The organism is Metabacillus sp. cB07, assembly GCF_016839225.1.
Lineage (GTDB): Bacteria > Bacillota > Bacilli > Bacillales > Bacillaceae > Bacillus_P > Bacillus_P indicus.
The window spans coordinates 801,461-858,168 of record NZ_CP069296.1; the positions used below are offsets into that span (position 1 = coordinate 801,461).

Consider the following 56,708-nt stretch of genomic DNA (forward strand, 5'->3'; position numbering starts at 1 on the left):
CATAATCTCTCGCAAGATACCGGTCAGAGAGTGTCCGGAGCCCAATGTATGTAAAAAGCTTGTCTTTGTCGTGATCAATGACATCCGAAAGCTGCTCAATTTCTTCTTCGGAATAAGAGTCAAGAAGGTGCCTGCTGTAGATGCCTTTTGCCGTAAGGGTTTTAATCAGCGACAGAAAGGTGCCGCCGCCTGATTCCCTGTTATATGCCGCTTCTTTATACAGCTTTTTAAGATAAATCCGGGCACAGAAAAAGGTCCATTCCGGCTGAAGCTCACTGATATTTGAGAGTCCTTCGAGAATAAGAAGGTTGGTTACCTGAGAGGCAGAACAGACAGTCCGGCCTTCCATGCTTTGAACAGCTCTTTCGGTGTATGTATGGAGGTCAAGCTCTTTAAAATCTTTTCCGGTTTCAGAAATAAAGTCAGTCAGCCGCTGCGGTGAGAACGGGGCTTTTTCGTTTGTCAGTTCGTTTACGATGACGGTAGTCATTTTGGTTGCCATAAGACATCCTCCTCATTTATAGTTCAGATTTTCCGCATATTAAACGGTCAATGATCTTTCAGGAAAAAAGCTGCGAAAATCAAAAAAACCGCCCATGAGAACATGAGCGGATCAAACGATAGAATAAGAGGGTGCACGCATCCCTGTTACTGGCCATCGTTTCATCTCCTCAGTCCCCGAAGAATTCGAAACTTCTGCAAATCTAAGGCAGGTCTCCTGACTTGTGATCATTCTGCGCTGAGTCCTTCCCATACATTTCTCTCGTACAGTGGTATTCCCAGTTCGTCACACTTACAGTTGCGGGGACAGTTCCGGATTTGCACCGGATTCCCTTTTAAGCCAACATGTTGGCACCTTGATTCGCTGATTATTTCAATATGTGGTATGTAGTTTTAGTAGTAAAATCAATATGTTGTGTTATTTGATATTCTCATCATAAATGACATGGGTTATAATTTCAACTGAAATCTATGAAAATGTCGAAAGAAAAATAGAAAACCATTTTACAGTTCAGCGTGTTTCATCATACCATAGGTTAAAGGGAAGGTTACACTAAGTCTTATAAAAAGGAGATTTATCATGTACATACTTGTTAACGGCGAATATAAAAAGCGTGATGAAGTAGCGATTGATCTTGAAGACAGGGGCCATCAGTTCGGTGACGGGGTTTACGAGGTCATCAGGGTATATGATGGGGCATTTTTTGCGATGAAGGAGCATATGGAGCGGTTCATTCGAAGCGCAGAAGAAATCAAAATCGACCTTCCATATACGATAGGGGAGCTGACAGGTCAGCTTGAAGAACTTCTCCGCCTGAATAAGACAGAAGACGGCGGTATTTATATGCAGGTAACAAGAGGAGCTGCCGCAAGAAAGCATCTGTTTCCGGGCAAGGATACGCGTCCTGAATTAACGGCCTATCCAATTCCATGCTCAAAACCGGCAAAAGAGCAGGAGGTAGGGATTTCTCTCAGCCTGCTTGAAGACGTGCGCTGGCTCAGATGCGATATTAAAAGCCTGAATCTGCTGGGTAATGTCCTTGCAAAACAGGAGGCACATGACCGCGGGGCATATGAAGCTCTGCTGCACAGAAGCGGCATGATTACAGAGGGGTCTTCCTCCAATTTCTATGGGGTGAAAAACGGAAGTGTGTTTACGCATCCTGCGAATAACCTGATCCTGAATGGTGTTACGAGAATGAAAGTAGAAGAGCTTTGCAGACAGAACGGAATCGAGTTTCTGGAAGAAAGATTGAGCACTGAAGGTCTTGTCTCTCTTGATGAAGCATTTATCACATCTACGACCAGTGAAGTGATTCCTGTCATAAAGGTTGATGAAGGAAAGATTGGAGAAGGAATTCCAGGCCCGGTCACAAGAAAGCTTCAAAAGCTGTTTGATGAACTGATCGCAAAAGAAACGAAAGTGGTCGAGAAATAATAAAAATCCCGCCTGGTTTAGGCGGGATTTTCTGCTAGAGTGTATGTTTCCTGACAGGCAGGAATCCAAAAAGGACAGAAAACAATGGAGACAGGTAGAGAAAGAACGCAAATGGCAGGTACGCTATGACGTCCACACCGAGTGTCTGCGCAAAAAAGGCTCCGCTTACTCCCCAGGGAATAAGGGGATTGATCAGTGTTCCGGCATCTTCAAGGGATCTTGATAAATATTTCTTTTCAACGTTCAGTTTTTCATAGGCCGGTTTAAACGACTGACCGGGAATGAGTATGGACAAATACTGCTCTCCAGTTACGAGATTAACTCCGATTGAAGAAGAAATAGTTGCAAGGATCAGCTGCCCTTTGACTTTAATTCTCTCAATCAATCCGTTTAATAAAGTCTGGATCAGCTGCATTTTATCCATCAATCCGCCTAAAGCAAAGGCGATCATAATCAGCGAAATGGACCACATCATAGACTGAAGCCCGCCGCGGTTAAGCATTTGCTGGACGGTTTCCTGCTGAATATCAAACGCTGTTCCATTTTGCAGAACGGCTAAGAAACCGGAAAGATTTGTCCCGTCCTGAATGAGGAGACCTGTGATGCCGGCCGTTGCAATGCCTGCTGCAAGAGCAGGAATAACAGGAACCCGTGAGATGGCAAGTCCAATCACAATCAGAGGAGAGATCAAGGTCCATGGACTGATTGTGACGTGCTCTTTCATGACCGTCATAATTTCCTTAATGTTATCAAGTGTTGCTCCGTCAGCAGAAAGAGTTGTCCCCATATACCAGAAAAGTGCTGCTGTTATCGCATAAGCGGGAATCGTCGTTTGTGCCATATGGCGGATATGAGTAAAAATATTGACTTCAGCCACACCTGAGGCAAAATTCGTTGTATCTGACATCGGCGACATTTTATCCCCGAAGCATGCCCCGCAAATAACAGCCCCTGCAGCCCATTCAACGGGAACTCCTGCGGCAATGGCCACTCCCATAAGAGCAACTCCGACTGTACTGACCGTTGTAAAACTGCTGCCCACAAGACTTGAAATAATGGTGCAGCATAAAAGAGTCAAAATCAGGAGGTACGCGGGATCTATGATGGACAAAGCGGCCATCATGACAGTAGGTATGGTTCCGCTGAACATCCAGGCTCCAATAAGAATCCCGATTAAAGCAAGAATAATAATAGGCTGAACACCGGATTGAATGCCTTTTACAATCCCGTCCTCAATTTCCTTCCAGGAGTACTTATAAAGAATGGCTGCGCCGCTTAGAAAAACAAGGCAAAGCATCAGCGGAAGATGCGGTTCTGTTTTTAAGTAAAATAAACTGATGAAAATAATGCCGATCATCGATAAAAATAGAATCACTGAACCAGTGAATGAAAGTGATTTTGATTGACTCATAAATTGAAATTCCTTCCTTTTATACTTAAACGCTTTTATGCTTTTGTGCATAAAAGTATTATATCAGTCTATTGATCTATGTCAACTGGTGATAAAAGTAAATGGAACAGGATTAAGCAAGGGACGAAAAAACCCCTGAAACTTTGTTTGTGTCAGAGGTTTTTAAGTGTTTAGCTCTCAAAAAAACGGATGCTTAAAAAAGCACCCGTTAGCACATTTATTTTGCAATCAGCACTGAAATATTTGACTGATGATGCACTTTATCGCTTACTCCGCCGAAAAGCAGTTTTTTAAGGCCGCCTGAATCACTGTTGCCCATAATGATGAGGTCAGCTGCATGTTCATCGGCAAATGAAAGGATGGCATCTGCCGGGGAGCCTGACAGAATCTCAACGTCTCCGGTTGCCTGGTTCTCATCAAGCTTCATTCGAATCCTCGACGAGACCTCATCAGAATGGTCGAAGTGGTCATTTTTAGGCTGATCATCAAACTGGCGTGCCGCATCAGGGGCAACCGGATAGTTCTGAAGGTTATCAGTCAGGTAACCGTTTGCAGGAGCACTCGGAATACCGGGTCTGACGCCTCCAGTATTCATGGCATGCTCTGCCTGATAGACGTGAACAACAGTTAATCGTGTTCCGAGCTGCTTGCTCAGCTGAATTCCTTTAGTTAGAGCTGCTGAACTTTCATCCTGTCCGTCATAAGCTACTACAATGTGGTGAAATGTATCCAAGTTCATTCATTCCTTTCTTTTGGCAGATGATTTCATATTTTTGAAATACCCTGATATTTCCTTGGGAAAACGTTCATCTGTCAGAAATTTAGCTTAGGCGGACAGATTTTTTCATAATTAGGCGTACACCTGTTGTAATTGGGGTAATAAAAGATAGGATTTATTTTTCTATATCAGGGGGTTATCCATGTTTAAGTCACTATTTTCCATAAAGGGTGTGTTCATGAAACTGCTCATCTTCGTGCTGCTTTCAGTCATCCTTGTCTTTATGGTGCACAACTCAGTTATTGCATCGCAGGATGTCAGCAAATTAGAGGAACGAGCAAACGCCCCGACCATTATTTATGATCAAAACGGAGAAATCGCAAGCAAGATCTCAAGCTCCAAACAGGAATGGGTCAAGTATGAAGATGTGCCCGAACACTTTTACGCGGCGCTTCAGGCAACAGAGGACCAAAATTTCTACAAGCATAACGGGATCGATTATATCGGAATTGTCCGCGCTGCATTCAAGAATGTGCTGGCGGGAGGAGTTGTCGAGGGAGGAAGCACGCTGACACAGCAGCTTGCCAAAAATACCCTGCTTACTCACGATCAGACATTTAAACGGAAATTTGATGAGTATTTTATCTCGCAGAAAATTGAAGATGAATATTCAAAGGAAGAAATCCTGGAACTATACGTAAACAAAGTTTATTTCGGAGAGGGTGCCTGGGGACTTAAGCGGGCTTCAAAAGTATATTTTGGAAAAGAGCCTGCAGATCTGACCCTGAACGAATCAGCGATTCTTGTCGGTCTGATTAAAGCCCCGACGAATTATTCACCAGTCAAGAATATGGAAAAGTCTCTCGACCGGAGAGACGTCGTTCTGAAACTGATGAAAGAAGAAAACGTGATTACTGAAGAAGAAATGAACGAAGCGAAAAAGGAAAAAGTCGTTCTTGAAAGAAAAGAACTGGATCAATATAAAGGCCGCTACCCTTCGTACGTAGATCACGTAATTGAAGAAGCGATCAAAAAATACGGATTGACGCAAAATGAAATCCTTGCCGGCGGGTTTGAGATTCATACCGAACTGCGCCAGGACATGCAGTCATCGATCGAAAATGTGTTTAAAGATGATGCGAACTTCCCTGACCTGGGAGGAGATCAGCTGGTGCAAAGCGGTGCCGTTCTCCTGAACCCTAAAACAGGAGGAGTCCAGGCGCTGATCGGCGGCCGCGGAGAACATTCATTCAGGCAATTCAACAGGGCTACACAGCTGAAGAGGCAGCCGGGTTCGACGATGAAGCCGATTTCGGTTTACACGCCCGCTCTTGAAAACGGAATGACCGTTAATTCCAAGCTTGAGGATAAACCTCTGGATATTGACGGATATCAGCCAAAGAATTTTGATGGATCGTACCATGGCGAGGTTACCATGTATGAAGCTTTAATAAAGTCTCATAATGTGCCCGCTGTCTGGACATTAAACGAAATAGGCGTGGCTAAAGGTGTAGATGCAGCCGAGCGCTTCGGACTGCCGATTACCGAAAATGACCGCAACCTGAGTCTTGCACTTGGAGGACTTGATAAAGGGGTTGCACCGCTTAACATGGCCGAAGCCTATTCCGCTTTTCCAAATGACGGCACGCGCGTAGAAGCTCATGCGATCACGAAAATTGTTGATGTGCAGGGCAACACCATTGCGGAATGGAAAAAGAAAGAAACAGAAGTAACGACTAAAGAAGTAGCTCAAACGATGACACACATGATGCTTGGGGTTGTCAAAGAAGGAACTGGTAGAAAAGCTGCTCTCGAAAAGCATGAGCTTGCGGCGAAAACAGGGTCCACCCAGCTTGGCATCGACGGCATCGATGGGACTAAGGACCAATGGGTTGTCGGATATACACCGAACGTAGTTGGTGCGCTATGGCTCGGCTACGATCAGACAGATGAAAATCATTACCTGAAAACATCAAGCAGTGCAACAGCTGCACCGCTTTATAAAGTCATTATGGATGCAGCCCTGAAAAACGAAAAGCCTGAAGACTTTAAACTCGCTCCAATAAAGAAAGAAGAAAAGAAACCCGTGAAGAAAAAAGATACGGGCAAAGAGGAAAAAGAAAAGAAACGGGCTGAAGAAAGAAAAAAAGAAGCTGACAAAAAGGCAGAACAAGATGCCAAAGCAAGAAAAGAAGAACAGGAACGGCTGAAGCAGGAAGAAAAAGCAAAAGCCGATGAAGAAAAGAAACAAGCAGAAGAGAAAAAGCGCCAGGACGAAGAAGCTAAAAAAGCAGCACAAGAAGAAGCGAAAAGAGCAGAAGAAGAGGCGAGGAAAGCAGAAGAAGAAGCACGAAAAGAAGAGCAGATAAGAAAAGAAGAAGAAAAGAAAAAAGAAAAAGAAAAGCCGGCTGAGCCGCCAGCTGAGGAACCGGAAGAGCCAGCCGAGCCAAGTGAGCCGGCCGAACCGGAAGAACCGCCAGCTGAACCTGCTGAGCCTGCCGAACCTCCGGCAGACAGCGGAGGCGGTTAATATCAGACCGAACAGGGAGACTCCTGTTCGGTTTTTTTGCATGTCATGTGGAATAAAGCCATCAAACCGAAAAATGAGCGGCTTGATGGCACTGAACAGGCAGAATAGAACCATCAAAACCGAAAAATGATCGGCTTGATGGCACTGAACAGGCGGAATAGAACCATCAAAACCGAAAATGAGCAGCTTGATGGCCCTAAACAGGCAGAATAGAACCATCAAAACGAAAAATGAGCAGCTTGATGGCACTGAGCAGGCAGAATAGAACCATCAAAACCGAAAATGAGCAGCTTGATGGCCCTAAACAGGCGGAATAGAACCATCAAAAGCGTGAATCAAAAGCTTGATGGTTCTAAAAGGTCGTAATAGAACCACCAACATCATGAATCAAAAGCTTGGTGGCACTAATCAGGCGTAATAGAACCATCAAAAGCATGAATCAAAAGCTTGATGACACCAGCTCCCGTCACAGCCATCACAAAACAAAACGAAAAACTAAACACAACAAAAAACCGCATCCTTATAGACGCGGTTCTCAAAACTCTCTATCCTAAAACATTGGCATAATATACGTAATTAAAAACCATATAATTCCGAAGAAAATGACAAGATATGCTGTGTATTTAATAAAAGTGGCGCCAAGAAGGCTGTTGTTTGTCTTATGCTCTTCTTTTCGTTCAACATTCACTTGTTTGTGCTCAGACATAAGGTTCCTCTCCCTTATTGGTTTTTATAGGATAACGTTAAGCAGCCAGCCGATAACGACGATTGCTCCAATTACGATTAAAATAGTTCTGATCATGGCAGCGGTCTCCTTTTCTGTGGTGGATTGAAAACAGGGTGTTCTGACATTATCTTTTGTAATATCCCTGCAGCTTTATACCTTTACTTTTTCAGCTGTATTCAGAAAGCTTGATGTAAAGCGTGATTCTGTTGAGCAGATGTCATCCATTTCAGCAAGAAGCTCGCTTGGACTTTCACCGTCAATTAAAACTTTTATCTGCTTTGAGCTTGACGTCATAAGAGAGAACGTTATCAAAGAAGGAAGTTTTGAAACATCCACAATGCTTCGTCTTCCAGCTATGAAATACACCTTCCCGCTATAATTTTTGGCAAGCTGATTCAAACTGATCAGCTGGTCCATTCTGAATGGATTCTGAGTACAAAGACTTGTGGATACTAACTGGCTCATCATGTTCCTCCTTTGATTTTCCTATGTCGTTTGATAGTGTTCTTTACCTTATTTTTAAGATGTTGAAACCTTTCTTTATAAAAATGAGAAAAATAGCGAAAAATCTTAATTGACAAAATAATGAAGCAAATGGTAATCTATTTTAGGAATAATATCAAGAAATTGGCAAAGGAGGGGTACAACATGAAAAAGTTCATTGCACGTCAGTTCGATCGCAAAAACCGTTTTTATGCAGCCCCGCCTTGCCTTACGGCTATTTAGAGTTTTATCTCTAAATAAAGATAAGAAAAAGGCACGGGGTATGCTGCACTGTATACTCATGTGCCTTTTTATGTTTGTGTAAAAAGGCAGATCTCTAAACAGAGATGTGCCTTTTTTATATTTTTTAAACAAAAAGAAGGAGGAAATGAAATGAATGTTTGGGTAAGCAAAGCTGAAAAGCGCGTGAAGAAAGGCGATCCGGAAAGCGGCTAGTCACTTAATAGGAAGTTTTAGGGGAGATGAAAGCATGTTTGCAGTTTTAGTGAAATTAGGATGGTTTTTTAAGAAGTACTGGAAGCGCTACACAGCAGCGATTATTCTGCTTCTCGTTGTAAATGTTCTGGAGATTATTCCTCCAAAGCTTCTCGGGAACGCGATTGATGATATTCAGACAGGGAATTTTACGAGTGATTTGCTTGTGGAGTACATTGTCTTATTCATCGGTCTTGGTGTACTTGTCTATTTTTTATCATACTTCTGGATGTACAGTTTATTTGGCGGAGCTCATCTCGCTGAGAGGATTTTAAGATCCAAGCTGATGGGCCAGTTTTTGGTCATGACTCCGCGTTTTTATGAAAAAAACAGAACAGGTGATTTAATGGCCCGGGCGACAAACGATTTAAAAGCGATATCGACTACAGCCGGCTTTGGAATCCTGACACTGGTTGATTCAAGCATGTTCATGCTGACGATCCTTTTGACAATGGGGATTCTCATCAGCTGGAAGCTTACGTTTGCCGCCATTCTTCCTCTGCCGATCATGGCAATCGCCATGGGAATCTACGGAAAGAAGATTCACACGCGGTTCACGGCTGCTCAAGATGCCTTTGGCGATATGAACGATCAGGTGCTGGAATCAGTGTCTGGAGTAAGGGTCATTCGCGCATATGTTCAGGAACAGGCTGATGTGAACAGATTCAACGAATTGACTGATGATGTATACAAAAAGAATGTTCATGTAGCCAAAATTGATGCCTTGTTTGAACCTACGATTAAGCTGCTTGTCGGCATCAGCTACTTGATTGGTCTCGGATACGGAGCGTACCTTGTTTTCCATAATGAAATTACACTTGGTGAACTGGTTTCCTTCAACGTTTACCTTGGCATGATGATCTGGCCGATGTTTGCGATTGGCGAGCTGATCAATATTATGCAGCGCGGCAATGCCTCGCTGGACAGAATTAATGACACTCTTTCCTATGAGCCGGATGTGAAAAATGCCGATCATCAGGTGCAGGTAGGTTCGCCTAAATCCATTGAGTTCAAAAATGTCACATTCCGTTATCCATCATCAAATGTGGGGAATTTAAACGCCGTCAGCTTCTCGGTCAAGCGGGGAGAGACAATCGGGATCGTCGGCAAAACCGGCAGCGGCAAGACAACGATTGTCAAACAGCTTTTGAGACAATATCCTTCAGGAAGCGGCGAGATTTTGATATCCGGTGTTCCGATTGAGAAGATCCCTCTTGAAACGCTGCAGCGGTTTATCGGGTATGTCCCGCAGGATCATGTTCTTTTTTCAAGAACGGTAAGAGAGAACATTCTTTTCGGGAAAAAAGACGGATCAGATGAAGAACTGAACAAAGCCATTGATCTTGCGTTTTTCAGAAAAGATCTTGAGATGCTTCCAGAGGGGCTGAACACGCTCGTCGGAGAAAAAGGAGTCGCGCTGTCAGGAGGCCAAAAGCAGCGGATTTCCATTGCCCGTGCTCTTCTGATAGATCCTGAAATTCTAATTTTGGATGATTCGCTGTCAGCCGTAGATGCAAAAACGGAAACGGCCATTATCTCGAATATCCGCAGCGAGCGTGCCGGAAAAACAACCTTTATTACAACGCACCGCCTGTCTGCGGTTGAGCATGCGGACTGGATTATTGTCCTTGATGAAGGAAAAATCATCGAGGAAGGCAGGCACGAATCGCTGCTTGCCAAAAACGGCTGGTACAAGGAGCAATTTGAACGCCAGCAAATTGAAGCTGAAAATGAAGGCGGGGTGGGAGCATGAGCACAGGAAAGCGATTATTCCGCTATGCAGCCCTTTATAAAAAAACGCTGATCGCAGCTCTTCTGATGCTTACGGTTGCCGTAGGCGCAGAGCTGACCGGTCCTTTTATCGCCAAGAAAATGATTGATGATCATATTCTAGGCATCGAAAAAACATGGTATGAAACAGAAAAAGGAGAGCAGACGGCTGCCTATAAAGACTCCTTTTATAAACGGGAAGATTATTTTGAGCCGGGTGAGGAAAAAGGGGAAGAAGTGCACATTCTTCAAGTGCAGCGGGATTATTATTTTATCCCCGGCGAGCTCCAGTTTGACGGAGAACGCAGAGCTGAAGGAAATACAGTCACCATTTCAAAGGGAGAGCAGTCCGAGTCCTATCAGGGAACGAAGCTGTCTTCTAAAGAGCTGTTTGCTTTTTATGAACCGGAAATCGGGGGGCTGCTGACGTTAATTTTTGTCTATTTCGGCCTGCTTGTTTTTGCCTCATTCTTTCATTACGGACAGCGGTATTTTCTGCAGGTTACATCCAATAGGATTATCCAGAAAATGCGCCAGGATGTTTTTGCCCATATTCAGAGACTGCCGGTCGTCTATTTTGACAACCTTCCTGCAGGAAAAGTCGTCGCAAGGATCACAAATGATACTGAGGCGATCAGAGAGCTGTTCGTGGCGGTTCTGTCGACGTTCTTTACAAGTGCGATTTATATTACAGGAATCTTTGTTGCGTTGTTCCTCCTTGATGTGAAACTTGCTTTGATCTGTATGGTCATCCTTCCGATTCTTGCTGTCTGGAGCGTGGTATACAGAAAATATGCATCAGACTACAACCATAAAATCCGGTCGCTTGTCAGTGATATTAATGGAATGATTAACGAATCCATCCAGGGGATGACGATCATCCAGGCGTTCCGGAGACAGGAAGAAACAAAAGCTGAATTTGAAGAGATGAATGATTCGCACTTTCATTATCAGAATAAGCTTTTGAGCCTGAACTCCCTGCTCTCCCATAACATGGTGGGATTTATGCGGAACTGTGCGTTTGTTGCGCTGATTTGGTATTTTGGGGGCGCCTCAATCGGTGTCGGCTCCATGGTATCAATCGGAGTTCTTTACGCATTTGTTGATTATCTGAACCGGCTTTTTCAGCCGATTACAGGCATTGTCAATCAGTTTGCCCAGCTTGAAACAGCACGTGTCTCAGCAGAAAGAGTTTTTACGCTGCTTGATGAAAAAGGGATTGATGTCAGCGAAAAGAAAGAGCCGCGCTACAAGGGTGATGTTACATTTGAGCATGTTTCGTTCGGCTATAAGGAAGGCGAATATGTCCTGAAGAATATTGACTTCCAGGCAAAACAGGGCGATACGGTTGCGCTTGTCGGCCATACTGGTTCTGGAAAAAGTTCGATCATGAATCTTCTCTTCCGCTTTTACGACTGCAAGGAAGGGAAAATCATGATAGACGGAAAAGACATCATGTCGATGCCGCGCCAGACTGTGCGGGAGCATATGGGGATTGTGCTTCAGGATCCGTTCCTGTTTACCGGAACCATTGCCGCAAACGTCAGTCTGAACAACCCTGCGATTTCCCGTGAGCAAGTTGAAAAGGCACTCACTGATGTAGGTGCTGACAAACTCCTGAAACATTTGCCGCTTGGCTTCGATGAACCGGTTATTGAAAAGGGAAGCACGCTTTCATCAGGACAGAGACAGCTCATTTCATTTGCCAGAGCACTTGCATTTGATCCTGCGATCCTGATTCTCGACGAAGCAACGGCGAGCATAGATACCGAAACAGAAGCGGTCATCCAGGAAGCGCTTGAGGTGCTGAAAAAAGGAAGAACAACCTTTATCATCGCCCACAGACTTTCAACGATTAAGAATGCAGACCAGATTCTTGTGCTCGACCGCGGCGAAATTGCCGAGCGGGGCAGCCATGACGAGCTGATGAAACAAAAAGGCAAGTATTATCAAATGTATGAACTGCAGCAGGGAAAACAAAATTCTCTTGCAGGTTAAAAAAGAGCGTCCTTTGCGGGCGCTCTTTTTTGTGTCGATTAAGTTTCAGTAAGCAATTCCAACGCGTTTTTTCACATAAAGATCTTCCGCAAGCACTTTATAGGCAAAATACCCCGTATCTTCCGCAGAAATTTGTTTTCCGTCTTCAGGAAGAAAATCTTCCGCCACTCTGAATTCTTTTGTCAATTGGCCATCCGGCAAATAGGTCGGACACACGACAGTCCATTCCAGTCCTGATTCTTTCAGGGACAAATAGGCATTTAAATGTTCGTTAGCTGCGCGGGTCAGCGTTCTGCGGGACTCGCCGGATTGAAATCTATACAGATCAGGTGACGTTCTTGCCTGCAAAATCCCTGCTGTTCCGATTGTAATAATTCTTTTGATGCCTTCTTTTTTCATAGCTGAAATGATCAGAGGCACAGCAACTGTCAATGTATCATTGCCGTCAGTGCCAAGGCAGCTTACGACTGCCCCGCAGCCGGTCAGCGTTTTTTCGATGCTTGCAAGCTCTCTTGCATTTCCCTCAATAATTTGAGCATGAGCCTCAACTTGCTGAGGATCACGGGCCAGCATCCTCACATGGCGGTTTTCCTCTAAAGCTGTTTTTAAGAAAGCTCTGCCGACTCTTCCGGTTCCTCCGAATAATGCAATGTTCATCGTATCAGTCTCCAGTTCTTTTCTTTTAGTGTACTTTAAAATCCCCTCAGAATAAAACATACACAGCCAAGAACTGGTTACACTAAAAAGGCGAAAACAAATAGATTGACAGCCATATGCAATCCGAGTAATATTCTAACGTAATGATTATAAAATCCGATAAGGTTACTGGGGGTTTAAAAATGAAGAGATTTTTTAGTTTACTTGCACTTTTATCAGTTTCAGCACTGATTTTAACTGCCTGCGGAACAGGCGGCGATAAAAAGAACGGGGGAGAGCAGGCTGGTGACGCCGGACTTTACGATAAAGTAAAAGAAGAAGGCATGCTTGTGATTGGTACAGAGGGTACATACCCGCCGTTTACGTTTCATGACGAGAGCAACAAACTGACAGGATTTGATGTGGAAATTGCACAAGAGGTTGCTAAACGCCTTGGCGTGAAAGCTGAGTTTAAAGAAACACAGTGGGATGCAATGTTTGCAGGCCTTGATGCCAAGCGTTTTGACATGATCGCAAACCAGGTCGGCATTAAGCCTGAACGCGAAGAGAAGTATGCATTCTCTGATCCGTACATTTCATCTGCAGCTGTACTTGTCACACACAAAGACAACAAAGACATTAAGTCATTTAAAGATCTTGAAGGCAAAAAAGCGGCACAGTCACTTACAAGCAACTACGGAGAAATTGCGAAAGAAAACGGAGCTGAGCTTGTAGGTGTTGAAGGGTTCACACAGGCAATCGATTTAATCAATTCTAAACGTGTTGATGCAACCATCAATGATAAGCTTTCTGTTCTTGATTTCCAGAATCAGCGCAAAAACGCACCGATTCAAATCGTGGATGAAAGCAAGGATGCTGCACAAAGCGGTCTGATGTTCCGCAAAGACAGCGGAAAATTAGTGGAAGAAGTCAATAAAGCACTTGCTGAAATGAAAGAAGATGGCACGTACAAGAAGATTTCAGAGAAATGGTTTGGCGAAGATGTATCTGAATAACATTTTTGCAGATCCTGAACGTTTAGAACGTTTGGCCAATATTGCACAAAGTTCCCTTCTCCCTTTGGTGAAGGGAGCTTTGTATTATACCCTGCCGCTTACGCTTATTACGTTTACAATCGGTCTGATTTTAGCCGTCCTGACAGCTCTTGCAAGAATTTCAACGGTTAAGCCGCTTCAGTGGATCGCACGGTTTTATGTTTCCATTATCAGAGGCACGCCGCTGCTCGTCCAGCTGTTCATTATCTTTTACGGCCTGCCGAGTATCGGGGTGACGATCAGCCCGTTTATCTCGGCCATTATCGGCTTCTCTCTGAATGTAGGGGCCTATGCTTCTGAAATTATGAGGGCGGCGATTCTGTCAACACCGAAAGGCCAGTGGGAGGCGGGATACTCGATTGGAATGAGCTATTCCCAGACACTGAAGCGCATCATTCTGCCGCAGGCGTCGAGGGTTTCAATACCGCCGCTTTCCAATACGTTCATCAGTCTGGTGAAAGACACGTCGCTTGCCTCATTAATCCTTGTAACAGAGATGTTCAGAAAGGCTCAGGAAATTGCTTCAACGAATTATGAATTTCTGCTGATGTATTCGATGGCAGGACTCTTGTACTGGATCATCTGTTTTATCCTTTCTGTCGTTCAGCAGCAGATTGAAGGAAAGCTGGACCGCTATGTTGCAAAATAAGAAAGGAGAATACGCATGATTTCAATGAAAGAGCTGCATAAGAGCTTTGGTGAACTGGACGTTCTAAAAGGAATCGATCTTGATATTCCAAAAGGGAAAGTAGTTGTTGTCATCGGTCCTTCAGGTTCAGGCAAAACAACGCTGCTTCGGTGTTTGAACGTGCTTGAGGTGCCGAATAAAGGCAGGATTACACTTGATCAGCAAACACTTGATTTTACGAAGCCTGTCCCTAAGAAAACCATTACACAATTCAGAAGCAATACAGGAATGGTTTTTCAAAACTATAATCTTTTTCCTCATAAAACAGCCCTGGAAAATGTCATTGAAGGGCCAGTGATTGTTAAGAAAACAGACAAAGAAACAGCGAGAAAAAAAGCGAAGGTCCTGCTTGAAAAAGTCGGCCTGGGAGACAAAATGGATTTCTATCCGTTCCAGCTCTCAGGCGGTCAGCAGCAGCGTGTAGGCATTGCAAGAGCTCTTGCGATGGAGCCTAAGGTTATGCTGTTTGATGAACCAACCTCAGCACTTGATCCAGAGTTAGTGGGCGAAGTACTGAAAGTAATGAAGGATCTCGCAAATGATGGAATGACGATGGTTGTCGTAACGCATGAAATGAGATTTGCAAAAGAAGCAGCTGATGAAGTGATCTTCATGGACGGGGGAGTCATTGTCGAACAGGGCACACCGGAAGCCTTGTTCAACTCGCCAAAAGAAGAACGGACGAAAAAATTCCTCAGAAAGCTTGAAGAGTAGGCGGAAAGCCTGCTCTTTTTATTTTGCCGCCAAACGCTCAAGCAGCTCTTTTTTTTCCTGTTCAAAATAATACACTCGGGGCATGTTAAAATGGACAACCATCTCATGCGCAAGACTGACACAAACAAAAGTGACCGCTTTCCAATCAATCGCTTCAAGCATGGAGCATTCTCCTCATGGACGTTTTCTCTATATATATGGAAACAGGAACTTGTTTGATACTAGCGTGAGGAAACTACTTTGGATCATAGGCAGAATGATGATGAACAGTTCTGCTTTTAACAAGTACAATCAGAAATTTAGTGGACCAGTTAGAAAAGAGTATATCGGAAATGGATGAACTGTATCTAACTTAAAACAGCAGTGGACTGAAGCGGAAGGCACTTGACTCCTTGTCCAGCTGCAGCGCCCAACTCCTCTGTCAGAACAAAATCCCCCAAAAAGTCAAAACCGGACTTTTCGGGTGATTTCTTATCTGACTGCCGGAGCAAAACGGGCGCTTCCGCTTTTCTAAGGGGATGAAGAGGGCACTGAAGATCCCGCAAGCGCAGCGAGGAAGCTTCAGGCACTCCCCGCGGAAAGCAAGTGACTGGAGCGCAAGGGAACGGGTATGATTTGGAATCTACATGATCATAAAACAGCCTGCCAATAAGAAGAGAGGAGAAGTTCACGTCTTCTTTAGCTTAAAAAGTATCTAGGAATGGATAAACTTCAAAGTAAATAAAGAAGACCCCGGCAGAATGCCGGGGGTCCTTTAAGCCATGTTATGCAGTTGTGTTATTAGAATTTTCCGCCCATGTTAGATTGAGCGTAAGAAACTAAACGCTTAGTGATTTCGCCGCCAACTGAACCGTTAGCACGAGCTGTTGTTTCTGGTCCAAGGTTTACTCCGAACTCAGAAGCGATTTCGTACTTCATTTGATCGATTGCTTGTTGTGCACCAGGTACAACTAGTTGGTTTGAAGAATTGCTGCGTGATTGTGCCATGTAATAACACTCCTTGATGTAGTATAGTTTTTTTGGGTTCTCTGGAGTTGCACCAGTGCATGAGGTCCATGGCCGTCTCGGCTAACCCACTATGTCAGTTGGCAGCGGGTTGTTCGTTGCTGTTACTAGGTATTATGGGTAGAATGGGCGGTATTATGCACGAACCTGAAATGGTAAATATTATGGAAAATTGCATGTTACATAAAGTAGAAGAAAGTAAGGGAAGATAGAAAAAAACTCGTCCGCAGGTGATTAGAATGAATATGTGTCCGCTATGCAATGGATTCAGCGATGAAGCAAGCGCTGCAAGCTGTCCAAACTGCCAGACGCTGATGATCGATCATGGGAAAATGACAGATTACCTTGATGAATACAGTGCGTATATGGAGATTGATACAATGAAGCTGTTTGACGGAGTGCGGGAATCACTTGAAGCACACCGCTGTGTGCATTTGTTTTCCTGCATGAACTGTCTGCATGAAGAGGCTAGGGAGATTCAGGAATAATTCAGCATAAAAAAACTGCCTGAGCTGTCTCAGGCAGTTTTTGCGTTTCCGCTTTTCTTATTTCGCAAAACAATTAAGTTTTGCGCTTCGATGTCTAGCTCCACCGTCCAACTCCTCTGCCAGAACAAAATCCCCCAATAAGTCAAAACCGGACTTTTTGGGGGATTTCTTTTCTGTCTATCGGAGCTTACCGGACGCTTCCGCTTTTCTTATTTTTCGCTCGCAGGACGAATGCGCTGCTCTGAATCTTTATCGAAGAAGTGAGCTTTGTTCATATCAAGCGCAAGCTCAATGATTTGGTCAGGTGCTACATCTGTGCGTGAATCAACGCGTGCGATGAAGTCCTGTCCGTCAATTTTGGAATAAAGCATTGTTTCTGCACCCATAAGCTCAGAAACTTCAATTTTAGCCTGGATTTTTGATCCTGCAGATGAATCGATGAATACCGGCTCATCGTGGATATCCTCAGGACGCACACCCATGATCAGTTCTTTTCCTACATAGCCCTGTTCGCGAAGGTATTTCATTTTTCCTTCTGGAACAACGATTGATTGAGTGCCGATTGCAAACTTTCCGTCAGTCAGTTTGCCTGTAAAGAAGTTCATGGAAGGTGAACCGATGAATCCTCCAACGAAGAGGTTCTCAGGCTTTTCATATACTTCTTTAGGAGCTCCGACCTGCTGGATGATGCCGTCTTTCATAACAACGAGGCGTGTTGCCATTGTCATTGCTTCAGTCTGATCATGCGTTACATAGATAGTAGTCGTTTGCAGACGGTGGTGAAGCTTTGAAATTTCAGCACGCATTTGAACGCGCAGTTTAGCATCAAGGTTTGAAAGCGGCTCATCCATTAAGAATACTTTAGCGTCGCGGACGATTGCGCGTCCAAGTGCAACACGCTGGCGCTGACCGCCTGAAAGTGCTTTTGGTTTGCGGTCTAAGTACTGATCAAGGCCAAGAATGCGGGAAGCATCTTTCACGCGGCGGTCGATCTCGTCTTTAGGGAATTTGCGAAGTTTCAGTCCGAATGCCATGTTGTCGTATACAGACATATGCGGGTATAGCGCGTAGTTCTGGAATACCATCGCGATATCGCGGTCTTTAGGAGCAACATCGTTCATGCGTTTGCCGTCGATTGAGAAATCTCCGTTTGAGATTTCTTCAAGACCTGCAATCATGCGAAGAGTTGTTGATTTACCGCAGCCTGACGGGCCTACGAATACGATAAATTCTTTATCCTGAATATGAAGGTTGAAATCTTCAACCGCTGTTACTTTGTTGTCATATACTTTGTAAATATGGTCTAATTTAAGCTCAGCCATGTGAATCCTCCTCTGAAGTGAAAGCGTTTTATTTATAGATTCAGTGTAAGCCATTTCAGAGGATAAGCCTATGGACAGGTTGCACAAAAAAATGTAAGGGTTTTCGTGCAACGTGTACAGAGAGTCAATCAGCCATCTGCTCGATGTACTTCATCATGAGGGAAACCGCCGCTGCTTCATGAAAATGCTTAACATCAAGCCCTGTTTTTTCAATGAACTTATCAATTCGGTACTGGACGCTGTTTCTGTGCATGTACAGTTTTTTGGCAGTAAGCGAGACATTCAGGTTGCATTCAAAGTACACCTTGAGTGTCTGGACAAGCTCTGTGTCAGTCAGCGATTCAGTCAGGAATTCAGAGAAGAGCTGATCTGTTACGCTTCCATTTAAAAAGAAAACGGGAAGAGCTTCCGAGAAGGTGATGCATTGCTTGATTCTGAAGGACTGGCAAATCACTTCAAAGCCTGCCTGTTCAGATTGTATTCTCTCTTTTACCCCGGCATCCAGTTTGTTCAGCTGTCCGATGCAGACGTAAAGCTCGATGAAAAAGTCACTCGTAAACGAATCAATCCACTGGTCGATGCTTTCTTTATCAATGACGGGCTCTGGATGATCTTCAAAGATGATGCCTTTTTGCTGGCTGATCCAAAGAATTGTAGAAGATGGAATCGATCCCTGCATCGCTTCTTCAAAGCTCTGCCTGTCAGAAACAGGCTGCCTGCTGAAAAAATAATAGCATCTGACTGCATCTGCAGAGGGGGGAAAAGGAGGTCCGCCGTCCCCGTATAAATAGTGAAGCCATTTGAGAGAGCGCTCACTGTGCTCGCCAAGACCAGGATCATAGGGGGTATAAAGTGTCGTAAGCAGATTTTTTTCTTCCTCCGTTACAGCTTCGCTTAAAATGCCGAAAATCTGGCCTTCATCTGTTTTATACCACTTGTAGCCTTTCTTTTCATGCGAATAGGCAAGAGAAAAGGCATCTTTATAATGGGCTGCTAATTTTTCGATCATAGGCTGTCTTGTCTCCTTTCTCTGCCGGTTGTGTGCTCTCCTTATTATATAAAAAAGAGAGAGCAGGCGATAGCCTAGCTCTCTCTTTTTGCCGGCGGCTCCTCCTGCTCGAGGTCACGGGCTTCTTCAATATTTGCGGAGTGATATCTGCTGTGGACAGAACCGCCTGACAAACCTTCATTAATCATCCGGTCGATATCCAGATAGGCTTTGTCCCGGCCCTCATACTCCGTATCTTTCTGTTCCTCTTTCATGGCTTCGCCTCCTTTTCCCCTATTTTGCGGAGGTGAAGCGTAAATTAACCGTCATAGACATGAAAGAGCATAAGTTCATGAATCTGAGACCTTATCGCCTCTTCATCTTCTGCTGCGGGTGAAGCCTTTTCCCATTCAATTTCCCCGTTTTTATGATAGAGCGCATCATAACGGTTGCCTTTAAAATAAAAAGAAACCCTCCATCCAGGCAAATTTGCCTGTTTGAAAAGAGGCTTCCATTGGAAGTGTGTAATCATCAGCCATCGCCCCCTTGTACATTTATCTTAATGGAAGTCGGGGAGATTGGAAAGCGGTTCCTTTGCTGAGTTCAAAAAAGAGCGAAAGAAGCTGGTCCAGCCGTTTTTTCTGAATAGCAGCTTCATCAAAGGACATCGGTTTGCTGTTCAGTTCGTAGATGACCGGACCTTTCTCTGTCAAACCGATATCGGCAGAAAATTCCCCGATCAGCCCGAAGCTTCTGGAAAGCTCGTTTCCCGCTGTGCTCAAGATGGCCTGCAAGTGATTCAAATCAGCCTTTTCCCTGACAGATTCAAATGGAAGAAGAGTTCCTCCATATTTCACATGCGTCGTCGGATGGCTTGGTCCTCCTGATGCACGTACACCAATGCCGGTTATTTTATATTCGCCGCGGCTTAAATGAACAAGTGCCCTTAAATCGTATTTCCTGCCCAGCACGGTGTCTGTATGAGCTTCTTCCTGGATCAGATACCCTTTTAAAAAGGGATGGCAGGCAGACCAAAAATCTTTATAGCAGGTGTCAGACCCGTCAGCCGATGTGAGCTTAAACCCGGATGATTCTTTTCGGATCCGAAAAATCCCCTGGCCATGGCTGCTGTCCACCGGCTTTAAATAGGCAGAAGGATAATTGTTCATAAAGGTAAGAATGTCATCAAAAGCTGTTATCTTATAAGTAAGGGGGAGGGATGAATTCAGTTTCTGCTTCAAAAGGCAATAGACATCCCATTTATTGAAGAAAAACGGGTTAAAGACCGGAATCTTTTCAGCTTTCATCCGTGCCATAAACAGACGATATCCAGTCGTCTCCTCTGCTGAACGGTCCGGCAGCCGGTTGTAGATGACATGCGGCAAAGGCAGCTCCACTTTTGCCCACTGCTGGTGCCTGCGGCTGTAGACAAAGCCGCTTACACCCAATTCATGAATGGCGCTCAATGTCACCACACAGCATATTTCCCCGGCTTTTTGCACTTCATGCTGCAGACTTTTGAAGTAGGCGCCGTCTCCGTGAAAGACCGCACCGTCTATTCCATCTCCTGCAAGAATGCCGACAAGCGGCCGCCGCGCTGTCATGTAAATAAAGTCTCCGGCTCCATAATCGCCTTCCGCGTCAAATACTTCGCGTATTGAAGCGACAGCTCAGTTGAAATCCTGTCTGCTTCTATGAGATCAGGATGTGAAAAAATCGATCTTCCGGGCTTTGAATTTGCTTCAAACAGCCAGACAGCACCGTCAGTATCTATGCCAAGGTCAAATCCGATTTCGCCTATGTGGCCAATGGTGCCTTTGTCAATCTCCTCACTAATAATAAGTGCCGCTTTCTTAAGTGACCGAAAGGCATAGTTCCGTTCAGCCTCGGTCTGGAAAAGCTCATGGAGCGTCCTGACTGCCCCTCCGTTTTCAAGATGAGTTGTGGCACTTCCTTTGCCTGCTACTTTCGCGGCGATGGCTGTTACTTGAAAACGGCCGCTGCCGTCTTTGTTGGTGTGGACACGGAAATCCATTTTCTGCTTGCCTGACTTCAGCAGTTTGATGCGCTGCTGGATGACATACTCGTCAGGATTCCGGTCACCGAAGGAGTGGGTAAAAAAGGCATCAAGAGACTGGTACTTCCGCAAAATGTTCCTGTCAGTGCCGGAGCGGTACCTGCTGTAATACTCCTTTTTTTCCGGTTCATAAATAAGCTGAAAGATGCCGCGGCCGAGACTGCCGTTTTTCGGTTTCAAAAAAACACTGCCGCAGCGGGCAAGCATAGTGTGAATGTCCGACACGTCCGCACCCGGCAAAGTTTCAGGCAAATAGGCTGATGCCTCGGGACTCGCAACCAGGAGCTTGTGAATGGTCCATTTGTCAAAAAAACCGGGATTAAACCAGGGAATCCCATATTCTAAACTCAGACGTCTTTTGACCTCCTGTATTGCCTGATGGTCTTCAATCTGCCTGTTCGGCAGCCGGTCATACACCACATTCGGCAGGGGAAGCGTTGTCCGCCTCCATCCATCGTCATCAAAGACACAGGCGCTGACTGTGCCCGAAAGCCAGTCAATGGAGTGGCTGCCAAATACATACGCTGCGACGCCTGCAGCCCTTTGTGCAGTCAGAAATTTCGCAAACAGAAGAGACCGGCTGCCGACCGGCCTTAGGATGGACTCCGTAAAACCAGCTGTGAAAATACCAATAAGAGGACCTAAATAAACAGATTCACCGTGCACAAAAACCTGTGTTTTCTGAAGGGGGAGATGAAGGTGATCAAACAAATCCTTTGATAGTCTGATTTCATGTTTTTCATGAAAATCCACCTTGCAGCCGCGTACTGAAGAACCAAATACGGCCTGGCTGATTTCGTCTGCTCCTTCATGCCTGAAGGAAGATGGAAGAGTCAGCATCAAGGAGTCAGTAAAGCTCAGGCTGATCGGGTAACTCATAAAACACCTCCGGATTCATCTTTTTCTCTCCCGGTTTGGCAAAGGAAAAGGGAGTAATCAATAATGGCGCGGGCCGACGGTCTTGGACCGGCTGCCGTCCTGTCATCCTGATGTTTAGAAGGTTTCGTGTTCACTTCAATAATCCAGGGACGTCCTTCCAAATCCACGGCAAGATCAACGCCGAATTCACCGAACAGCCCGCCCGCATACATGCTGAGTGCTTTTGAAATTTCAATGGACAGTTCATTTAACAGCTTGCGGATGTGAAAAGCGTCATCTGCAGCAAATGAGTCTTCAAGGATTCGTTTAATTGGGTGCTGTGACCCTCCCCTTGCAAGGTTGGCGACAAACTGATTTTCAGCAGAAACACGGGCGACCGCCGAAGTCACCGCCCACTCCGCCATGTTCCGTTTATGGCACAGAATCCTGAAATCAAGCGGTCTGTCCTGAAAGGTCAGAAGGCTGATGCCTTCCTGAATGATAAAAGCTTCTTCTTTTATTCTCGGATAAAGGCTTTTGAACAGCTCATCAGCAGATACATAATGCCTGAGCAGGTGACCTGAGAAGGTTGAATAATCAAGCTCATAGCCGTCATCGGTCTGTGAAATCCGGAAGATCCTTCTGCCCTGGCTTCCGCTTGCAGGCTTTAAAAAAACGACGGGGAAGAGCTTCACCATCATCTCAAAAACCCTCTTTGAAGCAAGCAGTTCTGTTCTTGGCAGATGCGGGGCGAGTTCTCCGGCCTGACTTAGAATCTGATGGACTTCCCATTTGTTTAAAAATCGGTCATTGAAATAAGGAATTCTTTCCCGGATGAAATGGGAAGACATCTCCATAAAAGCTTCTGACTGCTCAAGCGCACGGGAGTGAAGGCGGTTGTGAACGGCGTCGGGTAAAGGTACAGAGCTTTCCATCCATGTATCCTGACAAAGCGTATATCCGCGCATTTCGGAATTTTTATAGCCTGAAAGATCAAACACATAAAAAAGAACACCTTTCTCAAGGCTGCAGGAAGCAAGCTCCCTGTAAAACCCATCCATTTTTCCAAGTGATTGAGGAAGTCCTGCTCTTTCACATTCCGTCAGCACCGCAATCACCGGTCCAATGATGACGGTTTTCTCTCTAGGGTCATACGTCATGCTGCAGACAAATGGGTGCAGCGGCAGGGAAAGTTCATTTAAAAGCTCGGGATGGATGGAGACGAGGGAATGTTCTTCCCTTATACTTACGAACTGTGCAAAAAGACTATTCCTCCCGCACGTCAACCTGATTCTTGCACCGGAAGGAATGTTCAGCGATTCGCGTAAAGACCGGCTGATATAGATGCATCTGTCCGGCAGTTTCTTGCGGGCGGCCTTAATCTGAATTTTTTCGGTTACCATGCAGAACCCTCATTTGCTCACTTTTCTAACAAGCTCTATAATATTCCTATAGGCAGAAGCTGATAGAAGCATCTTATGAAAAATTACTCAAACGGTGAGATTTTGGAAGGTAGATGAAGATGACAGTATTTCTAACAATTGCATTAATGATCGTGATCGGAGCGGCAATCGGCGGGGTAACGAATCATCTCGCCATTAAAATGCTTTTTAAGCCGCATGAAGCAAAGTACATTTTCGGGAAAAAGGTTCCATTTACTCCGGGTCTGATTCCTAAACGGCGTGATGAGCTGGCAGATCAAATGGGGAAAATGGTTGTGGGGCATCTCCTCACTCCGGACGGCATCAAGCGGAAGATTGCCAATGAAGAGTTTCACCAGACAGTGACGTCATGGACAGCCAAAGAAGCGGAAAAGCTCATTTCCAGCAGCAAAACCGTGACTGAGCTTGCAGCTGATTTTGGCATAGGGGAGTTGGATGACAAGGCGGAAAGATGGCTTAAGGATATGCTGAGCCAAAAAATAGCAGAAAAAACAGCTCATTATAAAGGTCTTTCCATCAAAGAAGCTCTCCCGGAAACCCTTCTTGAGAAAATTCAGCAGTCTATTCCGCAGGCAGCAGATTTTATTCTGAAAAAAGGCAGTGACTATTTCCAGAGCGAAGAAGGAAAACAGCGCCTGAGACGGATGATTGATGATTTTCTGGCAGAAAGGGGCATGCTCGGCGGCATGGTCCAGATGTTCCTTGGAAACACAAGTGTATTTGACAAAGTGCAGCCGGAAGTCCTGAAATTTCTCCGCAACGGGGAAACAAAGCGGCTGATTACATCTGTCCTTGAAAAAGAATGGGCAAACATACAGAATTTGAATGTTGGCGAAGCTGCAGAAAAATTCAGGCTCGAAGATCTTGCTGAAGCAGCACAGCAGGCCATCCTCAAAGAAATCGGCATTAAAGAGAGGCTGAATGCACCGGTTTCACAATATTTGATGCCTTACTCTGATTGGATACACGAGGACCTGATTCCGAAAATGACGGCAAAAGCCGTTGAGTATCTGCATAACAACCTGGATTACATGCTCGGACAAATGCACCTTCAGGAGATTGTCAGGGAGCAGGTTCAATCCTTTTCAGTTTCAAGGCTTGAAGAAATGGTGCTTGGCATTTCAAGACGCGAATTTACGATGATCACCTATCTTGGCGCACTGCTCGGCGGTCTGATCGGAGCACTTCAGGGAATAATCGTCATGCTGATAAACTAGCGCAATGGGCACGAAATGAAATTCCGGGAATAGTCTGTTATAGTGGTAGGAGCCTGCGTAAAAGGCGAAAAGATGTTAGGAGGACTTTTTATGTCTGCAAATGTATATGATTTAGGCTACAGCCTTGAGAAAGCACTTCGCGAAAGCGATGACTTTAAAACATTAAAAAACCTTTATGATGAAGTGAACTCAGACAGCTCGGCACGCACGCTGTTTGAAAGCTTCAGAGACGTTCAGCTGAACCTTCAGCAAAAGCAAATGTCCGGCCAGGAAATCACACAGGATGAAATCGAACAGGCTCAAAAATCAGTCGCCCTCGTTCAGCAGCACGACAAGATCTCGAAGCTCATGGAAGCAGAGCAGCGCATGAGCATGACGATTGCAGAACTAAACAAAATCATCATGAAGCCGCTTGAAGAGCTTTATGGGAGTCTTGAGCAGTAACAAAAAGAAGATGTGACATACTTATTTAAGTCATTGAAAAAGTCCGAACTGGAGTATAAATAGTTCGGACTTTTTTATGTTAAAGAACTGATATAGCTGGGGAAAAATTATGGCGTCATTCCGCGTAGTGCTGCCACTTTTGCCGGAGAAGGGTTCTTGATTGTGGCGTCATTCCGCGTAGTGCTGCCACTTTTGCCAGTGAAGGGTTCTTGTTTGTGGCGTCATTCCGCGTAGTGCTGCCACTTTTGCCGGAGAAGGGATCTCGATTGTGGCGTCATTCCGCGTAGTGCTGCCACTTTTGCCAGTGAAGGGTTCTTGTTTGTGGCGTCATTCCGCGTAGTGCTGCCACTTTTGCTGGAGAAGGGATCTCGATTGTGGCGTCATTCCGCGTAGTGCTGCCACTTTTGCCAGAGAAGGGTTCAAGTTTGTGGCGTCATTCCGCGTAGTTTTGCCACTTTTGCCAGTGAAGGGTTCTTGTTTGTGGCGTCATTCCGCGTAGTGCTGCCACTTTTGCCGGAGAAGGGTTCTTCTTTGTGGCGTCATTCTGTGGCCCAGCCCCATACACGCTTTGAAATTCGAGTTTTCGAAATAAAAGAACTATTTAACCGCTTACATTTTTTCTCGAAAAGCTCTTGTCAAAACGGAAAAAACTTGTAATAATAAATGTAAGCGTTTTTATTATACCTATTCTTTGGTCTGCGGTTATGGGGATGACCAGCAGTGCCGTTTTGCGTTCAGATCCTGCGGGTAACAGGACCTGAAACAATGGGAGAAAATCAAATATCGGGGTTTTAACTTATAGAACAGCTCTGAGGCACATGTCTCAGAGCTGTTTGCGTTTGGGCGACTACGTGGCTCTTTCCTTTTCTGTTATGGCCTATCTGCTTTTCTATCGTTCTATTTCAGCTCAAAAGGACATATTCCTATATTAGAAATCAGACATCAGCTGAAGGGGGATTCACTGTGATCTACCGACTACTGGCATTAAATATTGACGGAACCCTGCTCCGTTCAAACGGCCGTCTTGAACCTTCAACAAGGGAAGCGGTCCAATATGTGCAAAACAAGGGAGTGTATGTGACTCTCGTGACAAGCCGCCATTTTCAGATGGCAAAAAAACTTGCAAAGGCACTGAAGATAAATAACCTGCTGGTCACTCACAGCGGTGCGTTTGTTTCTGATAAAGTGGACAGATCGCTGTATGAAAACAGGATCTCAGAGGAAAAGACATTTAACCTCGTCCAGGTGCTGGAAACGTTCGACTGCAATGTGCGCATCGTGCACGAACGTTTTTCGCTCGGCAACCGGAAAAAGGTATCTTCTTCTATTTTAGGAAAAACGCTGCTTAGTCCGAAAGATCCGCTTTTTTATCCTGTTCAATTCGTCGAATCGCTTGGGGAAAATTTAAGGGATGAACCGCTCGCCGCACCTAAGCTTGATGTTTATTTTTCTGAGGCAGAATCATGCCTTGAGGCAGAGAAGGTTCTCGCCAATGCGTTTGAAGGTATTACAGTAAGAGTGAAGAACCCTTCCATGCTTGAGATAACAGCAAAAGGAGTCTCAAAGGAAAAAGGTTTAAGGCTGCTCGGCCAGCATCTCGGCATTGCACAGGAGGAAATGGTTGCAATTGGTGATGCAGAGGACGATATGAACATGATTGAGCTTGCAGGTTTGGGTGTGGCAATGGGAAATGCCCCTCATGCCGTTAAAAAAGCAGCGGACTGGATCACAAGGAGCAACGATGACCAGGGAGTTGCCTATATGGTCAAAGAGCATTTCAGAAAACAGCACCGCATTGAATTTTTGGATAAACTGAAGGTGGACCGCTAAGAAACCGCAGCCGGGAGCTGCGGTTTTTCAATGTTTAGGAAATTTTAAAAGTAAAAGGCTTTGGACAACATAACAAAGTTATCCTCGTCCAGCTCCAGCGCCTAAATCCTCTGTCAGAACAAATCCGTCAAAAAAGGCGGGACCCGGACTTTTCCGCCGGATTCTTATCTGCCTATCGGATCTGACCAAGGCGCTTCCGCTTTTGTTCTTTTCCCTCCAAAAGCATTTGTAAATTCTATGTTAATCTGTATCCCTTTCAAAAGGATTTTTATAGATTAATAAGAAATACGTAAGAATGCTGAAAAAGGAGGCTCATCATGATAAACAAAGCAGCAGTCCGCAAACCGTTTCTGATGAAAATGTGGGAGCATTACCCGAAGCTCTGGAAAGGGCTGATTGATGCAGGAATCCTGCTGAAATACAAAACGCTTGATATCAGGAAGCTTCCTGACAAAGTGGTCATGCCCTCATCAAACGTCCTCTACGTGGATGCAAAGGAAAACCGTGGAAGGGCCCTGCTGATCAGCGGCGGCGTCACGCAAAAAAGACTTCTGTCTTTCTGGGAAGATGCTGTAGCAAACCTGCAGCCGGATATCGTCATAGACATTGGCGTCAACTACGGAGAATGCATCTTTTCCGTTCCTTATCCAAAGCATGCCAAGATTTACGGGATAGAAGCAAACCGGAATTTGCTTACATATATCCAAAAATCAAGGGATGCTCATCCAAATTCAGCGCAAATCAAAATTATTCATGCGTTTGCATCTGATAAAGACGGGGAGGAAAAGGAATTTTTCGTTGATAACCACTGGTCAGGCACTTCTTCCGCGTCCTATAAACCATCGCATAGTATGATTGACCAGGTGTCAGTAAAGGCCATGACAGTCGATTCGCTGTTTAAAAATGACTTAAAAGACAAGACGGTTCTCTTTAAAATTGACGTAGAAGGGTACGAAGCGTTTGTTCTGAAAGGCATGAAGCACCTTTTTGAAGAAAGCCGGTGTGTTCTCGGGTTTATCGAGTTCAACAGTGAATACTTCGGGAAATCAGGCGTGGACGTGAAGGAGTTTTTCGCCTATTTGAACCGGTATTTTACAATCTACGTCTATCAGGATAATGATACTTTAGTAAAAATGAAGAATCTCACAATCGATGACTTGTACAGTATGTTTGATTCCCGGTATGTTCATACAGATCTATTGCTTGCAACCAATGAAGAGCTGGCAGATTCCCTTGTTTAAAAGAGGGGGCTGCATACAGCTCTTTTCATTTTTTGAGAAGGGATTTCGCGTTATGTTTAGAAATAATAAAGAACCATTATTTTTATTTTTATAAGCAGGCGTCTCTAGGTCAATTACATCGTTTTGAATGACTAACTAAAGAAAGAAGGGAAAGAGATGAAAGGGGATTTCTTTTCAAACTATGAAAAATTCATTATCGTGCCGCTGGAAGAACAAAATGCAAAGCAGGAATTCACTCCTTCCGACTATCCGTCTCATTATATTCTAACCCTGTCGCTCTATGATGCGCTTATTGAAAACTGGAATGAAGCTGCCAAATTTGAAATAGACATTAAAGCCGGTCTTGAGAAGGTATTGGAAGAGTTCAACCGGAAGCATGGAGATCATTATCATCTGCAGGTGCTTGAGCTCGATACTGATAAACCATACTTTGTTCTCGCTTTTTCAAGCAAAATGAAAATCGAGAGCGAAGAAGCAGACAGCAGAATTGCCTATGTGCTTGAAATTCTATTATCCAATCATCTTTATGTGGGCCAAAGCTGGTACAGGCTGATCGGCGACAAAGGAAGAATCAAGCGCCAGCTGTTCAGCTACTCGTTTAAAGAATACTATGTCATGGAATCAGCAGGCGTATAGGACCATTCTTTTGGTGAATCCTCATGGACATGATATTATGTAGTGAGCTGAAAAGGTATAGGAGGATTCACAAAATGGATATTAAATTAATCGCACTGGACATGGACGGCACCCTTCTGAATGAGAAAAAAGAGATTTCAGAAGCAAACCGCAGCGCTATAAAAGCAGCAGAAGAAAAAGGGCTGCACGTCGTGATCAGCACCGGAAGAAGCATGGCGACACTAAGAGACCTTGCTAAATCTCTAAGTCTGAAATCATACCTTGTTACTGTAAACGGAAGCGAAATCTGGGATGAGCACGGTGAACTTGTTCACAGAAGCATTGTGGAAAACGATGCGATCACATGGATGTATGATCTTTCCAAAACACACAAAACCGGATACTGGGCAACAAGCACAGAGCGGGTTTTCTTTAATGAGATGCCAGAAGATCTGACTGCCTACCAGTGGCTGAAGTTCGGCTTTGAGATTGAAGACGACAAAGCCCGCGAGACAATCCTGAAAGAACTTCAGGACAGAGGAGAATTTGAGATTACCAATTCAAGCCTGACTAATCTCGAAGTCAATACAATGGGCGTGAACAAAGCGCGCGGCATTGAAAAAGTGTGCGGCCTTCTCGGCATCACAATGGAAAATGTCATGGCATGCGGAGACAGCATGAATGACATGGCCATGATTAAAGAGGCGGGACTTGGCATCGCCATGGGCAATGCACAGGATACCGTCAAAGAGGCTGCCGACTGGGTAACATTGTCGAATGATGAAGACGGAGTCGCTGAAGCGATTAAAAAATATGTGCTTTAAAATGGACAGACGGTTTAGCGGCCGTCTGTTTTTTCTTTAGAATAAAGGAAATTGACCGCACGCTCCATGTTTTGTACACTAAAAGGAGTTTTGAATCCAAAAAAGATAAGGTGAGAGTCTTGCGTTTTTATATAAATGGCATAGAAGATGAACGTCTTCACCGGCCGCTGCAGTTAATATCCAACTTGTTTTACGAAGAAACCGAGCTGTTTTTTGAAGAGGAAGAAGCCGACATCCGGATTTCCTACGAAGTGGAACAGAAAAACGGAAGCGTCTCTGTAAAAGGCTTGCTTTCCGGCAAGGATGGATACAACGGCGAAGCCCGGCATGAAAAAGAATTATCCGGACAGCTGACTGATAAAGAGATCTTTAAACAACTCAAGCATACCCTCGTATACGCGCATCTGAATCTTCTTCAGGATTACACTGGAATCATTCAGCAATGGGGAATTCTGACCGGCATCAGGCCGACGAAGCTGCTTCACAAAAAGCTGCGCGAAGGCATGTCCAAAGAAGAAGCACACAGCATGCTGAAAGAAGAGTATTTAATTTCGGATGAAAAGATCGCGCTCATGCAGAGGATTGTCGACAGACAGCTGAGTGTTGTTCCCGATCTCTACGACTTATCAAGGGAAGTCAGCATCTACATCGGCATCCCGTTCTGCCCGACGAAATGCGCCTACTGTACGTTTCCTGCCTACGCCATCAATGGAAGACAGGGTTCTGTTGATTCCTTCCTTGGCGGACTTCACTATGAGATCCGCGAAATGGGCAGATGGCTGAAAGAAAAAGGCATTAAAATCACGACTGTTTATTATGGAGGCGGCACTCCGACAAGCATTAACGCAGAAGAAATGGACATGCTTTACGAAGAAATGTACGCCGCATTCCCCGGTGTCGAAAACATACGGGAACTGACCGTTGAAGCAGGCCGTCCAGATACGATAACAGAAGATAAGCTGGATGTGCTCAACAAATGGAACATCAGCCGCATCAGCATTAATCCCCAGTCCTACATTGATGAAACGCTGAAAGCGATCGGGCGCCATCATACCGTTCAGGAAACCATTGATAAGTTCCATTTAGCAAGAAAAATGGGAATGGACAATATCAACATGGATTTGATTATCGGACTTCCTGGTGAAGGAGTGAAGGAATTTGATTACACTCTTTCAGAAACCGAAAAGCTTATGCCCGAATCACTGACGGTTCACACGCTTTCTTTTAAACGTGCCTCAGAAATGACGCGCAACAAACAAAGGTACAAAGTGGCAGACCGCGGAGAAATCGAAGAAATGATGAACCGCGCTGTGCAGTGGACAGATGCTCACGGCTACACGCCATATTACTTGTACCGCCAGAAAAATATCCTGGGCAACCTCGAAAACGTCGGATATGCGCTCGAAGGGCAGGACAGCATCTACAACATCATGATCATGGAAGAACAGCAGACCATTATCGGAATCGGTTGCGGTGCTGCGAGCAAATTCATCCACCCTGAAACAGGTAAAATCACGCAATTTGCAAATCCGAAGGATCCGAAGTCCTACAATGACAGCTTCAAGCATTACACAGAAGAAAAAATCAGGCTTCTTGAAGAAATGTTCCAGGCGTAAAAGCTTTCCCTTTTTAGGGGGAGCTTTTTTCATTTTGATGATACAATAGCTGTTTTATGATGCTTCAAGTACGTTCAAAAAAGTGGACTGAAGCGGAGAAAACTTCAGACAATCCCTGCGGTAATCTTGTTTTCGGAGCGGAAGGGAACGGTTATCAGCATCAAAATACCATAACAAAAACCGCTTTTCAGAATAAAAAGGTACTAGTATCCCAAAAATTTTCTGCTCATCCTCCTAACATCAGACATCTCCTGCCTGAATAGCTTTAAGGAGTGAGAGGAGGCAGGAGATGATTAAACGATTGGGCGGATGTATGCTGTTGTTTGCGTTTATGCTTGCCGGGTGTTCGGCGGATCCTGTTCAGGAAGAATTGCTGACGTATGTAAATGATGTGCTTCCTGAGGTCACCGAAAAAGAAGTAGCTGCCATTACAGCCTACGACAGTGTGTCAGGAGATAATTACACAAGTGATGAAGTCATGTATTCCGTGATGGTGGATGAAGTATCACCTGTTTACAATTCCTTCATTGCCGACCTGGAAGAAGTAGAAATTGAATCAAAAGAGCTGAAAGAGCTTCACGAGCACTATATTGAAGCAGCCAACATCCAGCATGCAGGATTTATCCTGATCATCGCGGGTCTTGAACAGCAGGACCGTGGAAAAATCATCGAAGCAAACGAAAAACTTGCAGCTGCGCGGAAAATGCTCAGAGAGTACACCGCAGACCTCGAGGCGCTTGCTGAAAAACATGATGTTACGCTTGAAGAAGAGTATTAAAGAAAGCCAAGTTGTTGGTAACGGAGTCGGTTTTTGAGTGCAAAACTAAAAATTACACATCTAAAGGAGTGCCAAATCGTCTTGATTTTGTAACTCCTTTTTCTTGATTTCTCGGCGTTTTTGCCGATAAATCTTCATAATTTGTCATACAAAATGTACCCTAAAATAGATGACAGAACTTTCTGTTCCTCAAATTATGTCATGCGATTTCATATACACTTTAAGGCACTCAATAAAGAAACTGACGTCAGTAGTATGTATGATAAAATGGAAATATCAGTTATTCCGTTAAAGGGCAGGATTGCGGAAGAGTGAGTATTTGTTTCTTTGCAACAATCGGGCCAGATTGTTGAAGATCGCTTAGTAATAAGTTAATAGTTAATATATAGATGTATATATTTCACTTGAACTAAGCCGATCTCATTGTGAACAATGCCGAGAAGAAATGCTTCATGAATATTATAAAGGGATACATGGGAAGATGTATCGACTACAGTCCCTAATAATTAGGGTAGAAGAAAAATGGACCGGGCGTACTTTGTTCGGTTTTTTTTATATTTTTGTAAGATATTTGAGTTTATCGCGTCTTATATGTAAGGAGGTGAGTTGGTGACACAGCTTGAGGATATTTATAATACATACTTTAAAGATGTATTTTTATATGTGTATAGTTTATCTGGTGATAAGCATATCGCTGAAGATATCACTTCGGAAACTTTTATAAAGGCATTAACATCGCTAGACAGTTTCAAAGGGAATAGTGATATCCGTGTTTGGTTATGCCAAATTGCCAAGAACAGTTATTACTCTTATTTGCGTAAGAATAAAAGCTCGGTGGATCTTGAGTCGGTTTCAGAATCAGCTAGTGGAGACAATGTAGAACAAGAAATAGCCATTTCAGAAGCGTCTATGAAGGTACATGAAGTTATCCAGAATTTGAAAGAGCCATACAAAAAGGTCTTTACTCTCCGTGTATTTGGAGAACTGTCATTTAAGCAAATTGGCAAATTGTTTGGAAAAAGTGAAAACTGGGCTTGTGTTACTTATCACCGTGCTAGAGAAAAAATTAAAGCGCGATCGGAGGATTATCGATGAAAATTAGCTGTAATATGATTAGGGATATACTGCCGTTATATGTCGAGGATATGGCAAGTCAAGATACTAGAGATCTAGTTGAAGAACATATAGCTTCTTGTGAGAACTGTAAAAAACGACTTGAAGAAATGAGGACTTTTGAAGAACCGCCAGTAGATACCGATATAGCTCCCTTAAGAAACATACAAAATACATTGCGAAAGAAAAAGCTGCAAACTATTATTCTTTCAGTCATGGTAACATTGGTTTTTGCAGTGGTTACAATCGCTTATCTGACAACCCCAGCATACATCTCTTATAATGAAAATGCGGTTTCAATTATTGAAAAGGATGACGGAACTGTACTTTTGAATTTTAGTGAAGAAGTCTCTGGATTTAATGTAAATCACTATCCAGCAGCAGACAATTCAGGTTATGTCTATGATATAACAACATGGGAAACGATTTGGCAACAGAAAATAAACAAAAACAACTTGGAAAATACGGTCTTAAACCCGAATGGGGAAACGGTCGCTTCGATCTACTATTACAATACCGATGGAAGTGAAAATACTTTAATTTATGGAGATCCAATAACGGATGGTTCTGTCATGACGTTACCTCGGCTTGTTTTAAGCTACTATGTGTTGTTGGCTATAGGATTTTTAGTTATTTGTGGAATTGGATTGGTCATATTCCGTAAGAACGAAAAAATAAGAAATGGACTAGAAAAAATGATTCTATTGCCTATCTCGTACCTGTTTGCTCACTTACTTATAAAAGGTCTTCACTCTGCCACTTACCTTGCTGGACGAGACCTTTATGTAATATTACTTGTCACAATTTCTTTATATGTTGCGTTGTTAGCTGGAAGGAACATATTAAAAAAAATATCAATTAAGAAGCCGAAAAGCACTTTATAATAGTAATAGGCTCACCAATCAGCGATTTTTTTCTTAATTTCAGTTCTATATTACTTAATACTTAAAGGTCTCTTGATTGATTCAGATTTCAAAAACATGGCAAAAAGTACTTTTTAAATTGGCCAAAAACTCAAAATTCTACTGACCAGAGGGAAATTGCAGAAGATGGGCTAATTCTTTCTGATAAGGAGTCTATCTTCAACAAACGGGCGCTTATCTGTAATAAGGTAAGTGTCCTTTTTAATGAAATAAACAATTGAGTTAATCACCTAATTTTGAAATAATTGGTATTAAGCAATCGGGGGCGTTAATTCAAGAAGAATAAACTCATTTTTCATTGAATTCATTAAAAAATGTAGCAGGTTCGTGGAAGAAAGTAATTAAAAACCGCAACGGTAAGAACGGTTTGAGTATAATTTGGCACTTTTTTATCACTAATAAAGTAGTCCATTAAAAAATCTCAGACTGGCAAAAGTCTGAGATTTTTAATAATGGCCTCTTGCAGCATTGAATCCGTTATGGTTGGCATCTAATTACTTTGCGGATCATGAATCAAGGAAACTGTCTCTTTGGCTTTTCGCCTTCTATATATGCTTAGAATCAGTCCTGCGGATATCATTTCCAGCAATAAATGTGAACCTCCATAACTCATGAATGGCACGGAAACACCAGTGAGTGGAGATAAACCAACATTCGTTAGCAGGCTTAGTATAAACTGAGCTGAAAAGACTGCTGTCAATCCTGTAATAAGCAATTTTCCATAAGGTAAATTCACACTTTTGGCGGTAATCGATATTCTCCAAATGAAAAATATAACCAGGGTTATAGCGGTAATTGCGGCTAACCACCCGAACGAATAGATGATGTACGCCAAGATAAAATCTGTATGGACCTCAGAAATGAAACTTGGGATCACCTTAAGGGCACGTCCTATAAAATAAGCCTCACCTATATTAAGATCTGAATAGGAGCTTACCATGGGGGATATCTGAGAAAGAGACACCACATTCCAGACGGGCCAAATAGAAGCAACAACTGCGAATGTTATCGTTTGCTTAAGGCTGGACCTTGACGTACGCATGATTGCAGCGCATACAATGATGCTTATAATAGTAGCTGCGAAGGCTCCTGTAGTCGCCATTAATGAGATTGGTATTGACATAATACCTATTCCAAGCCAAGACTTTCGATTGTCATTCCAATCCCAGGAATGAAAGATTCCAGCAAAGGCAATGACCAAAAGGAATGGAGTTATTTCGGTGATATTTATAGTGGCAAAGCCTACATTTAAAAATGGCACATTATCAACTCTAACACCAATGAGAACGGTCAATAAAAGTATGAGGATTGTTGCCGCATAGAAGTGCTTGGAGTATTTCATCAATCTTCTGTAATCAAACATAAAGATGCTTAGCATGAGCACGACACCAAACAAATAGAAGCCAAGACTTTTATTGAAAACTTTCAGTTCTTGAAGCTCTGTAAAAGCCGAATGGAATTGCAAATAATACATAACCAGCAGCCCAAATAGAGAAACTGTCAGCACTGGCAGCAAGATTTTCACATCCATTGGGGCTTTATGTGTTTTGTTAAGCTGCTTTCCCAAAACTTCTGCATCTCCCATACGTGCCAATGCTTGGTCTATAGCCTCCTCTTCTGAAAGTCCTGTACTCATGGCCTCCTCTTTAAGCGTATGAAGGTGATCGTTGATTTCCAATTTTATATGGGCATGTACATCCTTGTTTTTTATCCGTTTACACAAATCTCTAATATACATTTCAAACTTAGTATCTAGTCCCATGCGATTTTCTCCCCGCTTAAAACTTCGTCCACAGCATTCTTGAAAACGGACCACTCTTCTTTTTTTTCTTGAATCAATTCTTTGCCCTGGTTATTAATCTTGTAATATTTCCTCTTTCTTTTTCCGGTCCCTTCGCCCCAGTAAGATACAATTAACTCTTTTTCCTCAAGGCTGTGAAGGATGGGATAAATCGTGCCTTCCTTAAAACTAAAAATCCCATTAGACTTGGATTCCAGTTCTTTAATAATTTCATAGCCGTACATAGGTTTAGAATTAAGCAAACTTAAAATAAGAGTAGTGGTACTACCTTTTAACAATTCTTTGCTTATCTTCATAAACAGTCCTCCTCCTAAATACATAGTAAATCTATGTATAGTTATTCTATGTATAATTTATGGTATAAACGAATTCCTGTCAATATACCTTTAAAGAAAAACGTCATGTTTTATATAACAAAGATTCCTTAAGTAATTGGTAGAGGACATTCTTTTCATAAGCTGCTTTTAAAAGTTGAATGTGATCTATGTAAAAAAGGGATAGCAGACAATAAGAAATCCTATCAGATTTGATTTTGATGTTTATGAAGCAAACATTGATTATTCATCATAATTGAAGAATTGTCATTTGAAAATGATCAGAGGCACATCAGCCACTGACCATTTTTAATGCGAATATAATTGTTTTTTTGCTGGTTTAATAGAAACACATGAAACACCAGTGGACTGCAGCGGAAGGAACTTGACTCCTGCGGGATACAGAGGGAAGGGGAGACCCCGCAGGCTGGCCGAGGAGGCTCCCCGCCCTCCCCGCGGAAAGCAAGTTCCTGGAGCGAAAGGGAACGGGTACAAGGTGCTTTTTCAAATAGTAAGGAAAAACAGAAGCCGCATTTCAGAAGATGAGTTTCTCAAAACTTATGATTATATTGAAGGAATTTTCAGAAAAGAGAGGAATGTTATTAAAGGGCATACATAGAAGTCACACTTGTTTTGAAAACGCTTTCTATTATAAGGAGGAGTTTCCATGTATTCAACGATCGGCCGAGTGTTTGATTTAACTGCTGAAAAGTACCCTTCAAAAGAAGCCATTTACGATGTCCGCAGAGGCATCAGATGGAGCTATTCAGAATGGCAGAAGGAAGTAAACAAGCTTGCCAATGCATTCCTTGATGCCGGCGTGAAAAAAGGAGACAGAATTTCAACCTATCTTTTCAATACAATCGAGCTTGCCACGGCTTATTTTGCAAGTGCGAAGATCGGCGCTGTCATCAATCCGATCAACTTCAGGCTGAAGTCACAGGAAGTCGCCTATATTCTAAATGATGCCAAGCCTGCAATCGTCCTGTTTGAGCGTGCGCTGCAGCCGCAGATTGACGAGATTCATTCGCAGTTCAGCGAAATCTCCTTCTGGTTTATCGACAATGAAGCACCAACCTACGCAGTAAGTTATCACGAACAGGTAAAACACGGAGACAGCCGGCTTGAAGACATGCAGATAACCGAAAATGATCTGTATGCGATCATGTACACAAGCGGGACAACCGGCCGTCCAAAAGGAGTGCTTCACAGACATCGGGATATGATCGAGCAGAACCATGTGTGCATAGCCGCCAAAAGACTGACAAAGGATGACAGAGGCCTTGTTGCAGCACCGATGTTTCACTGTGCTGAGCTGCATTGCTGTTTCCTTCCGAGAGTCCAGGTTGGCGGAAGCAACGTGATTCTGCACCATTTTGAACCGGAGCTTGTGCTGCAGCTGATGGAAGAGGAGAAAATCACCGTTTTCTTCGGTGCGCCGACAATGTGGAATATGATGCTGCAGGAGAAAATCGAAAACTACGACTTGTCTTCACTGAGACTTGGACTTTACGGTGCAGCCCCGATGGCTCCCGCTCTTGTTAAACTCTGCAAGGAGAAGCTTGGAACAGATCTCATCCAGGCTTACGGCATGACGGAAATGGGACCTGCTGTCACCTTCCTTTCAGAGGATGAGCAGCTGACAAAGGTCGGGTCCGCGGGGAAAGTGTGCTTTGGCCATGAGCTTCGGATTGTAAAGCCAAATGAATCCGGCCCGTCAGAACCCGATGACATTCTGCCTCCAGGCGAGGTCGGCGAAATTATCGTCAAAGGACCGTGCGTGATGGCGGGGTATTTTAATATGCCTGAGGCGACCGAAAAGGCTCTTTATAAAGGCTGGTACCATTCGGGTGACCTTGGATTCCTCGATGGGGACGGTTTTCTTTTTGTAGCCGACAGGGTGGATGACATGATCATCAGCGGCGGAGAAAATGTGTATCCGCGGGAAGTGGAGGATGTTCTGTTCGAACATAAAGGAGTGCTCGATGCAGCCGTTCTCGGTGAACCGCACGAAAAATGGGGCGAGTGCGTGACCGCCTTCATTGTGAGAAAAGAAGCCGGATTAACAGAAGAAGAACTTGATGAGTTCTGCAGAACAAGTGATAAGCTCGCTCCGTATAAACGGCCGCGGAAGTATCATTTTGTGGATGCATTGCCGAGAAACGCAAGCGGAAAAATCCAGAAATTTTTATTAAGGGAAAAACTTGCTGAACAGCCAAGCGCATAAAACAGGGGGATGAACGAAATGGCAGCTTCGTATTTGCAGAAAGAACACCATATTTTCAGGGAATCGCTGAGAAAATTTTTACAGAAAGAAGCGGTCCCGTACTATGATGAGTGGGAAAAAGCGGGGATGATCCCAAGAGAATTATGGATCAAAATGGGGGAGCAGGGATTCCTGTGTCCATGGGCAGATGAAAAATACGGCGGATCAGGGGTTGATTTTTCCTATTCCGTCATTATTAACGAAGAGCTTGAAAAAGTGGGGTCAAGCTTTATCGGAGTGAGTCTTCACAATGACATTACCGTGCCATACTTCGAGTCGTACGGCTCAGAAGAGCTTAAAGACAGGTTCATGCCAACGTGCGTGACTGGAGAGACGATCACAGCCATCGCCATGACAGAGCCGGGGGCGGGCTCGGATCTGTCTGCTGTAAAAACAACCGCTATTAAACACGGAGACTATTATCTTTTAAACGGCGAAAAGACCTTTATTACAAACGGGATTTCATCTGACCTGGTGATTGTGGTCTGCAAGACAGACCCTAAGGCAGTGCCGGCGCATAAAGGGATCAGCCTGATTGTAGTGGAGAGGGACACTCCCGGCTTTAAAAGAGGGAGAAAGCTTGAAAAAGTCGGGCTTCATGCCCAGGACACAGCTGAACTTATTTTTGAAGACTGCAAAGTGCCTGCTGCGAATCTATTGGGTGAGGAAGGAATGGGCTTTTACTACTTAATGGAAAAGCTCCAGCAGGAACGCCTGCTTGTGGCAATCGGTGCGCAGACATCAGCAGAAAGAATGCTCAGCATCGCAAAAGACTACACAATGCAAAGAAAAGCGTTCGGCAAATCAATCAGCGACTTTCAGACCGTTCAGTTCAGGCTCGCTGAAATGGCAACTGAAATTGAAATCGGCCGGACATTTCTTGATTCGGTGATTGAAGATCATCTTGCAGGCAAAAATGCGGTCACGCGCGTTTCCATGGCCAAGTACTGGATTACCGACATGGCCAAAAAGACAGCCGCTGAAGTGATGCAGCTGCACGGGGGCTACGGCTACATGGAAGAGTACGAGATTGCAAGAAGGTTCAGGGACATACCTGTTTCTGCGATTTATGCAGGAACAAATGAAATTATGAAAACCATCATCGTTAAAAATATGGATCTTGCTTAAAAGGCAGAGGAGGAAGCTTCTATGAGCATACATAAAATTGCCGTCATCGGCTCCGGTCTGATGGGAAGCGGGATTGCCCAAGCATTTGCAGCAGCAGGTAAAACCGTTTATTTGTACGATCTTTCAGAGCAAGTGCTTGGAAAAGCACTTGCCGGCATTGAAAAGAGTCTCTCCCGTTTTGTGAAAGCAGGACACCTGACGGATGATGGGAAATCGCAGGCTCTGGCAAACATTGAAACTTATACGGTGCTTGCAGATGCCGTTAAACAGGCAGAGCTTGTTGTAGAAGCTGTTCCTGAAAATCTGGAGCTGAAAAAGAACATTTTTGCCGAGCTTGATGGATGTACCGCTCCAAATGTCATTCTGGCAACAAATACGTCTGAGCTCAGCGTCACAGCAATCGCTGCCGCAACAAAGAGGCCGGACAAAGTCATTGGCATGCACTGGTTCAATCCTGCTCCTGTCATGAAACTGATAGAGATTGTAAGAGGCGTTGATACGTCAGATGAAACAATTGAAGTCATCAGGGAGCTTTCTGCTGAAACGGGGAAAGAAACGGTGCTTGTCAAAGACGCTCAAGGGTTTGTCACGACAAGGGCTCTCTCTGCCCATATGCTCGAGTGCATCCGCATTTATGAGGAAGGAATTGCAAGTGCTGAGGACATTGACAAAGCAGTCAGACTCGGGCTGAATTATCCGATGGGGCCGCTTGAGCTTGCCGATCTAGTAGGACTTGATACGATGCTCTTTGTCAGCAACGGCATGGCAGATGCATACGGTGACCGGTTTCTTCCGCCGCAGCTGCTCAGAAAGCTCGTTGAAGCAGGGCATTACGGACGAAAAACCGGAAAAGGATTCTACACATACGGAGGGGAGAAAAAATGACTAGGGACGTCGTCATCGTTGAAGCCGTAAGAACCGCAGTGGGAAAAAGAAAAGGGGCTCTGCGCGAGACTCACCCTGTTCATCTTGCCGCAGCCGTGCTTGATGAAGTGGTGAAAAGAGCCGGCGTTTCAAAAGATCTGATTGAGGATGTCGTCATGGGCTGTGTCTCCCCAATTGCTGAACAGGGGTTCAACATCGGCAGGCTCGCTCTCCTTGATGCGGGATTCCCGGTCAGTGTGCCGGCCGTTCAAATTAACCGGATGTGCGGCTCCGGCCAGCAGGCCATCCATTTTGCATGTCAGGAAATCCGTTCTGGCGATATGGACATCGTCATTGCAGGAGGTGTGGAAAGCATGACAAAGGTGCCGATCTTAAGCGATGGAAATGAGCAGACCATTCCTGAGAGCCTCCATACTAAATATCATTTTGTCCATCAGGGAATTTCCGCTGAAATGATCGCAGAGAAACATGGGATTTCCCGGAGGGAGCTTGATGAATACGCATTAAGAAGTCATCAGCGGGCACTCGTCGCGATAGAAAAGGGACTCTTCCAATCTGAAATCGTCCCTATGAAAGGCCTGAATAAGGAAGGGGAAGAGACCAACTTCCATCAGGATGAAGGACCACGGGCGGACACGTCTCTTGAAGCACTTGCCGGCTTGAAAACAGTGTTTAAAGAGGATGGTGCTGTGACGGCCGGAAACGCAAGCCAGATGAGTGACGGGGCAGCTGCTGTTTTGCTTATGGAGGCTGAAAAAGCGAAAGAGCTTGGCCTGAAAGCAAAAGCAAGGATTGTGGCACAGGCAGTAGTCGGATCTGATCCGACCTACATGCTTGAAGGAGTAATTCCTGCTACGCAAAAAGTGCTTCAGAAAAGCGGATTAACTGTGAACGATATCGATCTTTTTGAAATCAATGAAGCGTTCGCGCCTGTTGTACTTGCATGGCAAAAGGAAATTGGAGCGGATCTTGATAAAGTGAACGTAAACGGCGGAGCCATCGCACTCGGACACCCTCTTGGCGCAACGGGCGCCAAACTGATGACGTCTCTGATTCAGGAGCTTCACAGAAGAGATGCAAGGTACGGGCTGCTGACGATCTGCATCGGTCACGGAATGGCAACCGCAACAATCATTGAGCGAATGTAAAGTTATCTGAAAATAATATCAATTCAGTCTGAAACGAGCTATAATAAAGTAGATGGGATTAAATATCAGCAAGGGGGATGAACATGGAAACAGTTACATACGGGGTGCACGGAAGATATGCAACAATTGAAATGAACAGACCGGAAGTTTTGAACGCGATGAACGGGCAAATGCTTGAAGAATTGCTGCAGGCGTTTAAACAGGCGGCAGAAAGTGAAGCAGATGTCGTCATTCTCTCCGGAAGCGGAAGAGGGTTTTCTGCCGGCGGAGATATTAAAACGATGCTGAACTCAATGGATAACGAAGGCTTTTCGCAGGTCATGGATCTGATTTCAGAGGTAGTCACCACATTTCATACCATGCCAAAAGTAACAATCAGCGCCATTCATGGGCCTGCAGCAGGACTCGGCTTCAGCCTTGCCCTTGCAGCTGATTACGTCGTTGCCCATTCAAGCGCGGTCCTTGCCATGAATTTCATCGGCATCGGCCTTGTTCCTGACGGCGGCGGACATTACTTTATGAAAAAACGACTTGGAGAAACAAAAGCCAAACACTTAATCTGGAGCGGCGAAAAGCTGACGGCAGACGCTGCCCTCAATCTTGGCCTTGTTGATCAGGTGACAGATGCGGATCTGCTTGATACAGTAAAGACGCTAGTAGGCGGCATGCTCCAAAGACCGGTCAAAGCAATGGTCGCTTCTAAAAACATTTATTCAGCTGTCGGCAAAGAGGAGCTGCAGCAGATTCTTACACTTGAAAAAGAAACGCAGTACAACATGCGCCAGTCTGAAGATCACAAAGAAGGCATCAAAGCCTTTCTTGAAAAAAGAAAACCCCAGTTTACGGGGAAGTAAAAGGCTTCAGCTGAATATCGGACACAAGTAAAAAATCGCTCATCATTTGAGCGATTTTTTATATTATCTTTCAAAAAGGATTAATTGTCCGCTTGCGGTTGTGCAGCGGTGTGTTTTTTTCAGCGCATCCTTTTCTTCAAGCTTCTGTGTGCCAATTTGCTTTGCTTCATGATCAGTGGCTGCTTCAAAGCTTTCATCCAATAGTTTTTCCCCGTCTTTGCCAAATGCCGTTAAGTAATACAAGCCCATATGATGGCCCCCTTTGCATGTGATTGATCAGGCTTCTCTTAAGGTATTCTCACTTTTTTCTTTTTTTCCTGCAATAGATGAAACATTTGTATGACACGATACGTACATAAACGGACAGGAGGAATCAGGATGACGTTAAAACTCGAAGGCATTACAAAAAAGTTCGGGACTCATACAGCTGTAAACGACTTGTCGCTTGCCATTCCGGAAAGTGAAATGTTCGGGCTTCTTGGAGCAAACGGCGCAGGCAAAACGACGACTTTCAGGATGATACTTGGCCTTTTAAATCCATCAGAGGGGCAGATTTCATGGGACGGAAAACCAATAGGCTATCATGCGAGCGATTCGATCGGATATTTGCCTGAAGAACGGGGATTGTATCCAAAAGTGAAAGTGCGGGATCAGCTGATTTACCTTGGACGGCTAAAAGGGATGAAAAAGCAGGAAGCTCTTTCCGAAATGGAAAAATGGCTTGAACGATTCAGGATTCCTGAATATGCAGGCAAAAAGGTAGAAGACCTGTCAAAAGGCAACCAGCAGAAAATTCAATTTATAACGGCTGTTCTTCACAGGCCAAAGCTATTGATCCTTGATGAACCGTTCAGCGGTCTGGATCCTGTTAATGTGGAGCTGCTGAAAGAAGCTGTTCTTGATCTGAAAAAACAGGGAACCTCCATCGTTTTCTCAAGCCACAGAATGGAGCATGTAGAGGAACTGTGCCAGCATCTGTGCATCCTTCACAGAGGAAAGCCAGTCGTTCACGGGAACCTGAAGGAAATCAAGCGGTCATTCGGCAAAAAGAATGTCATCATTCACGGTGATTTTGAGATGGATGACCTGCAGCATATGAAAGGCGTGACGAAGTTCAGACAGACGTCAGCAGGTGCAGAGCTTCAAATCACAGGAGAGGAAATATCGCAGGAAATTTTTTCATCCTTATCAGGCAGAGGCTTTGTCCGGAAATTTGAACTGGCAGAACCGTCCTTGAATGATATTTTCATTGAAAAGGCGGGTGCCGTCTATGAATAAGTTCTGGATCATTCTTTTTCATACGTATGTCAGCAAGCTAAAGACAAAATCCTTTTTAATCACAACAGGGATTATCCTCCTGCTGATTGTCGGACTCTCAAACGTGCAATCAGTCATTGATTTTTTTGACAAGGAAGATCAAGAGGCTGATAAGGTAGCTGTGATTGATCAGACTGAGAGCGATCAGTTATATGGCATTTTTGAACAGAATACGTCTGCCCTTGATAAAAATCTGGAACTTGAAAGAACGGATCAATCTGAGGATGAACTGAAAAAAGCCGTACTCGATGAAAAGATGGAAGGCTACTTCATTCTGACTCTTGATGGAAACGGTTTTCCGCAAGGTTCCTATTTTGCCAGAAGCATAGCGGACTCAAGCATTGCCGGCACCTTTGAACAGGCCCTGCAGCAGACGAAGCTTGCAGCGGGCACGGCAAACCTTGGCCTGGAGCAGGAGGACCTGAACCAGTTATTTTCACCAGTAGAGGTAAAAAGCACAGCGCTTTTAGATAACGCGAAATCAGAGGAAGAATTAAATCAGGCAAGAGGACTTGTCTATGTTCTTCTCTTCATTATTTATTTCGCCGTCATCCTGTATGCAAGCATGATTGCCATGGAGGTTGCGGTTGAAAAATCATCGAGAGTCATGGAAATTCTGATCAGCAGCGTCTCTCCGGTCAAGCAGATGTTTGCAAAGCTTTTCGGAATCGGGCTGCTCAGCCTGACTCAGTTTGGATTAATCATTCTGGTCGGCTATTTTTCAATGCGGGAAAGTCTTGAAAGCGGAGGACTTGCAGGCGGAGGCTTCTTGAGCTTCTCGGATATCCCGGCTGGAACACTTATATACGCAGTGATTTTCTTCTTGCTCGGCTATTTTCTTTTTGCCACCCTTGCTGCGTTTCTCGGATCACTCGTTACGAGAATTGAAGATGTTCAGCAAATGATTTCTCCGCTGACGTTCATCATTATGGCAGCCTTTTTCATCGCCATGTTCGGACTTGGCAATCCGGAGGCTGCATTTATCACCGTTACTTCATTTATCCCGCTTTTCTCGCCGATGATCATGTTCCTCAGAGTCGGCATGCTCGCGGTTCCTGTCTGGGAAGTGGCGCTGTCAATCGGACTGCTGATTGCCACAATCGCCGCTCTTGCCGTCATTGGTGCCAGAGTGTATAAAGGCGGAGTTCTGATGTACGGAAAATCATCCTCCTTTAAGGATATTAAAAAAGCGATGGAAATTGCGAAGGATTAATAAGGAAGGGAAACCAGAGCCGGATTGGCTCTGGTTTTTTTTTTTGTGGGCAGATCGAAAAACTCAGAGGTTGGTAAAACCTACCGAGCTTATAAGAACCATCAATTCAAAAAAACTTAGAGCTTGGTGGCACTTATCGGGCTTATAAGAACCATCAATCCAAAAAACTCAGAGCTTGGTGGCGCTTATCAGGCTTATAAGAACCATCAAGTCAAGAAAATCAGAGGTTTGTGGCACTTATCGGGCTTATAAGAACCATCAATCCAAAAAACTCAGAGCTTGGTGGCACTTATCGGGCTGATAAGAACAATCAAGTAAAGACTGACTCCCGGAGCTAAACGAGCGATTCCGCATTTCGTGGTGTCCAGCTGCGCCTCCCAGCCCTTCCGTCAGAACAAAATCCCCCGAAAAGTCAAACCCGGACTTTTCGGGTGATTTCTTTTCTGCCTGTCAGGGCTAAACGGTCGGCTCCGCTTTTCGGTGCAGAACGTGCATTCGCTTTTTCTTGATGGTACAATATAGAATAAGAGAAAAGTAAAGGAAGGTTCGAGATGAAGGGGATTCGATTTATTCATGCGGCTGATCTGCATGTGGACAGTCCTTTTTTGGGGATGCAGCAGATTGCAGGTCCGATTTTTGAGAGGCTTAAAGAGAGCACGTTTGCTGCTTTGGACCGTTTAATAAAAGTAGCGATTGAAGAAAATGTGGATTTTATGCTGATTGCCGGTGATTTGTACGACGGGGAGGACCGCAGCCTGAAAGCGCAGCTTAGGCTGAAGAAGGCATTTGAAAAGCTGGATGAATACGGTATTCCCGTTTACGTCATCCACGGAAATCATGATCATTTAAGCGGAAAATGGCTTGATTTAAGCTGGCCTGCAAATGTACATGTCTTTTCGGAAAAACAGGCTGAATGCAAGGTGTTTGAAAAGAATGGAACGATCGTTCATTTGTACGGGCGCAGCTATCCGGAGAGAGCTGTCTATGAAAACATGACTGCAGCTTTTGAAAAGCGGAATGGCGCAGATTTTCATATTGGCCTGCTGCATGGCTCTGTCAGCGGAAATACGGAGCATGATACGTATGCGCCGTTTACAGCAGGAGATCTGCTCCAGAAAGAATTCGACTACTGGGCGCTCGGGCATATACACAAGCGCATGTCTCTCCGGGAACAGAATCCTCCCATTCTTTATTCAGGCAATGTACAGGGCAGGAACCGAAAGGAGACAGGCGAAAAGGGCTGTTATCTCGTTTCCATGACGGAAGCGGAAACCTCCTATTCGTTTATGCCGCTTCACGATGTGAGGTGGGAGGAGCTTCAGTTTTCAGCAGACGGCAGCTTTCAGGAGATGCTGAACCGCCTGCATCAGGGCCTGGATGACATGAGAAGCAGCAGGGAACCGGTTGTTGTTACCGTACGGTTAACCGGTACAACTGATTTCTATCATGCCCTTCAAGACGAACCGGTCCTCTCTGACATGCTTGAACAGTGGAACGAAGAAGAAAGCGACAGAGAAAATTTTGTATGGATTTCGTCTGTTATCAATGAAACGATGCCAATTTCAAGCGCAGATACTCTGCAGCTTGATTCTCATTTTCTGAAAGACCTGACAGAGATGATCCGGGAATTTGATCAATTTGATGAGGCCCTGCAGCCGCTCAGACATCACCCGGTTTATAGAAAACACATACAGGATTTCGGGGCAGAGGAAAAAGAGCAGATCAAAAAAGAAGCAGAAACCCTGATTTTTCAGGAACTTTTCAAACATAGAAGATAGTGAGGCGGAGGAGCACTTGAAAATCATCCAACTGAACATATACGGATACGGACAGTTTCACCACACTGAAATCATGCTTGATTCTCCGTCTTTTCAAGTCATCTACGGTGAAAATGAAGCGGGGAAATCAACCATCATGTCATTTATACAGAGCATACTATTTGGCTTTCCCCAAAAAGTGCAGCAGGAAAAGAGATATGAGCCTAAGCATGTTAATGCATATGGGGGATCGCTTGTGGCAGAGACGGTCCAGCACGGGCGGGTGAAAATTGAGAGGCTGCCGGGAAAAGCAGGCAGCGGTGTCACGGTTTATTTTGAAAATGGCGAAACGGGAGGCGCAGATGTTCTTCAACAGCTGCTGTCCTATTTTGATAAAACGGTGTTTCAGTCCATTTACTCTTTTGATATTCATGGGATTCAGCAGGTAAGCAAAGTCGGTGCCGAAGACTTAGGCAAATTTTTATTATCATCAGGCCTGCTTGGTACGGACGCTGTTTTGCAGACAGAACTGAGCCTTTCAAAAAAACAGGAGCAGCTGTTTAAGCCAAATGGCAAAAAACCTGAAATCAATGCAGCGCTTGTTGCCCTTAAAGACATCCACACCGAAGTGATGAAGGCAAAACAGCACCTTGAGCCCTACAGTGACCTGTTAAATGAAAAAGAAGCAGCAGAACATTCATTAAGGGAGATCACGGAGAGAAAAAGAGAGCTTGAAGCAGATGCGAAAAGATTTGGCGAAATCGTTGAAGCCCTTCCGCTTTTTCATGAAGAAGCTGCCCTCAAAAATGAACTGGACAGAGCGCAGAGTCATTTTCCTTCCAATGGCCTGAAGCGCATGGAAGAGCTTGAAGGAAGAGAATCTCCCCTCAGGTCTGAATATATAGCACTGAAAACCATCATCCGCGAACAAACAGAGGCTATCGAACAAGTGCCGGATGATGAGCGTATTCTCGAGTATAAAGAAGAAATCGAACGGCTGCGCGGAGAGTATTCTGCCTGGGAAATGAAGCGTGCTCAGTATGGCCAGACCAGGACGAAACTAGAAGAAACTGAAAGCAGAATACATGAGGAGAAAAAACGGCTGTTTTCCCATGAAATCGACAACCGCACCATTCTTGATTTAAACACAGGTGCAGCAGTGAAAGAAGAAATCAGAGAAATTGTAGGCAAACATCAGCACCTGCAGCAGAAGAAACAACTTCTTGATCAGCAGTTTGAACGGGTGAAGGAAAACCTTGAAGAAAGTGAAAGCAGATTGTCTGACTATGCCGAAGGAATGCTTGAGGAAGAAGAAAGAAGGCAGCTTGAGGAACGGGTCCGGGACCTTGAAGACGTGCAGCGGGCAAGTCTTGACAAGAAAAAACTAAGAGAAGAGCACCGCGCGGTACAAACGGATATTCAAAAGCAAAACGAGGCTGTGAAAAAAAAGAACAGCCGGCTGAAAGGGCTGGGCGCGTTTTTTGCTCTTATCATCCTTCTTTGCACGGGCTGGCTGCTCTCTGAAGAACTTTGGCTGATTGCGGCTGTGCTCTTAAGCCTTGGCCTTGCAGGTTTCTTCATTTTAATGAAAAACAGCAAATCCGATACGTCTTTCTTAGAGCATCTAGAGAAAAAAGAGAAGGAATTAAAAGAGCAGCTAGATGCGGCGGACCATGACTCTGATAGCACCGCAGATATGGAAACGGCAAAGGGAATGCTGTGGAAGGATGAACAAATCAGGCGCTCATACGAACTTGAAGAAGTGGTTTTTAAGCAGAGTGAGCGCGCTTATGACCGTACGGTGTCCAGTTTTGATGACTGGGAAAAGGAATACTATACTGCTGATCAGCAGGCACGGCTCGCGTTTGAAGCCCTTCATATGAACAGCTCCTTTTCGCCTCTCGCCCTCCCTGACCTCCTGCAGTCTGCTGCAAATCTGCAGAAAGATATTCTGGCATTCAGACAGGCAGAAAAGAAAGCAGCAGAGCTTTCAGCTGATCTCACGGCTTATGAAAAAAAGGTCGCTTCCTTGGCACAGTCCTTTGAGATCGAGGGTACTGCTTGCAGCAGCCTTCTTGACGGCCTTTTAAAAGCATTGAAGGATTCTGAAGAAAATAAGCGGCTCCGGGAAACGGCTGCTGCAAAAAGAGCAGAAGCGGAAGATAAGCTTAAGAAGATTGAGGCCGAGATCAGTCTGCTCGAGGAGAAAAAGAAAGAACTTTTATCACTTGCCGACGCCGGTGATACAGAAGAGTTTTGGAAAAGAGCGAAAGAGGCAGAGCATTTGGCTGCTGTTAAACAGAAAGCATCCTGGATTCAGCAGCAGCTGAAGACAAAGCAGCACCTGCTGGCACATGAACCTCTCGATTTTTCAAAGGACTATACAGCAGAAAAGGCCAGGTGTGAGCAGGAGCTTATTGCTGCAGCAGACACAGAGAACCAGCTTAAAAAGAAGCTTGCTGAGCTGACAGTACACATTAAAAGCATGGAAGAATCAGGAGTGTATTCGGATTTAAAACAAAAGGCCGCGCTTCAAAAAGAAGAAGTGAAGCAGCTTGCCCGTCAATGGGCGGTTCTTGCTGCTGCCAGACATATGCTGAACCAGACGGTAGAGTACAGCCGGTCTGTCAGGATGCCAAGCTTACTCCAGCAGGCCGAATCTTTCTTCAGCAGGCTGACGAATGAACGGTATGTGAAAGTTTTTCTCCCTGAAAATGAACAAACCATCACAGTCGAACGAAAAGATGGAACCCGATTTGCAGCGCACGAACTTTCCCAGGCAACAGCAGAGCAGCTCTATATTGGGATCCGGCTGGCGCTCTCATGCCATATCAGTACTTCAGAAGCGATGCCGCTGCTGATTGATGATGGGTTTGTGAATTTTGACAGGGAACGGACAGGCAGGGTGATGGACCTGCTCAGAGAGCTGTCTGAACACCATCAAATTCTATTTTTCACCTGTCAGGAACATTTGTTAAAGCTGTTTCATGAAAGCGAAATTCTGGACCTGGAAAAGAAGAAGAGGGCTGCGGGCCTGTCTCCTCATTCCTGACGCACGGTTTACAGCAGATAAAACAGACTGATTATGCTATACTCAGAATACTGAGTCACTATGGGAGGGACCGCATTATGACGCCAAAAGGCATTAATCATTACGGGGTAGGAGAGCAGGCTGACGTATTCTTGCTTGTTAAAACATCCACTAAAGGCATTGCAAGCAACGGGAAACCGTTTTTAACGCTTATTCTGCAGGATCAATCCGGAGAGATCGAAGCAAAGCTCTGGGATGCAGGTCCTGAGGATGAAGCATCATACAGTTCTCAAAGCATTGTTAAAATATATGGAGACATTCATCATTACCGCGGGCGCAATCAGTTGAAGATCCGCAACATCCGCACAGCATCCGCTGCTGATAACGTGAAAATATCGGATTTTCTTGAAACCGCTCCAGTCGGACAGGAAGAAATGATGGAAAAAGTCACACAGTACATCTTTGAAATGAAAAATCCGAATATCCAGCGCATCACAAGATATCTCATGAAAAAGCATCAGAACGAATTTCTTGAATATCCGGCTGCAACGAAAAACCATCATGAATTTGTATCAGGTCTTGCCTACCATGTCGTGTCCATGCTGGATTTGGCAAAGTCAATCGCAGACCTTTATCCGAGCCTGGACAAAGATCTGCTGTATGCAGGTGTCATCCTTCATGACCTCGGAAAAGTTACAGAGCTTTCCGGCCCGATCGGTACGACCTATACGGTAGAAGGAAACCTTATCGGACATATTTCCATCATGGTAAACGAAATCGCAAAAGCAGCAGAGCATCTTGGCATTGAAGGGGAAGAGGTTGTGATCCTTCAGCATCTGGTGCTCAGCCATCACGGAAAAGCGGAGTGGGGAAGCCCTAAACCGCCGCTGATCAAAGAAGCTGAAATTCTTCATTACATCGATAACCTTGATGCAAAAATGAACATGCTTGACCGCGCACTTGAACGCGTAAAACCAGGCGAATACACAGAGCGCGTTTTTGCTCTTGATAACCGGTCGTTTTATAAACCTGCTTTTCATAAGTGATAACAAAGCCCTTTCTCTTTTTAAAGAGGAGGGCTTTTAATTTTTTCAGATAAAGGGATAATCGGCCAGGCTCTCACATATAGTGCAGTAAGAGGCTTGTCAAAGAAAAGGGGGAAAAGGGCATGATCTTGCTGCCATGGTGGGTTTACCTCTGCGTACTTGGGATTTTATACAGCGGCTACATGGCTTTTTCAACAACGAGAAAAGAAAGAATCGTTGAAGAAGCCTATATAGAAAAAGAGGGCAATGTGTACATCGAACGGATGATGAAAGAACGCGAATCGAGGAAAAAGAATGAGGATGAAGAGAACTGAAGATGGTGAAAAAGCAGCCGGGAGTATGTTCCCGGCTGTTTTTTGTGTGTGATGAAATATAGATTTGTGCCCTTCGTGAAGTGTTCCAAGGTGTGAAGGTCACAAAACAGGAAGGAATGTGCCCTTCGTGAGGTGCTCCGTGGTGTGAAGGTCACAAAGCAGGAAGGAATGTGCCCTTCGTGAAGTTTTCCAAGATGCGAAGGTCACAAAACGGGAAGGAATCTGCCCTTCGTTAAGTGCTCCAAGGTGTGAAGGTCACAAAACAGGAAGGAATGTGCCTTTGGTGAAGTGTTCCAAGATGCGAAGGTCACAAAACGGGAAGGAATGTGCCCTTCGTGAAGTGTGCCAAAATGTGAAGGTCACAAAACGGGAAGGAATGTGCCCTTCGTTAAGTGTTCCAAGATGCGAAGGTCACAAAACGGGAAGGAATCTGCCCTTCGTTAAGTGTTCCAAGGTGTGAAGGTCACAAAACAGGAAGGAATGTGCAGTTTCAGGATATGTAAGAACGTGCTTTTAACGACTATACAACCATACGAACTAAAAAAGCCCCGAAGCTTTCACTTCAGGGCATGTACAATTCTTTATTATTGTCCTTCAGCCGGAGCGGCTTCAGGAGCTTTGAATGTATCTTCGAGGTCTTTGTCTTTCACTTTTACATCAGCTTCTTTCAGGGCTTTGTCAAGGGCTCCCTGAACAGCATCTGGCTGGCCTACTTTTTGTTTCTTCACGTCAGCTTCAAGCTGCTTTTTCATTTCTTCGTAAGGTTTTACTGTTTCAGTTACTTTGATGATGTGGTAGCCAAATTCAGATTTGACCGGCGCGCTTACTTCTCCTTCTTTAAGAGCGAAAGCTGCTTTTTCGAACTCAGGAACCATTTGTCCTTCGCCAAACCAGCCTAAGTCGCCGCCGTTTTGTCCTGAAGGATCTTTAGATGCTTCTTTTGCAAGATCTTCAAACTTTTCCCCTTTATCAAGACGTGATTTGATTTCTTTTGCCGTTTTTTCGTCTTCAACAAGGATGTGGCTTGCTTTTACTTTGCCTTTAAGTGTTTCGTAGTATTGCTTTGTGTCTTCGTCTGTTACTTTTACTTCTTTTTCAGCTGCTTTTTTGCGGAGCAGGTCCACTTTTACCATATCTTTAACAGTCTTTTCGCCTTGCTGCTGAATGACTGCTTCAAATTGAGGGCCATATTGCTGAGTTAAGTTATCGATTTCCTGATCTACTTCTTTGTCCGTTACTTTGTAGTCTTCGCTTAGTACTTTTTCATGGACAAGCTCTGTCAGAACATCTTTTCCAAAGCGGTCTTTCATAGCTTCGTAAAATTCGTCCTTCGTTACGTTGCCTGCTTTTGTTTCAGCGATGACTTCTGAACCGCCATCATTGTTACTGCATGCGCCAAGTGCTAAAACACTGGATGCTGCTGCTAGTGCGAGAGCAAATCTTTTCATCTGATACAACTCCTGATTCTGTTTTTAGTAAGGGGATTTCGCCTTTTCTGCGGGTTAATGTTTGAAAACAAGTATGTACATGCAAAAAAGCAGGGGCGGAATATCCTTAAGGCAGCGGACTGCCTAATTATTGGAACACTATACCACATTGTGCCATGAACTAAAAAGTTTTGCAATAGGACCAGGGTAATCAGGGCATTCGTCTAGGTCAAATCGGCAAAACGTCCATATGATGTATGGAACACCGATAAGGGAGGTTTTCATTATGGGATACGGATATTCAAACGGTTTTGCATTGCTGGTGGTTCTGTTCATTTTATTAATCATTATTGGTGCTTCTTATCTTTACTAGGAAGCGAAGGGCTAAAAATTTCCAAACAAAAGACAGTAGCCTATTCGCTGTAAAGTGATCATGCATAGTATAACTTACCGATGTATAAAGGAGGTGTCATTATGGGAGGATACGCTGGAGGCTTCGCGTTAATCGTAGTTTTGTTCATCTTATTGATCATTGTTGGTGCTGCTTGGCTGTAAGCCAAAACTAAAATAGCTGACAGATAATCTGTCAGCTATCATTGTATAAGCTGTATGCGTCAGTTTGCATACAGCTTTTTAAGTGTTAAGGATGTACATAATTTTGCACTGTGTTGTCTAGCTTCACCGCCCAACTCCTCTGCCAGAACAAAATCCCCCAAAAAGTCATAAACCGGACTTTTCGTGTGATTTCTTATCTGCCTTTCGGAGCTAAACCGGGCGCTTACGCTTTTCAGATTGAAATCTAAGTAAACAAGATTTCTATGTAAGATGAAACCAATAAGATGGTGATCAGGACATTGATTGTCCGGAATACTTTTGTTTGTCGGTCTTCAGGAATCTCTCTTACCAGGCAGAGTGCGCTGGTTAATTTATTGATATAGAATAAGATGAACACTGCAAACAAAATGAAAAAAGCTATCATATGAGATTCCCCCTCTCCTCACTGATACATATAAGATTACCAAAAATCGAGTGAAAAAGATAGCAATGACTCCTAATAAATAGCAAAAGAAAAGCATCTCAGTATTGAGCTGCTTTTCTTAACCGGGGTCAAGCCTATCCTATTCGGCAATGCTCCCTGTTATGCTCTTATTTTTGGAAGAGGATTTCAAAGCTCTCGTCCGCTTCTTCAATGTAGCAGGCCTTTGGAGCCTTTAGCAGATGATTCATGTAAATAAAGTCTGTTATGCAAATGCCGGTGTGAAAGGCGATTCCCAGACTGAAATAATGCAGGTAAGAAGGGAATGCTATCAAGCCTGCAGCAAGAGCTGAGTTCACAAGCACAATTGGCGCTGCAAGAGACAGCAGCATCATCGTTTTTGATACATTGCAGTTTGTTTTTAAATAGATAACCGGCAGTATATAGGATTGAACCCTGCATTTCAGTGATACGCGGTATCCGGCCATCCAAAGCGGCAGGGCATGCAGCAGCTTGTGGCATGGTACAACGCAAAAAGCAAACAAAAGAAGCAGGAGAAAGTGATCTGCTTTAAGATGGATGTATGGGAAAACGACCATTAATGGCAGATAGATGCCGATAAACGTAGTCATCATGATGAATGCAGCTAATATAGACAATCTATGGAATCCATAATCTTTTGAAAGATTAATGGTTTTCCAGCAGTTCATTAAAATCACCGTCCGAAAATCATGTCTGAGACATAATTGGTATTGAAAAAAAGGAGCTCAGTCCGGCTCCGATACATACTTTACGATGCCTGAACAGAAATTGCAATATGAAATTTCGGATGAAAACGGTTAAAATGAAAAATAGGAATCTTTTACAAAAGATGAGCCTACCTAAATGAGGCGGAATGATTTAAAATATAGGAACGAATCAGAAGGAAAGAAGTGAACGGGAGTGGAATCGTTTGAAAAACGCATGGCCAATTTGGAGTATTATCAAAAGATGCTGATTAAGATGGCTGATGCTGAAAAATATCCCTTTTATGTATCGGTTATGGAGGCGGGACTTTCAGCAGAGGAAATTGAAGAGATCCACCGTATATGCAGAGAACTCGAAGATATGCTTGCAGAACAAAAAGAGCAAGGGCTTCTGAATTACGAAAGCCTTCTTACTCTTTTTGCGGGTCAGCTGAATTATAAGCTTTCTGTCGATGACACCATTATTCACCTGCATAAACAGGGGCTTTATGAGCCGCTGATGGGTGAATTCAGAAACATTATTCGGAAATAGCCGGAACAGTTTCAGCTTCTGGGTCTGCAAGCTTTTTCAGCTTCCGGTTTTCCTCAACAAATTCCTTTTCGATGTTCGTAAAGGAATGCTCGAAGATCTCCATAAAATCGTCCCCGTAAATGTTTCGAATGATGCACATCATTTCCATAATCTCAGGGAATTTTCCGTATAAGTTTTGAAGGGGCAGGGCTCCTTTAAAAACGGCATTTCTGCTTGGATCATAATCTTCAAGCAGCTTCAGAAGAATTTCTTCTCCCTGCTCTGTCAGCTGAATGTACGTATTCCGTTTGTCATTCTGCTTTTTGGAAAACTCAAGATAGCCTCTTTCTTCAAGCTTTTTTGAAAAGTTAAAGGCTGTTGAAACATGCATGACCCCGAATTTGGCAATTTCAGAGATTGAAGCGCCCTTTAAATGATAGGCAATCCATAAAATATGGTGCTCATTTATATTTAAGTCATAGGGCTTTATCCATTGCTGCCAGTCTTTTTCGATGGATTTCCACAAAGCTTTGCTCAGCTGAGCGATTCTCTGGCTGAATAACAAGGCTTCTTTAATGGAATAATCCTGTTCGTTTCGTTTCATCCCCAGTCACCTACTTTTTCTCTTTTACTCTTATATTCTATTATGCCAATAAAATAAAGATTAATAAAGATTAAATTTACAAAATTTTTAAATAAATTGTGAAAAAGCCGGAAAAGCGTTGTTTTACTCACATAAAAAAAAGAGCGGCCTGTGAGAAAATCTGCCGCTCTTATTTCATAATTGGTTTGTCTACAAAAACAATCTATTTGTTCAGTGTTTGCTCAAGCTCTTTTATTTTTTCTTCAATCTGGCTGATTTCTTTCTGAAGCTCTGCTTTATGCGGCTCAATTTCCTCCTGCCAGGTCTGAATCGATTTCTGCAGATCAGCCGTTACATCCTTTAGTACGACAGCGCTTTCTTGAGCGGTCTTTACAACCGATTCTTTCAGGGAGATGCTGTCATCTTTCAGCTGTATGAGAATGGATTCGAGTTTTTGTTTGTTTTGCTTTAACTGAGTCCGCAGGTCTCTGCCGGAAGAAGGTGCTGTCAGGATGGTCGCAAGTCCTCCGATTACGCCTCCTACAAGCAGGCCTGTCATTAAAGATTTTCCATTTGCCATAAGTATCACTCCAGTTTTTTTGTTATGTACATATAGACTCTAAGGAAGTCATTCCTTATTAAATACCCTCTGTTAAGGGAGATAAACGCTTGTTTTACTCATAGCATATGCCGTTTTTGCATAGGTATGAGTAGGGACATGAAAGGGGAGGGGGAAGAGTGGCAGGAGTTATTTTTCTGTTTTTTGCCGTCAGTTTGCTTCTGTTTACCGGATCGTTTCACTATCTGAAATTGGCTCAGCAGTCCGCTTCCTATCCGCCTAAGCATATTGTTCATCAAAAAGCAGCAGTCCTTGCAGGCGGAGGAGCCATTGCGCTTTTAATTGGGATCTTATTTTATACCGTATAAGTTTTAAAAAAACCCGACCGTTTAGGATCGGGTTTTCGTTTAGTTAAGTGCAATTTTTGAACGTTTAAGGATTGTCTGCACAATCGGGTATATAAAGACCATGGCCACAGTGTTCATCGCAACAGCAGGAAGAACAACTGCGAGAAATAATGCTGTAAATCCAGCTCCGCCAGGCAGACCTACAATAAAAAAGGCTGCTGTCAGGAAAACCGTTCCGGATACGAGTGTGCCGACAGCTGTCAAGACGCCCGCTCCTGCTACAGTTGAAGCATATTTCTTAATCATCAGTACAAGCAAGTAGAAAACAAAGGCTGTTACAATCTTGTCAATCACATTCGGAAGCAATCCCCCGGGGAAGCTGGTTGTCAGGCCCGAAAGGACACCTGTTACTGCTCCAAGCAGGAAAACGTTGCGGATGTGCGGGAAAAGCAGAATGCCTAAAAACATCATCGTCAGCATCATATCAGGCTTCATGCCTCCGAAAATCGGCGGGATAATGCCGTGAAGCGCCAAACCCAT

The 56,708-nt window shown here is 44.2% G+C and carries 57 protein-coding genes and 1 riboswitch (2 of these 58 running past the window's edge); of the genes, 33 read left to right on the forward strand and 24 right to left on the reverse strand.

Translation table 11 applies throughout. The annotated features are described in order from the left end of the window. Nucleotides 1–502, reverse strand: the beginning of a protein-coding gene (locus tag JOJ89_RS04100) for a ribonucleoside-diphosphate reductase subunit alpha (RefSeq protein WP_029567288.1). Its footprint begins 1,769 nt before the window's first position; only the first 502 of its 2,271 coding nucleotides appear in the window; its start codon is at nt 500–502; the stop codon falls past the left edge of the window. Nucleotides 503–691: 189 nt separating this feature from the next. After that, a riboswitch (cobalamin riboswitch) is annotated at nt 692–874 on the reverse strand. A gap of 207 nt (nt 875–1,081) precedes the next feature. Between JOJ89_RS04100 and dat the strand changes: the two genes are divergently transcribed. Then, nucleotides 1,082–1,939 carry a D-amino-acid transaminase gene (gene dat, locus JOJ89_RS04105; RefSeq protein WP_029567289.1) on the forward strand — a complete coding sequence of 286 codons (858 nt, stop codon included), beginning with the start codon at nt 1,082–1,084 and terminating at the stop codon, nt 1,937–1,939. A 34-nt stretch (nt 1,940–1,973) separates the two neighbouring features. Here dat and nhaC read toward each other — a convergent pair whose 3' ends face one another. Both nhaC and JOJ89_RS04115 read right to left on the reverse strand, forming a co-directional pair. Further along, nucleotides 1,974–3,350: a Na+/H+ antiporter NhaC gene (nhaC, locus tag JOJ89_RS04110; protein ID WP_203289655.1), complete on the reverse strand. Its 1,377-nt coding sequence runs from the start codon at nt 3,348–3,350 to the stop codon at nt 1,974–1,976. 217 nt (nt 3,351–3,567) lie between these two features. After that, on the reverse strand, nt 3,568–4,083 hold the full coding sequence (locus JOJ89_RS04115) for a universal stress protein (protein WP_051827417.1): 516 nt from the start codon (nt 4,081–4,083) through the stop codon (nt 3,568–3,570). Between the two features lie 187 nt (nt 4,084–4,270). Between JOJ89_RS04115 and JOJ89_RS04120 the strand changes: the two genes are divergently transcribed. Beyond that, nucleotides 4,271–6,598, forward strand: a complete 2,328-nt coding sequence (locus tag JOJ89_RS04120; RefSeq protein ID WP_203289656.1) for a transglycosylase domain-containing protein — start codon at nt 4,271–4,273, stop codon at nt 6,596–6,598. A gap of 550 nt (nt 6,599–7,148) precedes the next feature. On the opposite strand, the gene JOJ89_RS04125 is transcribed toward JOJ89_RS04120, so the two are convergent. Both JOJ89_RS04125 and JOJ89_RS04130 read right to left on the reverse strand, forming a co-directional pair. Continuing rightward, nucleotides 7,149–7,304 carry a hypothetical protein gene (locus JOJ89_RS04125; RefSeq protein ID WP_168713779.1) on the reverse strand — a complete coding sequence of 52 codons (156 nt, stop codon included), beginning with the start codon at nt 7,302–7,304 and terminating at the stop codon, nt 7,149–7,151. Nucleotides 7,305–7,475: 171 nt separating this feature from the next. Next, nucleotides 7,476–7,793 (reverse strand): hypothetical protein, encoded by a 318-nt coding sequence (locus JOJ89_RS04130; RefSeq protein ID WP_203289657.1) that lies wholly within the window; start codon nt 7,791–7,793, stop codon nt 7,476–7,478. 505 nt (nt 7,794–8,298) lie between these two features. Between JOJ89_RS04130 and bmrC the strand changes: the two genes are divergently transcribed. Next, complete coding sequence (gene bmrC, locus JOJ89_RS04135; protein WP_029567291.1) at nt 8,299–10,056, forward strand: multidrug ABC transporter ATP-binding protein BmrC; 1,758 nt, start codon at nt 8,299–8,301, stop codon at nt 10,054–10,056. After that, on the forward strand, nt 10,053–12,071 hold the full coding sequence (locus JOJ89_RS04140) for an ABC transporter ATP-binding protein (protein ID WP_203289658.1): 2,019 nt from the start codon (nt 10,053–10,055) through the stop codon (nt 12,069–12,071). The genes bmrC and JOJ89_RS04140 overlap by 4 nt, the downstream gene beginning before the upstream one ends. Nucleotides 12,072–12,116: 45 nt before the next feature. Here the strand turns inward: JOJ89_RS04140 and JOJ89_RS04145 are convergent, their stop codons facing one another. Next, the gene (locus tag JOJ89_RS04145) at nt 12,117–12,728 is read right to left on the reverse strand and encodes an NAD(P)-dependent oxidoreductase (protein ID WP_029283600.1); all 612 of its coding nucleotides are present in this window, start codon (nt 12,726–12,728) and stop codon (nt 12,117–12,119) included. Between the two features lie 182 nt (nt 12,729–12,910). Between JOJ89_RS04145 and JOJ89_RS04150 the strand changes: the two genes are divergently transcribed. The 3 genes from JOJ89_RS04150 to JOJ89_RS04160 are packed head-to-tail and all read left to right on the forward strand — an operon-like array spanning nt 12,911 to nt 15,164. Beyond that, on the forward strand, nt 12,911–13,723 hold the full coding sequence (locus JOJ89_RS04150; protein WP_203289659.1) for an amino acid ABC transporter substrate-binding protein: 813 nt from the start codon (nt 12,911–12,913) through the stop codon (nt 13,721–13,723). Continuing rightward, nucleotides 13,710–14,411, forward strand: coding sequence for an amino acid ABC transporter permease (locus JOJ89_RS04155; protein WP_029283603.1), 702 nt, complete (start codon nt 13,710–13,712; stop codon nt 14,409–14,411). Before JOJ89_RS04150 ends, JOJ89_RS04155 begins: the two co-directional genes overlap by 14 nt. A 15-nt stretch (nt 14,412–14,426) precedes the next feature. After that, the gene (locus JOJ89_RS04160; protein ID WP_029283605.1) at nt 14,427–15,164 is read left to right on the forward strand and encodes an amino acid ABC transporter ATP-binding protein; all 738 of its coding nucleotides are present in this window, start codon (nt 14,427–14,429) and stop codon (nt 15,162–15,164) included. An 18-nt stretch (nt 15,165–15,182) separates the two neighbouring features. On the opposite strand, the gene JOJ89_RS04165 is transcribed toward JOJ89_RS04160, so the two are convergent. Continuing rightward, nucleotides 15,183–15,326, reverse strand: a complete 144-nt coding sequence (locus JOJ89_RS04165) for a hypothetical protein (RefSeq protein WP_158001682.1) — start codon at nt 15,324–15,326, stop codon at nt 15,183–15,185. A gap of 618 nt (nt 15,327–15,944) precedes the next feature. After that, a complete protein-coding gene (locus tag JOJ89_RS04170) occupies nt 15,945–16,151 on the reverse strand; it encodes an alpha/beta-type small acid-soluble spore protein (protein ID WP_029283608.1) in 207 nt (68 codons plus the stop codon). A 257-nt stretch (nt 16,152–16,408) separates the two neighbouring features. On the opposite strand from JOJ89_RS04170, the gene JOJ89_RS04175 reads away from it, so the two are divergent. Next, the gene (locus JOJ89_RS04175) at nt 16,409–16,657 is read left to right on the forward strand and encodes a hypothetical protein (protein WP_029283610.1); all 249 of its coding nucleotides are present in this window, start codon (nt 16,409–16,411) and stop codon (nt 16,655–16,657) included. 209 nt (nt 16,658–16,866) lie between these two features. Here JOJ89_RS04175 and JOJ89_RS04180 read toward each other — a convergent pair whose 3' ends face one another. From JOJ89_RS04180 to JOJ89_RS04210, 7 genes are all read right to left on the reverse strand, one after another. Then, nucleotides 16,867–17,979 carry an ABC transporter ATP-binding protein gene (locus JOJ89_RS04180; protein WP_029283612.1) on the reverse strand — a complete coding sequence of 371 codons (1,113 nt, stop codon included), beginning with the start codon at nt 17,977–17,979 and terminating at the stop codon, nt 16,867–16,869. Nucleotides 17,980–18,103: 124 nt separating this feature from the next. Further along, nucleotides 18,104–18,988: a PucR family transcriptional regulator gene (locus JOJ89_RS04185; protein WP_029283614.1), complete on the reverse strand. Its 885-nt coding sequence runs from the start codon at nt 18,986–18,988 to the stop codon at nt 18,104–18,106. Between the two features lie 74 nt (nt 18,989–19,062). Next, on the reverse strand, nt 19,063–19,242 hold the full coding sequence (locus JOJ89_RS04190; RefSeq protein WP_029283616.1) for a hypothetical protein: 180 nt from the start codon (nt 19,240–19,242) through the stop codon (nt 19,063–19,065). 44 nt (nt 19,243–19,286) lie between these two features. Beyond that, nucleotides 19,287–19,499 carry a YheE family protein gene (locus tag JOJ89_RS04195; protein WP_203289660.1) on the reverse strand — a complete coding sequence of 71 codons (213 nt, stop codon included), beginning with the start codon at nt 19,497–19,499 and terminating at the stop codon, nt 19,287–19,289. A 22-nt stretch (nt 19,500–19,521) separates the two neighbouring features. Further along, complete coding sequence (locus JOJ89_RS04200) at nt 19,522–20,571, reverse strand: YheC/YheD family endospore coat-associated protein (RefSeq protein WP_203289661.1); 1,050 nt, start codon at nt 20,569–20,571, stop codon at nt 19,522–19,524. After that, nucleotides 20,568–21,923 (reverse strand): YheC/YheD family endospore coat-associated protein, encoded by a 1,356-nt coding sequence (locus JOJ89_RS04205; protein ID WP_203289662.1) that lies wholly within the window; start codon nt 21,921–21,923, stop codon nt 20,568–20,570. The genes JOJ89_RS04200 and JOJ89_RS04205 overlap by 4 nt, the downstream gene beginning before the upstream one ends. Further along, nucleotides 21,920–23,305, reverse strand: coding sequence for a YheC/YheD family endospore coat-associated protein (locus JOJ89_RS04210; RefSeq protein WP_203289663.1), 1,386 nt, complete (start codon nt 23,303–23,305; stop codon nt 21,920–21,922). Before JOJ89_RS04210 ends, JOJ89_RS04205 begins: the two co-directional genes overlap by 4 nt. Nucleotides 23,306–23,424: 119 nt before the next feature. Here JOJ89_RS04210 and JOJ89_RS04215 point away from each other — a divergent pair, with 119 nt between their 5' ends. From JOJ89_RS04215 to JOJ89_RS04260, 10 genes are all read left to right on the forward strand, one after another. After that, nucleotides 23,425–24,561: a DUF445 domain-containing protein gene (locus JOJ89_RS04215; RefSeq protein WP_203289664.1), complete on the forward strand. Its 1,137-nt coding sequence runs from the start codon at nt 23,425–23,427 to the stop codon at nt 24,559–24,561. A 90-nt stretch (nt 24,562–24,651) separates the two neighbouring features. Next, on the forward strand, nt 24,652–25,005 hold the full coding sequence (locus JOJ89_RS04220; protein WP_029283627.1) for a YlbF/YmcA family competence regulator: 354 nt from the start codon (nt 24,652–24,654) through the stop codon (nt 25,003–25,005). Nucleotides 25,006–25,968: 963 nt separating this feature from the next. Next, entirely contained in the window at nt 25,969–26,835 is an 867-nt protein-coding gene (locus JOJ89_RS04225; RefSeq protein WP_203289665.1) for a Cof-type HAD-IIB family hydrolase, read from the forward strand. 317 nt (nt 26,836–27,152) lie between these two features. After that, nucleotides 27,153–28,076: an FkbM family methyltransferase gene (locus JOJ89_RS04230; RefSeq protein WP_203289666.1), complete on the forward strand. Its 924-nt coding sequence runs from the start codon at nt 27,153–27,155 to the stop codon at nt 28,074–28,076. Nucleotides 28,077–28,232: 156 nt separating this feature from the next. Further along, on the forward strand, nt 28,233–28,712 hold the full coding sequence (locus tag JOJ89_RS04235; protein ID WP_029283633.1) for a hypothetical protein: 480 nt from the start codon (nt 28,233–28,235) through the stop codon (nt 28,710–28,712). A gap of 74 nt (nt 28,713–28,786) precedes the next feature. Beyond that, a complete protein-coding gene (locus tag JOJ89_RS04240; protein WP_242524664.1) occupies nt 28,787–29,515 on the forward strand; it encodes a Cof-type HAD-IIB family hydrolase in 729 nt (242 codons plus the stop codon). A 119-nt stretch (nt 29,516–29,634) separates the two neighbouring features. Further along, nucleotides 29,635–31,131: a coproporphyrinogen III oxidase gene (locus JOJ89_RS04245; RefSeq protein ID WP_203289667.1), complete on the forward strand. Its 1,497-nt coding sequence runs from the start codon at nt 29,635–29,637 to the stop codon at nt 31,129–31,131. 289 nt (nt 31,132–31,420) lie between these two features. Next, complete coding sequence (locus JOJ89_RS04250; protein WP_203289668.1) at nt 31,421–31,909, forward strand: hypothetical protein; 489 nt, start codon at nt 31,421–31,423, stop codon at nt 31,907–31,909. Between the two features lie 609 nt (nt 31,910–32,518). Continuing rightward, a complete protein-coding gene (locus tag JOJ89_RS04255; protein ID WP_029283642.1) occupies nt 32,519–33,004 on the forward strand; it encodes an RNA polymerase sigma factor in 486 nt (161 codons plus the stop codon). After that, entirely contained in the window at nt 33,001–33,906 is a 906-nt protein-coding gene (locus JOJ89_RS04260; protein WP_203289669.1) for a zf-HC2 domain-containing protein, read from the forward strand. The genes JOJ89_RS04255 and JOJ89_RS04260 overlap by 4 nt, the downstream gene beginning before the upstream one ends. 529 nt (nt 33,907–34,435) lie before the next feature. Here JOJ89_RS04260 and JOJ89_RS04265 read toward each other — a convergent pair. Next, nucleotides 34,436–35,707 carry an FtsW/RodA/SpoVE family cell cycle protein gene (locus tag JOJ89_RS04265; protein ID WP_203289670.1) on the reverse strand — a complete coding sequence of 424 codons (1,272 nt, stop codon included), beginning with the start codon at nt 35,705–35,707 and terminating at the stop codon, nt 34,436–34,438. Continuing rightward, nucleotides 35,698–36,042, reverse strand: a complete 345-nt coding sequence (locus JOJ89_RS04270; protein WP_203289671.1) for a PadR family transcriptional regulator — start codon at nt 36,040–36,042, stop codon at nt 35,698–35,700. Before JOJ89_RS04270 ends, JOJ89_RS04265 begins: the two co-directional genes overlap by 10 nt. A gap of 685 nt (nt 36,043–36,727) precedes the next feature. On the opposite strand from JOJ89_RS04270, the gene JOJ89_RS04275 reads away from it, so the two are divergent. The 5 genes from JOJ89_RS04275 (at nt 36,728) to JOJ89_RS04295 (ending at nt 42,341) form a co-directional block, all read left to right on the forward strand. Beyond that, nucleotides 36,728–38,287: a fatty acid--CoA ligase gene (locus JOJ89_RS04275; protein ID WP_203289672.1), complete on the forward strand. Its 1,560-nt coding sequence runs from the start codon at nt 36,728–36,730 to the stop codon at nt 38,285–38,287. Nucleotides 38,288–38,305: 18 nt separating this feature from the next. Continuing rightward, nucleotides 38,306–39,454, forward strand: a complete 1,149-nt coding sequence (locus tag JOJ89_RS04280) for an acyl-CoA dehydrogenase family protein (protein ID WP_203289673.1) — start codon at nt 38,306–38,308, stop codon at nt 39,452–39,454. Between the two features lie 21 nt (nt 39,455–39,475). Next, nucleotides 39,476–40,339 (forward strand): 3-hydroxyacyl-CoA dehydrogenase family protein, encoded by an 864-nt coding sequence (locus tag JOJ89_RS04285; RefSeq protein WP_203289674.1) that lies wholly within the window; start codon nt 39,476–39,478, stop codon nt 40,337–40,339. After that, a complete protein-coding gene (locus tag JOJ89_RS04290) occupies nt 40,336–41,487 on the forward strand; it encodes a thiolase family protein (protein ID WP_203289675.1) in 1,152 nt (383 codons plus the stop codon). The genes JOJ89_RS04285 and JOJ89_RS04290 overlap by 4 nt, the downstream gene beginning before the upstream one ends. Before the next feature lie 77 nt (nt 41,488–41,564). Continuing rightward, on the forward strand, nt 41,565–42,341 hold the full coding sequence (locus tag JOJ89_RS04295; protein ID WP_029283665.1) for an enoyl-CoA hydratase: 777 nt from the start codon (nt 41,565–41,567) through the stop codon (nt 42,339–42,341). 63 nt (nt 42,342–42,404) lie between these two features. On the opposite strand, the gene JOJ89_RS04300 is transcribed toward JOJ89_RS04295, so the two are convergent. Continuing rightward, nucleotides 42,405–42,590: a YhzD family protein gene (locus JOJ89_RS04300; RefSeq protein ID WP_029283667.1), complete on the reverse strand. Its 186-nt coding sequence runs from the start codon at nt 42,588–42,590 to the stop codon at nt 42,405–42,407. A 129-nt stretch (nt 42,591–42,719) separates the two neighbouring features. Between JOJ89_RS04300 and JOJ89_RS04305 the strand changes: the two genes are divergently transcribed. From JOJ89_RS04305 to JOJ89_RS04330, 6 genes are all read left to right on the forward strand, one after another. Continuing rightward, nucleotides 42,720–43,619 carry an ABC transporter ATP-binding protein gene (locus JOJ89_RS04305; RefSeq protein WP_203289676.1) on the forward strand — a complete coding sequence of 300 codons (900 nt, stop codon included), beginning with the start codon at nt 42,720–42,722 and terminating at the stop codon, nt 43,617–43,619. After that, nucleotides 43,612–44,871 (forward strand): ABC transporter permease, encoded by a 1,260-nt coding sequence (locus JOJ89_RS04310; RefSeq protein ID WP_203289677.1) that lies wholly within the window; start codon nt 43,612–43,614, stop codon nt 44,869–44,871. Before JOJ89_RS04305 ends, JOJ89_RS04310 begins: the two co-directional genes overlap by 8 nt. A gap of 551 nt (nt 44,872–45,422) precedes the next feature. Continuing rightward, nucleotides 45,423–46,649, forward strand: coding sequence for a metallophosphoesterase family protein (locus JOJ89_RS04315; protein ID WP_203289678.1), 1,227 nt, complete (start codon nt 45,423–45,425; stop codon nt 46,647–46,649). 16 nt (nt 46,650–46,665) lie between these two features. Beyond that, entirely contained in the window at nt 46,666–49,680 is a 3,015-nt protein-coding gene (locus JOJ89_RS04320; RefSeq protein ID WP_203289679.1) for an ATP-binding protein, read from the forward strand. Nucleotides 49,681–49,757: 77 nt separating this feature from the next. Next, the gene (gene yhaM, locus JOJ89_RS04325; RefSeq protein WP_029567309.1) at nt 49,758–50,705 is read left to right on the forward strand and encodes a 3'-5' exoribonuclease YhaM; all 948 of its coding nucleotides are present in this window, start codon (nt 49,758–49,760) and stop codon (nt 50,703–50,705) included. A 122-nt stretch (nt 50,706–50,827) separates the two neighbouring features. After that, entirely contained in the window at nt 50,828–51,019 is a 192-nt protein-coding gene (locus JOJ89_RS04330; protein WP_029283679.1) for a sporulation YhaL family protein, read from the forward strand. Nucleotides 51,020–51,603: 584 nt separating this feature from the next. On the opposite strand, the gene JOJ89_RS04335 is transcribed toward JOJ89_RS04330, so the two are convergent. After that, on the reverse strand, nt 51,604–52,467 hold the full coding sequence (locus tag JOJ89_RS04335) for a peptidylprolyl isomerase (protein WP_029567310.1): 864 nt from the start codon (nt 52,465–52,467) through the stop codon (nt 51,604–51,606). Between the two features lie 265 nt (nt 52,468–52,732). On the opposite strand from JOJ89_RS04335, the gene JOJ89_RS04340 reads away from it, so the two are divergent. Further along, nucleotides 52,733–52,819 carry a YjcZ family sporulation protein gene (locus tag JOJ89_RS04340; RefSeq protein ID WP_035207754.1) on the forward strand — a complete coding sequence of 29 codons (87 nt, stop codon included), beginning with the start codon at nt 52,733–52,735 and terminating at the stop codon, nt 52,817–52,819. Nucleotides 52,820–52,920: 101 nt separating this feature from the next. Next, nucleotides 52,921–53,001 (forward strand): YjcZ family sporulation protein, encoded by an 81-nt coding sequence (locus JOJ89_RS04345; RefSeq protein WP_101567585.1) that lies wholly within the window; start codon nt 52,921–52,923, stop codon nt 52,999–53,001. Nucleotides 53,002–53,245: 244 nt separating this feature from the next. On the opposite strand, the gene JOJ89_RS04350 is transcribed toward JOJ89_RS04345, so the two are convergent. Next, nucleotides 53,246–53,425 carry a hypothetical protein gene (locus JOJ89_RS04350; protein WP_029283683.1) on the reverse strand — a complete coding sequence of 60 codons (180 nt, stop codon included), beginning with the start codon at nt 53,423–53,425 and terminating at the stop codon, nt 53,246–53,248. Between the two features lie 167 nt (nt 53,426–53,592). Beyond that, entirely contained in the window at nt 53,593–54,132 is a 540-nt protein-coding gene (locus JOJ89_RS04355; RefSeq protein WP_029283684.1) for a DUF3267 domain-containing protein, read from the reverse strand. A gap of 232 nt (nt 54,133–54,364) precedes the next feature. Between JOJ89_RS04355 and JOJ89_RS04360 the strand changes: the two genes are divergently transcribed. Then, complete coding sequence (locus tag JOJ89_RS04360) at nt 54,365–54,700, forward strand: DUF1878 family protein (protein WP_203289680.1); 336 nt, start codon at nt 54,365–54,367, stop codon at nt 54,698–54,700. Here the strand turns inward: JOJ89_RS04360 and JOJ89_RS04365 are convergent. Next, nucleotides 54,687–55,283 (reverse strand): HTH-type transcriptional regulator Hpr, encoded by a 597-nt coding sequence (locus JOJ89_RS04365; RefSeq protein WP_029283689.1) that lies wholly within the window; start codon nt 55,281–55,283, stop codon nt 54,687–54,689. The two genes, JOJ89_RS04360 and JOJ89_RS04365, sit on opposite strands and share 14 nt — an antisense overlap. 202 nt (nt 55,284–55,485) lie before the next feature. Further along, entirely contained in the window at nt 55,486–55,842 is a 357-nt protein-coding gene (locus JOJ89_RS04370) for a YtxH domain-containing protein (RefSeq protein WP_029283691.1), read from the reverse strand. 158 nt (nt 55,843–56,000) lie between these two features. Between JOJ89_RS04370 and yhzF the strand changes: the two genes are divergently transcribed. After that, nucleotides 56,001–56,189 (forward strand): membrane protein YhzF, encoded by a 189-nt coding sequence (gene yhzF, locus JOJ89_RS04375; RefSeq protein WP_029283693.1) that lies wholly within the window; start codon nt 56,001–56,003, stop codon nt 56,187–56,189. Between the two features lie 39 nt (nt 56,190–56,228). Here the strand turns inward: yhzF and JOJ89_RS04380 are convergent, their stop codons facing one another. After that, nucleotides 56,229–56,708: the 3' portion of a tryptophan transporter gene (locus JOJ89_RS04380; RefSeq protein WP_029283695.1), read on the reverse strand. It continues 42 nt past the right edge of the window; 480 of the gene's 522 nt are visible here — the last part of the coding sequence; the start codon falls outside the window, past its right edge; its stop codon occupies nt 56,229–56,231.

Excerpts from the sequence above, each read along its gene's own strand:
- JOJ89_RS04200 (WP_203289661.1), bottom strand. The coding sequence starts at position 20,571 with ATGACAGCGCGGCGGCCGCTTGTCGGCATTCTTGCAGGAGATGGAATA.
- JOJ89_RS04160 (WP_029283605.1), top strand. The coding sequence starts at position 14,427 with ATGATTTCAATGAAAGAGCTGCATAAGAGCTTTGGTGAACTGGACGTT.
- JOJ89_RS04120 (WP_203289656.1), top strand. The coding sequence starts at position 4,271 with ATGTTTAAGTCACTATTTTCCATAAAGGGTGTGTTCATGAAACTGCTC.
- dat (WP_029567289.1), top strand. The coding sequence starts at position 1,082 with ATGTACATACTTGTTAACGGCGAATATAAAAAGCGTGATGAAGTAGCG.
- JOJ89_RS04155 (WP_029283603.1), top strand. The coding sequence starts at position 13,710 with ATGTATCTGAATAACATTTTTGCAGATCCTGAACGTTTAGAACGTTTG.
- JOJ89_RS04275 (WP_203289672.1), top strand. The coding sequence starts at position 36,728 with ATGTATTCAACGATCGGCCGAGTGTTTGATTTAACTGCTGAAAAGTAC.
- JOJ89_RS04140 (WP_203289658.1), top strand. The coding sequence starts at position 10,053 with ATGAGCACAGGAAAGCGATTATTCCGCTATGCAGCCCTTTATAAAAAA.
- JOJ89_RS04250 (WP_203289668.1), top strand. The coding sequence starts at position 31,421 with ATGATTAAACGATTGGGCGGATGTATGCTGTTGTTTGCGTTTATGCTT.
- JOJ89_RS04330 (WP_029283679.1), top strand. The coding sequence starts at position 50,828 with ATGATCTTGCTGCCATGGTGGGTTTACCTCTGCGTACTTGGGATTTTA.
- JOJ89_RS04145 (WP_029283600.1), bottom strand. The coding sequence starts at position 12,728 with ATGAACATTGCATTATTCGGAGGAACCGGAAGAGTCGGCAGAGCTTTC.
- JOJ89_RS04130 (WP_203289657.1), bottom strand. The coding sequence starts at position 7,793 with ATGATGAGCCAGTTAGTATCCACAAGTCTTTGTACTCAGAATCCATTC.
- JOJ89_RS04270 (WP_203289671.1), bottom strand. The coding sequence starts at position 36,042 with ATGAAGATAAGCAAAGAATTGTTAAAAGGTAGTACCACTACTCTTATT.
- JOJ89_RS04295 (WP_029283665.1), top strand. The coding sequence starts at position 41,565 with ATGAACATGGAAACAGTTACATACGGGGTGCACGGAAGATATGCAACA.
- JOJ89_RS04125 (WP_168713779.1), bottom strand. The coding sequence starts at position 7,304 with ATGTCTGAGCACAAACAAGTGAATGTTGAACGAAAAGAAGAGCATAAG.
- yhaM (WP_029567309.1), top strand. The coding sequence starts at position 49,758 with ATGACGCCAAAAGGCATTAATCATTACGGGGTAGGAGAGCAGGCTGAC.
- JOJ89_RS04260 (WP_203289669.1), top strand. The coding sequence starts at position 33,001 with ATGAAAATTAGCTGTAATATGATTAGGGATATACTGCCGTTATATGTC.
- bmrC (WP_029567291.1), top strand. The coding sequence starts at position 8,299 with ATGTTTGCAGTTTTAGTGAAATTAGGATGGTTTTTTAAGAAGTACTGG.
- JOJ89_RS04175 (WP_029283610.1), top strand. The coding sequence starts at position 16,409 with ATGAATATGTGTCCGCTATGCAATGGATTCAGCGATGAAGCAAGCGCT.
- JOJ89_RS04315 (WP_203289678.1), top strand. The coding sequence starts at position 45,423 with ATGAAGGGGATTCGATTTATTCATGCGGCTGATCTGCATGTGGACAGT.
- JOJ89_RS04205 (WP_203289662.1), bottom strand. The coding sequence starts at position 21,923 with ATGAGTTACCCGATCAGCCTGAGCTTTACTGACTCCTTGATGCTGACT.
- JOJ89_RS04210 (WP_203289663.1), bottom strand. The coding sequence starts at position 23,305 with ATGGTAACCGAAAAAATTCAGATTAAGGCCGCCCGCAAGAAACTGCCG.
- JOJ89_RS04240 (WP_242524664.1), top strand. The coding sequence starts at position 28,787 with ATGGATATTAAATTAATCGCACTGGACATGGACGGCACCCTTCTGAAT.
- JOJ89_RS04265 (WP_203289670.1), bottom strand. The coding sequence starts at position 35,707 with ATGGGACTAGATACTAAGTTTGAAATGTATATTAGAGATTTGTGTAAA.
- JOJ89_RS04355 (WP_029283684.1), bottom strand. The coding sequence starts at position 54,132 with ATGAACTGCTGGAAAACCATTAATCTTTCAAAAGATTATGGATTCCAT.
- JOJ89_RS04370 (WP_029283691.1), bottom strand. The coding sequence starts at position 55,842 with ATGGCAAATGGAAAATCTTTAATGACAGGCCTGCTTGTAGGAGGCGTA.
- JOJ89_RS04230 (WP_203289666.1), top strand. The coding sequence starts at position 27,153 with ATGATAAACAAAGCAGCAGTCCGCAAACCGTTTCTGATGAAAATGTGG.
- JOJ89_RS04180 (WP_029283612.1), bottom strand. The coding sequence starts at position 17,979 with ATGGCTGAGCTTAAATTAGACCATATTTACAAAGTATATGACAACAAA.
- JOJ89_RS04290 (WP_203289675.1), top strand. The coding sequence starts at position 40,336 with ATGACTAGGGACGTCGTCATCGTTGAAGCCGTAAGAACCGCAGTGGGA.
- JOJ89_RS04195 (WP_203289660.1), bottom strand. The coding sequence starts at position 19,499 with ATGATTACACACTTCCAATGGAAGCCTCTTTTCAAACAGGCAAATTTG.
- JOJ89_RS04300 (WP_029283667.1), bottom strand. The coding sequence starts at position 42,590 with ATGGGCTTGTATTACTTAACGGCATTTGGCAAAGACGGGGAAAAACTA.
- JOJ89_RS04220 (WP_029283627.1), top strand. The coding sequence starts at position 24,652 with ATGTCTGCAAATGTATATGATTTAGGCTACAGCCTTGAGAAAGCACTT.
- JOJ89_RS04280 (WP_203289673.1), top strand. The coding sequence starts at position 38,306 with ATGGCAGCTTCGTATTTGCAGAAAGAACACCATATTTTCAGGGAATCG.
- JOJ89_RS04215 (WP_203289664.1), top strand. The coding sequence starts at position 23,425 with ATGACAGTATTTCTAACAATTGCATTAATGATCGTGATCGGAGCGGCA.
- JOJ89_RS04165 (WP_158001682.1), bottom strand. The coding sequence starts at position 15,326 with ATGCTTGAAGCGATTGATTGGAAAGCGGTCACTTTTGTTTGTGTCAGT.
- JOJ89_RS04350 (WP_029283683.1), bottom strand. The coding sequence starts at position 53,425 with ATGATAGCTTTTTTCATTTTGTTTGCAGTGTTCATCTTATTCTATATC.
- JOJ89_RS04190 (WP_029283616.1), bottom strand. The coding sequence starts at position 19,242 with ATGAAAGAGGAACAGAAAGATACGGAGTATGAGGGCCGGGACAAAGCC.
- JOJ89_RS04340 (WP_035207754.1), top strand. The coding sequence starts at position 52,733 with ATGGGATACGGATATTCAAACGGTTTTGCATTGCTGGTGGTTCTGTTC.
- nhaC (WP_203289655.1), bottom strand. The coding sequence starts at position 3,350 with ATGAGTCAATCAAAATCACTTTCATTCACTGGTTCAGTGATTCTATTT.
- JOJ89_RS04365 (WP_029283689.1), bottom strand. The coding sequence starts at position 55,283 with ATGAAACGAAACGAACAGGATTATTCCATTAAAGAAGCCTTGTTATTC.
- JOJ89_RS04170 (WP_029283608.1), bottom strand. The coding sequence starts at position 16,151 with ATGGCACAATCACGCAGCAATTCTTCAAACCAACTAGTTGTACCTGGT.
- JOJ89_RS04285 (WP_203289674.1), top strand. The coding sequence starts at position 39,476 with ATGAGCATACATAAAATTGCCGTCATCGGCTCCGGTCTGATGGGAAGC.
- JOJ89_RS04345 (WP_101567585.1), top strand. The coding sequence starts at position 52,921 with ATGGGAGGATACGCTGGAGGCTTCGCGTTAATCGTAGTTTTGTTCATC.
- JOJ89_RS04305 (WP_203289676.1), top strand. The coding sequence starts at position 42,720 with ATGACGTTAAAACTCGAAGGCATTACAAAAAAGTTCGGGACTCATACA.
- JOJ89_RS04185 (WP_029283614.1), bottom strand. The coding sequence starts at position 18,988 with ATGATCGAAAAATTAGCAGCCCATTATAAAGATGCCTTTTCTCTTGCC.
- JOJ89_RS04310 (WP_203289677.1), top strand. The coding sequence starts at position 43,612 with ATGAATAAGTTCTGGATCATTCTTTTTCATACGTATGTCAGCAAGCTA.
- JOJ89_RS04150 (WP_203289659.1), top strand. The coding sequence starts at position 12,911 with ATGAAGAGATTTTTTAGTTTACTTGCACTTTTATCAGTTTCAGCACTG.
- JOJ89_RS04335 (WP_029567310.1), bottom strand. The coding sequence starts at position 52,467 with ATGAAAAGATTTGCTCTCGCACTAGCAGCAGCATCCAGTGTTTTAGCA.
- JOJ89_RS04235 (WP_029283633.1), top strand. The coding sequence starts at position 28,233 with ATGAAAGGGGATTTCTTTTCAAACTATGAAAAATTCATTATCGTGCCG.